At 43.8% G+C, this 56292-nt stretch carries 60 protein-coding genes, 7 tRNA genes and 2 riboswitches; of the genes, 54 read left to right on the plus strand and 13 right to left on the minus strand.

The window, feature by feature from the left end:
- The 3 genes from AC0NJP_RS15620 to AC0NJP_RS15630 form a co-directional block, all read left to right on the plus strand.
- The coding region (locus AC0NJP_RS15620) for an ABC transporter ATP-binding protein (protein WP_474700364.1) at nt 1-552 on the plus strand (552 nt) is incomplete at its 5' end.
- A 59-nt stretch (nt 553-611) separates the two neighbouring features.
- Nucleotides 612-1256, plus strand: a complete 645-nt coding sequence (locus tag AC0NJP_RS15625) for a CBS and ACT domain-containing protein (RefSeq protein WP_474041156.1) — start codon at nt 612-614, stop codon at nt 1254-1256.
- A 32-nt stretch (nt 1257-1288) separates the two neighbouring features.
- Nucleotides 1289-1365, plus strand: a riboswitch (NiCo riboswitch).
- 46 nt (nt 1366-1411) lie between these two features.
- Nucleotides 1412-2350, plus strand: a complete 939-nt coding sequence (locus AC0NJP_RS15630) for a cation diffusion facilitator family transporter (RefSeq protein ID WP_474700365.1) — start codon at nt 1412-1414, stop codon at nt 2348-2350.
- Here AC0NJP_RS15630 and AC0NJP_RS15635 read toward each other — a convergent pair.
- Nucleotides 2347-3177 (minus strand): hypothetical protein, encoded by an 831-nt coding sequence (locus tag AC0NJP_RS15635; protein WP_474700366.1) that lies wholly within the window; start codon nt 3175-3177, stop codon nt 2347-2349. The two genes, AC0NJP_RS15630 and AC0NJP_RS15635, sit on opposite strands and share 4 nt — an antisense overlap.
- A gap of 172 nt (nt 3178-3349) precedes the next feature.
- Between AC0NJP_RS15635 and AC0NJP_RS15640 the strand changes: the two genes are divergently transcribed.
- From AC0NJP_RS15640 to rpsR, 6 genes are all read left to right on the plus strand, one after another.
- On the plus strand, nt 3350-4183 hold the full coding sequence (locus AC0NJP_RS15640) for a mechanosensitive ion channel family protein (RefSeq protein ID WP_474700367.1): 834 nt from the start codon (nt 3350-3352) through the stop codon (nt 4181-4183).
- Nucleotides 4184-4390: a DUF951 domain-containing protein gene (locus tag AC0NJP_RS15645; RefSeq protein WP_474040937.1), complete on the plus strand. Its 207-nt coding sequence runs from the start codon at nt 4184-4186 to the stop codon at nt 4388-4390.
- 102 nt (nt 4391-4492) lie between these two features.
- Nucleotides 4493-5602, plus strand: coding sequence for a redox-regulated ATPase YchF (gene ychF / locus AC0NJP_RS15650; protein WP_474040936.1), 1110 nt, complete (start codon nt 4493-4495; stop codon nt 5600-5602).
- Between the two features lie 145 nt (nt 5603-5747).
- Complete coding sequence (rpsF, locus tag AC0NJP_RS15655; protein ID WP_474040935.1) at nt 5748-6035, plus strand: 30S ribosomal protein S6; 288 nt, start codon at nt 5748-5750, stop codon at nt 6033-6035.
- A gap of 23 nt (nt 6036-6058) precedes the next feature.
- Nucleotides 6059-6475, plus strand: coding sequence for a single-stranded DNA-binding protein (locus AC0NJP_RS15660; protein ID WP_474040934.1), 417 nt, complete (start codon nt 6059-6061; stop codon nt 6473-6475).
- A 15-nt stretch (nt 6476-6490) separates the two neighbouring features.
- A complete protein-coding gene (rpsR, locus tag AC0NJP_RS15665) occupies nt 6491-6721 on the plus strand; it encodes a 30S ribosomal protein S18 (RefSeq protein ID WP_474040933.1) in 231 nt (76 codons plus the stop codon).
- A gap of 184 nt (nt 6722-6905) precedes the next feature.
- On the opposite strand, the gene AC0NJP_RS15670 is transcribed toward rpsR, so the two are convergent.
- Entirely contained in the window at nt 6906-8027 is a 1122-nt protein-coding gene (locus AC0NJP_RS15670; RefSeq protein ID WP_474700368.1) for an amidohydrolase, read from the minus strand.
- A 156-nt stretch (nt 8028-8183) separates the two neighbouring features.
- Here AC0NJP_RS15670 and AC0NJP_RS15675 point away from each other — a divergent pair, with 156 nt between their 5' ends.
- From AC0NJP_RS15675 to AC0NJP_RS15785, 23 genes are all read left to right on the plus strand, one after another.
- The gene (locus AC0NJP_RS15675) at nt 8184-8873 is read left to right on the plus strand and encodes a nucleoside recognition domain-containing protein (RefSeq protein ID WP_474700369.1); all 690 of its coding nucleotides are present in this window, start codon (nt 8184-8186) and stop codon (nt 8871-8873) included.
- Nucleotides 8845-9315 (plus strand): YjiG family protein, encoded by a 471-nt coding sequence (locus AC0NJP_RS15680; RefSeq protein WP_474700370.1) that lies wholly within the window; start codon nt 8845-8847, stop codon nt 9313-9315. Before AC0NJP_RS15675 ends, AC0NJP_RS15680 begins: the two co-directional genes overlap by 29 nt.
- Nucleotides 9316-9416: 101 nt before the next feature.
- A riboswitch (cyclic di-GMP riboswitch) is annotated at nt 9417-9511 on the plus strand.
- 134 nt (nt 9512-9645) lie between these two features.
- Nucleotides 9646-11667 carry a methyl-accepting chemotaxis protein gene (locus AC0NJP_RS15685; RefSeq protein WP_474700371.1) on the plus strand — a complete coding sequence of 674 codons (2022 nt, stop codon included), beginning with the start codon at nt 9646-9648 and terminating at the stop codon, nt 11665-11667.
- A 160-nt stretch (nt 11668-11827) separates the two neighbouring features.
- Nucleotides 11828-13123 (plus strand): hypothetical protein, encoded by a 1296-nt coding sequence (locus tag AC0NJP_RS15690; protein ID WP_474700372.1) that lies wholly within the window; start codon nt 11828-11830, stop codon nt 13121-13123.
- 204 nt (nt 13124-13327) lie between these two features.
- On the plus strand, nt 13328-14488 hold the full coding sequence (locus AC0NJP_RS15695; protein ID WP_474700373.1) for a M20 family metallopeptidase: 1161 nt from the start codon (nt 13328-13330) through the stop codon (nt 14486-14488).
- Nucleotides 14489-14553: 65 nt separating this feature from the next.
- A complete protein-coding gene (locus AC0NJP_RS15700) occupies nt 14554-15210 on the plus strand; it encodes a nucleoside recognition domain-containing protein (RefSeq protein ID WP_474700374.1) in 657 nt (218 codons plus the stop codon).
- Nucleotides 15203-15703: a nucleoside recognition domain-containing protein gene (locus AC0NJP_RS15705; protein WP_474700375.1), complete on the plus strand. Its 501-nt coding sequence runs from the start codon at nt 15203-15205 to the stop codon at nt 15701-15703. The genes AC0NJP_RS15700 and AC0NJP_RS15705 overlap by 8 nt, the downstream gene beginning before the upstream one ends.
- A 130-nt stretch (nt 15704-15833) precedes the next feature.
- On the plus strand, nt 15834-16469 hold the full coding sequence (locus AC0NJP_RS15710; protein WP_474700376.1) for a nitroreductase family protein: 636 nt from the start codon (nt 15834-15836) through the stop codon (nt 16467-16469).
- Between the two features lie 223 nt (nt 16470-16692).
- On the plus strand, nt 16693-17001 hold the full coding sequence (locus AC0NJP_RS15715) for a MazG-like family protein (protein ID WP_474040923.1): 309 nt from the start codon (nt 16693-16695) through the stop codon (nt 16999-17001).
- A gap of 4 nt (nt 17002-17005) precedes the next feature.
- Nucleotides 17006-17965, plus strand: a complete 960-nt coding sequence (locus AC0NJP_RS15720) for a YybS family protein (RefSeq protein WP_474700377.1) — start codon at nt 17006-17008, stop codon at nt 17963-17965.
- 16 nt (nt 17966-17981) lie between these two features.
- A complete protein-coding gene (locus tag AC0NJP_RS15725) occupies nt 17982-19979 on the plus strand; it encodes a DHH family phosphoesterase (RefSeq protein ID WP_474040921.1) in 1998 nt (665 codons plus the stop codon).
- Nucleotides 19951-20400, plus strand: coding sequence for a 50S ribosomal protein L9 (rplI, locus tag AC0NJP_RS15730; RefSeq protein ID WP_474040920.1), 450 nt, complete (start codon nt 19951-19953; stop codon nt 20398-20400). Before AC0NJP_RS15725 ends, rplI begins: the two co-directional genes overlap by 29 nt.
- 40 nt (nt 20401-20440) lie before the next feature.
- Nucleotides 20441-22369: a Lon family ATP-dependent protease gene (gene lonC, locus AC0NJP_RS15735; protein WP_474040919.1), complete on the plus strand. Its 1929-nt coding sequence runs from the start codon at nt 20441-20443 to the stop codon at nt 22367-22369.
- A 23-nt stretch (nt 22370-22392) separates the two neighbouring features.
- Nucleotides 22393-23727 carry a replicative DNA helicase gene (dnaB, locus tag AC0NJP_RS15740; RefSeq protein WP_474040918.1) on the plus strand — a complete coding sequence of 445 codons (1335 nt, stop codon included), beginning with the start codon at nt 22393-22395 and terminating at the stop codon, nt 23725-23727.
- A 439-nt stretch (nt 23728-24166) separates the two neighbouring features.
- Nucleotides 24167-25450: an adenylosuccinate synthase gene (locus tag AC0NJP_RS15745; RefSeq protein WP_474700378.1), complete on the plus strand. Its 1284-nt coding sequence runs from the start codon at nt 24167-24169 to the stop codon at nt 25448-25450.
- A 233-nt stretch (nt 25451-25683) separates the two neighbouring features.
- A tRNA-Lys gene (locus tag AC0NJP_RS15750) sits at nt 25684-25759 on the plus strand.
- A 6-nt stretch (nt 25760-25765) separates the two neighbouring features.
- Nucleotides 25766-25840, plus strand: a tRNA-Glu gene (locus tag AC0NJP_RS15755).
- A 5-nt stretch (nt 25841-25845) separates the two neighbouring features.
- Nucleotides 25846-25921 (plus strand) — tRNA-Val (locus AC0NJP_RS15760).
- Nucleotides 25922-25951: 30 nt separating this feature from the next.
- Nucleotides 25952-26028: transfer RNA gene (locus AC0NJP_RS15765), tRNA-Asp, on the plus strand.
- Nucleotides 26029-26031: 3 nt separating this feature from the next.
- Nucleotides 26032-26107 (plus strand) — tRNA-Phe (locus AC0NJP_RS15770).
- Between the two features lie 150 nt (nt 26108-26257).
- Nucleotides 26258-26785, plus strand: a complete 528-nt coding sequence (locus AC0NJP_RS15775; RefSeq protein ID WP_474700379.1) for an ATP-binding protein — start codon at nt 26258-26260, stop codon at nt 26783-26785.
- 50 nt (nt 26786-26835) lie between these two features.
- Nucleotides 26836-26909, plus strand: a tRNA-Gly gene (locus AC0NJP_RS15780).
- Nucleotides 26910-27008: 99 nt separating this feature from the next.
- On the plus strand, nt 27009-28244 hold the full coding sequence (locus tag AC0NJP_RS15785) for an HD-GYP domain-containing protein (RefSeq protein WP_474700380.1): 1236 nt from the start codon (nt 27009-27011) through the stop codon (nt 28242-28244).
- A 74-nt stretch (nt 28245-28318) separates the two neighbouring features.
- On the opposite strand, the gene AC0NJP_RS15790 is transcribed toward AC0NJP_RS15785, so the two are convergent.
- Nucleotides 28319-28972, minus strand: coding sequence for a GGDEF domain-containing protein (locus tag AC0NJP_RS15790; RefSeq protein ID WP_474700381.1), 654 nt, complete (start codon nt 28970-28972; stop codon nt 28319-28321).
- A gap of 230 nt (nt 28973-29202) precedes the next feature.
- Between AC0NJP_RS15790 and AC0NJP_RS15795 the strand changes: the two genes are divergently transcribed.
- Nucleotides 29203-29278, plus strand: a tRNA-Thr gene (locus AC0NJP_RS15795).
- 318 nt (nt 29279-29596) lie between these two features.
- Here the strand turns inward: AC0NJP_RS15795 and AC0NJP_RS15800 are convergent.
- The 3 genes from AC0NJP_RS15800 to AC0NJP_RS15810 form a co-directional block, all read right to left on the minus strand.
- Nucleotides 29597-31564 (minus strand): methyl-accepting chemotaxis protein, encoded by a 1968-nt coding sequence (locus tag AC0NJP_RS15800; RefSeq protein WP_474700382.1) that lies wholly within the window; start codon nt 31562-31564, stop codon nt 29597-29599.
- Between the two features lie 246 nt (nt 31565-31810).
- Nucleotides 31811-32623: a D-alanyl-D-alanine carboxypeptidase family protein gene (locus tag AC0NJP_RS15805; RefSeq protein WP_474700383.1), complete on the minus strand. Its 813-nt coding sequence runs from the start codon at nt 32621-32623 to the stop codon at nt 31811-31813.
- A 13-nt stretch (nt 32624-32636) separates the two neighbouring features.
- Nucleotides 32637-33257 carry a GntR family transcriptional regulator gene (locus AC0NJP_RS15810; protein ID WP_474700384.1) on the minus strand — a complete coding sequence of 207 codons (621 nt, stop codon included), beginning with the start codon at nt 33255-33257 and terminating at the stop codon, nt 32637-32639.
- A 326-nt stretch (nt 33258-33583) separates the two neighbouring features.
- Here AC0NJP_RS15810 and AC0NJP_RS15815 point away from each other — a divergent pair, with 326 nt between their 5' ends.
- Both AC0NJP_RS15815 and AC0NJP_RS15820 read left to right on the plus strand, forming a co-directional pair.
- Nucleotides 33584-34090 carry an L-2-amino-thiazoline-4-carboxylic acid hydrolase gene (locus AC0NJP_RS15815; RefSeq protein WP_474700385.1) on the plus strand — a complete coding sequence of 169 codons (507 nt, stop codon included), beginning with the start codon at nt 33584-33586 and terminating at the stop codon, nt 34088-34090.
- 206 nt (nt 34091-34296) lie between these two features.
- Nucleotides 34297-35439, plus strand: coding sequence for a YkvI family membrane protein (locus AC0NJP_RS15820; protein ID WP_474700386.1), 1143 nt, complete (start codon nt 34297-34299; stop codon nt 35437-35439).
- A 31-nt stretch (nt 35440-35470) separates the two neighbouring features.
- Here the strand turns inward: AC0NJP_RS15820 and AC0NJP_RS15825 are convergent, their stop codons facing one another.
- The gene (locus AC0NJP_RS15825) at nt 35471-36103 is read right to left on the minus strand and encodes a trimeric intracellular cation channel family protein (RefSeq protein ID WP_474700387.1); all 633 of its coding nucleotides are present in this window, start codon (nt 36101-36103) and stop codon (nt 35471-35473) included.
- Between the two features lie 190 nt (nt 36104-36293).
- Here AC0NJP_RS15825 and AC0NJP_RS15830 point away from each other — a divergent pair, with 190 nt between their 5' ends.
- The 3 genes from AC0NJP_RS15830 to AC0NJP_RS15840 all read left to right on the plus strand — a co-directional run bounded on the left by AC0NJP_RS15830 (nt 36294) and on the right by AC0NJP_RS15840 (nt 37726).
- Nucleotides 36294-36518, plus strand: a complete 225-nt coding sequence (locus AC0NJP_RS15830) for a hypothetical protein (RefSeq protein WP_474700388.1) — start codon at nt 36294-36296, stop codon at nt 36516-36518.
- A 134-nt stretch (nt 36519-36652) separates the two neighbouring features.
- Nucleotides 36653-36901, plus strand: coding sequence for a hypothetical protein (locus AC0NJP_RS15835; protein ID WP_474700389.1), 249 nt, complete (start codon nt 36653-36655; stop codon nt 36899-36901).
- 126 nt (nt 36902-37027) lie between these two features.
- On the plus strand, nt 37028-37726 hold the full coding sequence (locus tag AC0NJP_RS15840; RefSeq protein ID WP_474040905.1) for a hypothetical protein: 699 nt from the start codon (nt 37028-37030) through the stop codon (nt 37724-37726).
- 125 nt (nt 37727-37851) lie between these two features.
- Here AC0NJP_RS15840 and AC0NJP_RS15845 read toward each other — a convergent pair whose 3' ends face one another.
- Nucleotides 37852-38088 (minus strand): DUF4405 domain-containing protein, encoded by a 237-nt coding sequence (locus AC0NJP_RS15845; RefSeq protein WP_474040904.1) that lies wholly within the window; start codon nt 38086-38088, stop codon nt 37852-37854.
- 267 nt (nt 38089-38355) lie between these two features.
- On the opposite strand from AC0NJP_RS15845, the gene AC0NJP_RS15850 reads away from it, so the two are divergent.
- The 5 genes from AC0NJP_RS15850 to AC0NJP_RS15870 all read left to right on the plus strand — a co-directional run bounded on the left by AC0NJP_RS15850 (nt 38356) and on the right by AC0NJP_RS15870 (nt 42536).
- Entirely contained in the window at nt 38356-39357 is a 1002-nt protein-coding gene (locus AC0NJP_RS15850; protein WP_474700390.1) for a uroporphyrinogen decarboxylase family protein, read from the plus strand.
- A 105-nt stretch (nt 39358-39462) separates the two neighbouring features.
- Nucleotides 39463-40329, plus strand: coding sequence for a transporter substrate-binding domain-containing protein (locus AC0NJP_RS15855; protein ID WP_474700391.1), 867 nt, complete (start codon nt 39463-39465; stop codon nt 40327-40329).
- A gap of 23 nt (nt 40330-40352) precedes the next feature.
- The gene (locus AC0NJP_RS15860; RefSeq protein ID WP_474700392.1) at nt 40353-41057 is read left to right on the plus strand and encodes an amino acid ABC transporter permease; all 705 of its coding nucleotides are present in this window, start codon (nt 40353-40355) and stop codon (nt 41055-41057) included.
- A gap of 17 nt (nt 41058-41074) precedes the next feature.
- Nucleotides 41075-41782 (plus strand): amino acid ABC transporter permease, encoded by a 708-nt coding sequence (locus AC0NJP_RS15865; protein ID WP_474700393.1) that lies wholly within the window; start codon nt 41075-41077, stop codon nt 41780-41782.
- A gap of 154 nt (nt 41783-41936) precedes the next feature.
- The gene (locus AC0NJP_RS15870) at nt 41937-42536 is read left to right on the plus strand and encodes an LOG family protein (RefSeq protein ID WP_474700394.1); all 600 of its coding nucleotides are present in this window, start codon (nt 41937-41939) and stop codon (nt 42534-42536) included.
- Here AC0NJP_RS15870 and AC0NJP_RS15875 read toward each other — a convergent pair.
- The gene (locus tag AC0NJP_RS15875; protein WP_474700395.1) at nt 42533-43687 is read right to left on the minus strand and encodes a CdaR family transcriptional regulator; all 1155 of its coding nucleotides are present in this window, start codon (nt 43685-43687) and stop codon (nt 42533-42535) included. The genes AC0NJP_RS15870 and AC0NJP_RS15875 overlap by 4 nt on opposite strands.
- Before the next feature lie 213 nt (nt 43688-43900).
- Between AC0NJP_RS15875 and AC0NJP_RS15880 the strand changes: the two genes are divergently transcribed.
- The 4 genes from AC0NJP_RS15880 to AC0NJP_RS15895 all read left to right on the plus strand — a co-directional run bounded on the left by AC0NJP_RS15880 (nt 43901) and on the right by AC0NJP_RS15895 (nt 47545).
- The gene (locus tag AC0NJP_RS15880) at nt 43901-45058 is read left to right on the plus strand and encodes a glycerate kinase family protein (RefSeq protein WP_474700396.1); all 1158 of its coding nucleotides are present in this window, start codon (nt 43901-43903) and stop codon (nt 45056-45058) included.
- Entirely contained in the window at nt 45055-46806 is a 1752-nt protein-coding gene (pyk, locus tag AC0NJP_RS15885) for a pyruvate kinase (protein ID WP_474700397.1), read from the plus strand. The genes AC0NJP_RS15880 and pyk overlap by 4 nt, the downstream gene beginning before the upstream one ends.
- A 146-nt stretch (nt 46807-46952) precedes the next feature.
- Nucleotides 46953-47216: a GlsB/YeaQ/YmgE family stress response membrane protein gene (locus AC0NJP_RS15890; protein WP_474040895.1), complete on the plus strand. Its 264-nt coding sequence runs from the start codon at nt 46953-46955 to the stop codon at nt 47214-47216.
- A 170-nt stretch (nt 47217-47386) separates the two neighbouring features.
- A complete protein-coding gene (locus tag AC0NJP_RS15895; protein WP_474040894.1) occupies nt 47387-47545 on the plus strand; it encodes a hypothetical protein in 159 nt (52 codons plus the stop codon).
- Between the two features lie 447 nt (nt 47546-47992).
- Here AC0NJP_RS15895 and AC0NJP_RS15900 read toward each other — a convergent pair whose 3' ends face one another.
- The 3 genes from AC0NJP_RS15900 to aroD are packed head-to-tail and all read right to left on the minus strand — an operon-like array spanning nt 47993 to nt 49211.
- Complete coding sequence (locus AC0NJP_RS15900) at nt 47993-48166, minus strand: YjfB family protein (RefSeq protein ID WP_474700398.1); 174 nt, start codon at nt 48164-48166, stop codon at nt 47993-47995.
- Nucleotides 48167-48182: 16 nt separating this feature from the next.
- Nucleotides 48183-48413: a hypothetical protein gene (locus AC0NJP_RS15905; protein ID WP_474700399.1), complete on the minus strand. Its 231-nt coding sequence runs from the start codon at nt 48411-48413 to the stop codon at nt 48183-48185.
- A 30-nt stretch (nt 48414-48443) separates the two neighbouring features.
- The gene (gene aroD / locus AC0NJP_RS15910; protein ID WP_474700400.1) at nt 48444-49211 is read right to left on the minus strand and encodes a type I 3-dehydroquinate dehydratase; all 768 of its coding nucleotides are present in this window, start codon (nt 49209-49211) and stop codon (nt 48444-48446) included.
- Nucleotides 49212-49358: 147 nt separating this feature from the next.
- Between aroD and AC0NJP_RS15915 the strand changes: the two genes are divergently transcribed.
- Nucleotides 49359-49874 (plus strand): hypothetical protein, encoded by a 516-nt coding sequence (locus AC0NJP_RS15915; RefSeq protein WP_474700401.1) that lies wholly within the window; start codon nt 49359-49361, stop codon nt 49872-49874.
- A 60-nt stretch (nt 49875-49934) separates the two neighbouring features.
- On the opposite strand, the gene AC0NJP_RS15920 is transcribed toward AC0NJP_RS15915, so the two are convergent.
- On the minus strand, nt 49935-51842 hold the full coding sequence (locus AC0NJP_RS15920; protein WP_474040889.1) for a sigma 54-interacting transcriptional regulator: 1908 nt from the start codon (nt 51840-51842) through the stop codon (nt 49935-49937).
- Between the two features lie 290 nt (nt 51843-52132).
- On the opposite strand from AC0NJP_RS15920, the gene kduI reads away from it, so the two are divergent.
- The 6 genes from kduI (at nt 52133) to AC0NJP_RS15950 (ending at nt 56262) form a co-directional block, all read left to right on the plus strand.
- Entirely contained in the window at nt 52133-52960 is an 828-nt protein-coding gene (gene kduI, locus AC0NJP_RS15925) for a 5-dehydro-4-deoxy-D-glucuronate isomerase (protein ID WP_474700402.1), read from the plus strand.
- Nucleotides 52961-52992: 32 nt separating this feature from the next.
- Nucleotides 52993-53748 (plus strand): 2-dehydro-3-deoxy-D-gluconate 5-dehydrogenase KduD, encoded by a 756-nt coding sequence (gene kduD / locus AC0NJP_RS15930; RefSeq protein ID WP_474700403.1) that lies wholly within the window; start codon nt 52993-52995, stop codon nt 53746-53748.
- A gap of 35 nt (nt 53749-53783) precedes the next feature.
- Nucleotides 53784-54551 carry an IclR family transcriptional regulator gene (locus AC0NJP_RS15935; RefSeq protein ID WP_474700404.1) on the plus strand — a complete coding sequence of 256 codons (768 nt, stop codon included), beginning with the start codon at nt 53784-53786 and terminating at the stop codon, nt 54549-54551.
- Between the two features lie 161 nt (nt 54552-54712).
- Nucleotides 54713-54988 carry an anaerobic ribonucleoside-triphosphate reductase gene (gene nrdD, locus AC0NJP_RS15940; RefSeq protein ID WP_474040885.1) on the plus strand — a complete coding sequence of 92 codons (276 nt, stop codon included), beginning with the start codon at nt 54713-54715 and terminating at the stop codon, nt 54986-54988.
- 163 nt (nt 54989-55151) lie between these two features.
- Nucleotides 55152-55772 (plus strand): DUF3793 family protein, encoded by a 621-nt coding sequence (locus AC0NJP_RS15945; protein WP_474700405.1) that lies wholly within the window; start codon nt 55152-55154, stop codon nt 55770-55772.
- Nucleotides 55773-55827: 55 nt separating this feature from the next.
- Nucleotides 55828-56262, plus strand: a complete 435-nt coding sequence (locus tag AC0NJP_RS15950; protein ID WP_474700406.1) for a flavodoxin — start codon at nt 55828-55830, stop codon at nt 56260-56262.
- Nucleotides 56263-56292: the final 30 nt, after the last annotated feature.

Below are 56292 nucleotides of genomic sequence, written 5' to 3' on the forward strand. Positions count from 1 at the left end.
AAGCCGAAAGAAGGATCAATCAATTTTGAAGGGAAAAATATAGCGGGAATGGCGGCCCCGGGCATTGTAAAGCTGGGGATTTCTCAGGTGCCGGAAGGTCGGCGAATTTTTGCGAATATGACTGTATTAGAGAATATTGAGCTGGGAGCTTATATTCGCAGTGACAAAAAGGAAATTGCCGAAGATATGAAAATGGTCTTTGAGCGGTTTCCGCGTCTCAATGAAAGAAAGAGCCAGTTAGCAGGGACGTTATCGGGCGGCGAACAGCAGATGCTGGCCATGGGGCGCGCCTTAATGAGTCGTCCGCGGCTGCTGTTATTAGATGAACCAAGTATGGGACTTGCGCCGCTGCTCGTAAAAGAAATATTTTCGATCATCCAAGAGATCAATAAGACAGGAACGACGGTTCTGCTTGTAGAACAGAATGCACATATGGCTTTATCGATTGCGCATCATGCTTATGTATTGGAAACAGGCAGAATCACACTGTCTGGTCCGGCGGCGGAACTAGCTGCTAGTGAAGAAGTCCGCAAGGCTTATCTCGGCGGCTAAAGCGGCATGCTTTGACGGCTGCAATGGTTAAAGCAAAAGACTAATAAGGGGTGAGTGTCATGTTTGTAGCAAATCGGATGACGAAAGATCCAGTTACGGTTGCACCGGATATACCTGTTTTGGAAGCGAAGGAGCTATTAAAAACTCATCAGTTTCGCCGTCTGCCTGTTGTAAGAGACGGAAAGCTCGTGGGGATTGTTACAGACCGCGATTTACGGGCAGCTTCAGCATCGCCGGCTACGACTTTATCGGTTCATGAACTCAACTACCTACTTGCCAAAATGAAAGTCTCTGACATTATGAAGAAAAATGTGCTTACGATTTCCGCTGATGCAACCATTGAAGAGGCAGCTCTGATTATGTATCGGGAGAAAATCGGCGGCCTTATTGTCGTGGATGAGCAGAAGGCGCCTATCGGGATTATTACGGAAACGGATATTTTTAAATGCTTTGTTGATGTTATGGGATTGAACGAAGGGAAGACCCGCCTAACTATTGGGGTACCTGATCAGATCGGCGTACTTCATCAGATTACCGGCGTATTTTCTGAGCTTGGTATTAATATTGGCAGTTTAGCTTTGCTTGCTGGCCAAGGCGTTAAAAGCGAAATGATTATTCGCGCTGATATTGATGATTTGCCACTGCTCACAAAGAAACTGGGCGAAAAAGGCTACCCTGTACTTCATGTAGCACAGATCGGCTAAAAAGATTTACACCGATTTTTGAATATGCTAATATAATAAAATAGGATCAGACGACCGAACCTTCGGTGCAGTCGGGCTAAAGCAGCAGGAATCATCCTGTGGGACCACCTTAGTGTGGTATCCCCAGGATGATTTTAACTTTTTGGAGGGATAGGATGAATGCCAATGAAGCGGCTCGGTTAAAGAAAGGAGCTGCCCGACTTTCTGTAATATCCAATAGTTTACTTGTTTTAACAAAACTTGTTGTAGGCATCATGACAGGTGCTGTCAGTATCATATCAGAGGCAGCCCATTCCGCGGTCGATCTTATGGCGGCGATTATCGCTTTTTATGCCGTTCGTCATTCGAGCGTTCCGCCTGATGCGGATCATGCCTACGGCCATGGAAAAATTGAAAACATTTCCGCTATGGTGGAAGCTGTTCTGATTATTGCGGCGGCTTTATGGATTGTCTATGAGGCGGTTGATAAGTTCTATACAGCGGCGCCACCGGAAAATTTGCCTTATGGCATTGCTGTTATGGCGCTTTCGATCATCGTAAATTTTTTCGTAACGGATCGCTTGCTGAAAGTAGCGAAAGAAACCGAATCAGCAGCGCTCGAAGCCGATGCGCTTCATTTGCGGGCTGATATTTGGACGTCCATTGGCGTTCTCGTCGGTTTAGTTTTAATGGAACTTACTGGCTGGCATTTTATCGATCCGGCTATAGCTCTGTTTGTAGCGCTTATTGTATTTCGGGCGGGTTATAAAATGACGAAACAGAGTATGTATCAATTAACTGATGTAAGTTTACCGGCCTGCGAAGAAGCCAATATTGAGCAAATCATTTGCAGCCATCCGGAGGTCATTGCTTTTCATCGGCTACGAACACGACGCAGCGGCAGTTATCGACTGATTGATGTCCATATCATATTAAATAAGAATATGCATCTTGATAAGGCCCATGCTGTATGTGATATGCTGGAGCAAGAAATAAAGCAAAGCTTTGGCTTATGTGATGTGATTATTCATACAGAGCCTTGCGACTACCACGATGGCATTGGGGCTTGTCCTTTGCCGCCAGTGGAAGATGGAAAGGATAGACGGGAAGGCTAAGCCTTGGGCCGTCTATTTTTTTTAGCTTCAGGAAAGTGCCAGATTGCTCTTTGAGACTTTACGGTTCGTGAGTGGGGAAGGTCCGCGTTGCTTGCTATTGAGGCGGGATCTGGATCAGATTGAGTTGGCGATTTCCGTGGGATGAGCGGATCTATCGGAGTAGCGGATTTGACTGGATCTTGGGAGGCTAAGGAAGGCTCTATCAGTGGTTCAGCTTGGGCTGAACTTTTTTGAGCCGAAGATGGATCTACCAGTGTATCAGCCTCTGCGTTTTGTTCGGCTGGAGTTTGTCTGAGAATCGACGGCGGTGGTGTCATCGTTGGCGTTGGCGGAGCGGTTGTCATCGGCGGCGGGGCTGCTGCCGTTTTGGTTTTGACAGGATTTTTGGGTGTTAAAATGCCTTCTAGAGAAGGTTCCGGCCCTGGTTCATCGGGTACGCAGGAGCAGCGAACTTGATCAAGCAGACGGCGCAAGAGCTCAAGCTGTAAAATTTGTTCTCCTGTATGGTACGGCGTATCTACCGCCATATTGCGATTTGCCAGAATTCGAAATAAGTCGACAGGCGCACAGGTTACGCCAAGAAAGTCGCTGGTAAAGGAAATTTTGCACAATAGTAGATCGAGAAAAATATCAATCAACGTACCGGCGTTATCCATGCGCAGAACGGCTCGTTCAAAGACCTCTTTTGGTACGCCAGGTGTTCGCTGAATTTCCTCAGCGGCGCCAACGAGCAGCCTTTGGGAAGCGACGAGAACTTGATAATTTGGCATAACAGCGTTAATGTCAGCCATAATGGTTGTAATAATTTCCTGGGAAAGGTTAGCCAAAATCATCTCCTCCCTTCTGGTTTACTATATGAGAAAAACTGCAAGATTAGGACGGCGCTTTAGGCGGTAAGCAGGAATTTGCCTACTCTAAGTGGTAATAAGCATAAGATGTTTTTTCTAATAAAAGCAACTTAGGAGAAGCCATAGGTTGCTACGTATAAAGGAGGGTAAAGTGAGCGATATTATATCGGCAAGTGTACTGTTAGACATTGGCAGCCATTTGTTCCGGCTGGCCCTCATTGTAATCATTACCGTTTTTTCTTTGCGATTTATTGGCGTGGTCGTCGACCATTTGTTTATGCCGAAACCAGGGAGCACTTTTTTTTACTTGGAAGAACGGCGGGCAAAAACGCTTACAGCGCTATTAAAGAGTATTATTCGCTATTCTGTTTACTTTTTTGCCGGTATTTCCGTACTCCACGAATTTCAGATTGATACAACATCGATTTTAGCTGGTGCTGGGATTTTGGGGCTTGCTGTCGGTTTTGGTGCACAAAGTCTGGTGAAAGACGCCATCACTGGGTTTTTTATCATTTTAGAAGATCAATATTCCGTAGGCGATTATATTGCCTGTGGCTCCTTAGCGGGAACGGTTGAGGAAGTGGGCTTTCGCGTAACAAAACTGCGTGATGCGAACGGCATTTTGCATATTATTCCCAATGGAACAATTCAGCTTGTGAGTAATCATACGAGAGGTCATACGTTGGCGGTCGTTCTTGTACCTGTCAGCTATGAAGCGGATCTTGATCAAGTTTTTTCTTTGCTGGATCAGATATGCCACGATGTAAAGGAAGAACTTGATGTAGTTTTGGCTTTGCCGCAGGTTCTTGGCGTCGTGGAATTTAAGGAAATGAATCTCGTCATTAAAATACTCGCGCAGACAGTACCGCTACAGCAAGGAAAAGTTGAGACGCTGCTGCGTTATAAAATCAAGCAGGCATTTGAAGCGGCAGAAATTCCTCGTCCGCAGTTTTTTGGGCCTGAGGCAGTAAAGGAGAAGAAGTAGATGATTGTACGCTATGATGTAGGCGATGTAGTGAAAATGAAAAAAACTCACCCCTGCGGCGGCAGTGAGTGGGAGATTTATCGAACCGGAATTGATTTTGGCATTACCTGCTTGACTTGCGGTCGAAAGGTTATGGTGCCGCGCGTGAAATTTGAAAAGGCCGTAAAGACTATACTTAGAAAAGCAGGAGCGACCGATTCCAAATGATTTAGACGGACTGATTCGCTGGGGAGAAGAGAGGCTTTTCCCTGGCATTTTTCTGTGCTATGATAGCTTTATAGATTTTGAAGATAAAGGTGGAACTATTTGATGAGTACAAATTTAGAAGTCGGTATTGTCGGTTTGCCTAATGTGGGCAAGAGTACTTTATTTAATGCGATTACCAAAGCAGGCGCCGAGGCGGCTAATTATCCTTTTTGCACGATTGAGCCGAATGTGGGCGTAGTAGAAGTGCCTGACGAACGGTTGACTCGTTTGGAAACCATGTTTAAACCGAAAAAAACTACACCTACAGCTATGCGGTTTGTTGATATTGCCGGCCTGGTTAAAGGCGCTTCGACTGGTGAAGGACTCGGCAATAAATTTCTTGCCCATATTCGGGAAGTTGATGCGGTAGCGCAAGTCGTTCGTTGTTTTGCCGACGAAAATGTAACCCACGTGGAAGGCGGTCTTGATCCGCTTAGAGATATTGAAATTATTAATACAGAGCTTTGCTTAGCTGATTTGGAAACCGTGGAAAAACGGATGGAACGTCTTGGCAAAATGCTCAAAAGCGCCGATAAGAAAAAAGCGCAAGAAGAGCTGGATCTTTTGAATAAAGTAAAAGCTTCCCTCGAAGAGGCCCAACCGGCTAGACGGATTGGTCTGACGGAAGATGAAATAGCCGCTTTAAAGGAATTGACGCTTCTGACGTTAAAACCAGCCTTGTTTGTAGCGAACTTAGGCGAAGACGAAGTGGCTGAGCCGGAAAGCAATGCTAATTATTTGAAAGTAAAAGAATACGCCGAAGGGGAGCAGGCGGCTGTAATTGCCGTTTGTGCTAAGATCGAATCAGAAATTGCTGAACTCGATGATGAGGAAGCTCGGATGTTTTTAGCGGACTTAGGACTTACTGAGTCTGGTCTTGATAAGCTCATTAAAGCAAGCTATTCTCTCCTTGGTCTCATGACTTTCTTTACGGCAGGTGAACAAGAAGTTAGAGCCTGGACGATTCGTCGTGATACCAAAGCGCCGCAAGCGGCCGGAAAAATTCATACTGATATTGAGCGGGGCTTTATTCGCGCTGAAATCGTCTCTTTCTCTGATCTTATGGCGTCAGGCTCCAATCAAGCGGCGAAAGAGAAAGGCCTTGTTCGTCTCGAAGGCAAGGAATATATTATGCAAGATGGCGATGTTACCTATTTTAGGTTTAATGTGTAACTCTTTTTGCGCTTTTGCTTGCTTTTGATAAAAGAATGATCTATACTATATTAGTCAAGGACAAGTATCGGTTTTTTTTGGCTTAGGCCGAGAAACCCTTCCTGCCCCGCCACGGGGCCATTAGTCCAAAGGAGGAGGTGATTTCGTGAGAAAGTACGAAGTCGTGTTTATTTTCCAAGTGTTAGAAGAAGAGGCTACAAATGCAGTTATTGCTAAATTTGAAAACCTCATCACTAACAATGGTGGTGAAATCGAAAAACTCGACCGTTGGGGTAAAAAACGGTTGGCTTATGAGATTAAAGACGTTATGGACGGCTACTATGTATTGGCAACGTTCAATGCAGAGCCGGCAGTTGTTAAAGAACTCGATCGTGTAGCTAAGATTACTGAAGAAGTTCTTAAGCACATGGTTGTTAAAGTAGACGAGAAATAATTACAGGCCAGGGAGATGAAACCATGAATAAGGTTATACTAGTTGGTCGCCTTGCCCAAGATCCTGAAGTGCGTTATACGCAAACCGGCAAAGCAGTGGCATCTTTTTCACTTGCCGTAAATCGCTATTCCGGTCAAGGACAAAGCGAGGCCGATTTTATACCCATTGTGGCATGGGAAAAACTGGCCGAAATTTGTGGCAACAATCTAACCAAAGGACAACGGATCCTCGTAGAAGGTCGTTTAACGATCCGCTCCTATGAAGGCAATGATGGTCAAAAACGGCGTGTTGCCGAAGTCATTGCGCAAAATATGGAGTTCTTAGAACGAAAAGGTTCCCATGAGGCTAGTGGTGCTCCGGCGCCTAGCTCAAGTGCGAAACCCATTGACGCCAGTTCCTTTGGCAAAGAAGTCTTCCCTGAAGAGGAAATTCCATTTTAAAAGGGAGGTTATCACGTGAAGCGCGAAAGAGGCAGAAAACCGAAGAAAAAAGTTTGTAGTTTCTGCGTTGATAAAATCGAACATATCGATTATAAAGACGTTCCCAGACTACGCCGTTATACGACTGAACGCGGCAAGATTTTACCGCGCCGTATTTCCGGCAACTGCGCCAAACATCAACGTCAGTTGACGATTGCCATTAAACGGGCAAGAAACATCGCTTTGTTGCCGTTTACAGCAGAATAAATCGGATATACATCAAGAGAGCTCTAGTGAGCTCTCTTTTTATTTGACGAAATAAAAATCTTGTGTTAAATTTAATATAGTTAAAGTAAAAGCATTAAAATTTAACTTAACCGATCCCTTTTATTCCAGTAAAGAAGCCTCGCTTGCAGCGAGGCTTCTTTACTTATTTGTAACTTCAGCGGGATTAAACGCTAGCTTTAGTTTTTTTGAGTATTTTCCTCGCGGCATAAACAAGAATGGCTTGTCCTGTCGGCAAGGCCTCTTTCTTAAAGGTCATGTCAGGATGATGAATCCCTGGCGTCAAGTCACAGCCTAGGGCAAAGTAGCCTGCTTTTAGTGACGGTTTCTTCTTGATATAAAAGTGAAAGTCTTCGCCGCCCGTTGTTTTGAGTGGTTCGTGAAGTCCGTCTGGTCCATAAACGGCAGTAATGGCTTCTGCTAAGAGTGCAACCATATCATCTGTATACTCCGCGGCGGGTATTCCATTGTAGTTTGTTACACTGACGGTTGCCCCCACTGTAGCCGCCGCTGCGTGAATGGTTTGTTTGGCTTTTTCCAGTAACGCTTGCATTGTGCCATTGCGCTCAGAACGGACGTCCCAAGTGACTGTTGCTTCAGGCGGAATCGCATTGGTGACGCCGGAATCGCAGTTGAGCCTTGTGGCTTTAATGCTGTAAGACTCAACAGGATTCATGTGGATGGCATTGACAGCCATAATGGCGGCAGCTGCTGCATCAAGGGTATTGACGCCCAGATGGGGCCGTGAGCCATGGGCCGGGACACCGTGAAATATTGCCTCAAGGCGTTCTGAGGCGGCATGATACAAAGCTGGGACGGATTGCTTTATTGTGAGATCTTCGATTTGCCGTAAGTGAAGTCCTAAAATCATATCAACATCATCAATGGCGCCGCCTTCGATCATGGCCAGAGCGCCTGTACCGAGTTCTTCGGCTGGCTGAAACAGGATTTTTAACTTTCCTTGTTGGATTGAGGTGGTTTGAATCAACTCTTGGGCGGCAGCAAGCACCATAGCGCAGTGAGCATCATGACCGCAGCTATGGATCGCACACAACACGCCGTTGATTTTATGACCTAAAGCATCCATGTCGGCTCGTAAGGCTAGGGTGGGACCAGGCACGCCGCTGTCATATTCACCAACGAGTCCTGTGGTATGATTAATCCCTTTCGTAACGACGAAACCCGCTTGGTTTAATTTGTCAGCTAGAAAGGCCGCTGTCTTATACTCTTGAAAGCCTAGTTCAGGCATGGCGTGTAGTGAATCATATAATTTAATTACATTTTCCATAAAATCCCCTCCTTGCTAAAGTGTAATCAATCTAGTATAATTTAGCAATAATAAAAAGATTTATATAAACTGCATAATAATAATTTGCTACTTTTGTTTCCCCTACAATCTATATATAGGTGGATCTATCACAATATTATTAAGGGAGTGGATGAGATGGAGGAAGAAAAGAATACTTCTTCGCCGCAGAAATGGAAAGTCGGAATAGGGGCTTATATTGCACTGATTGCGGCAATTTTGTTTTTTTCTGGGCTATTTATGAAAGTGGAAGGCTTTAAATGGCTCAGCGCCTTTGACTATACGTCCTTAAGCGGCCAGTTTGGTACGATGAAAGATCCTGCTAAGGTGAACTTTATCGGCATCGGCGGGGCGAGTGCTAAAGCCGGATTTTTATTTGCTTTGTCCCTTGTACCTACCGTTATGCTAGCGCTTGGTTGTTTAGAAATTTTTTCCCACTACGGTGCGATTCGAGCGGCCCATAAGTTGCTTACACCGTTTTTGAAACCGCTGCTAGGAATTCCTGGACTTACGGGACTAGCCATGATTACCGATTTGCAAAGCACTGATGCCGGCGCGGCGCTTACGAAGGAACTCTATGATAATGGTCAGATTACGGAAAAAGATCTTATTGTAATGGGAGCTTGGCAATATTCTGGCGCCGGGTTAATTAATAACCTTTTTTCGATTGGTTCAGCCTTGTTCGCTTTTTTAACGGTTCCTGTTATTATTCCGTTAATTTTAATGTTTCTACTAAAATTTGTCGGCGCAGTGTTTGTCCGGTTTGTCTTGAATACAGTCTATAAGGGGGATTTTACTGATGAGCAGCCAGAACCAAAAAATTTCTAATAATCCTCTTGATATATTCGTCATTGGCGCCCGCAAGGGCTGGAATATCGCTATTAATAATTTAATGCCAAATGTATTAATGGCCTATGTGATTGCTGAAATCCTACGTATTTTGGGGATCATGGCCTTTATTGGTAAGCTCTTTGGACCGGTTATGTCTCTATTCGGTTTGCCTGGTGAGGCGGCTACAGTACTTATGACAGCTTGGCTTTCTTCATCAGCTTCGGTGGGGGTAGCAGTCAATCTAATCAATCAAGGGACGCTAAATGGAACGCATGCGACAATTTTGCTTCCAGCGATTTTCTTGATTGGATCACAATTGCAGTATATGGGAAGATTGCTCGGTGTAGCCGATGTTCCAAAAAAATATTGGCCTTTATTGATGTTGGCAAGTATTATTAATGCGGCTATTGCCATGTTTATTATGCGCTTTTTTGCTTAGAGCAGACCAGCCGCCGGAGCAATCCGGCGGCTTTCCAATGCTTGACAATGGATAGTTCCTTCGTTATGCTATAAAGAGTGTAAACGAACTCGGGCTAATACAATTTCTATAGGCAAACTTATTGAAAAATAAGGACGCAAAGCCATGGGTCTAAGGGTATTTCGCAAGGAGTACTGATGACTGCCAGGTTGCACTAGCACTATAGGAGACTTTGATAAGTCTTTTTTTTTATCGCAAAATTGGCGCTTTGTAATAAATCCTTATTTTCTTTTCAAGTACTCTCGAATTTCTTTACGCAAATTCAATGTAGGTATTAGGAGGAGAAGAAAATTGGATTTTATAGGACGGATTCGCAGCAGCCTGCAGGCAAAGGTGATTTGTTTGGCTGTACTCGCCCTACTTGTATCGCTAGGAGTTTTAGGTTGTCTTAATTTTTATACGGCTAGAAACCTTTTGGTAGACGACGCGAAAGAAGATTTGATTCACCGTGTAGACGGCTATAGCCAGGAAATCGGCCTGTGGTTTGATTCGCGCAAGCGGGAAGTATCGCTTTTGTCGACAAATCCGCTAGTGTTAGCAGGACCACAGCCGGAAACAATCGCTTATTTAGCGGCAGAAACCAAGCGCAATCCTATTTTTTCTCGGTTTTGGATCGTAGACCGCGCTGGCAACGGCGTTCACTCCACTGGTGATAAGACGAATATAGCGGATCGTGATTATTTCAAACAAGTAATGTCTACAGGCGAGGTTGTTGTTACTGACCCGATTATTTCTAAAGTTGACGGGTCAATTGTCGTATCGGTTGTAGCGCCAATCAGAGTAAATAATCAGATTGTCGGCGTCTTTGGCGGTACGGTAAACATGGACAGCTTAATCGCCCGCTTTGGCGAAATTAAAGTCGGACAAAGCGGTTATGCTTACGCCATAAGGACGGATGGTACTGTTATTATTCATTCTGATAAAAATAAGGTCCTTAAACAAAATACAATAACTGATCAGGATATTGAGGCAAAACTAAAACAAATTAGCGAAAAGATGGTGCAAGGTGAAAAGGGACTTGGCGATTATGTCTATGGCGGACAGGAAAAATATCTGGCCTATGCACCGATTCCAGGGACAAAATGGAGCCTTGGTTTAAATGTACCTGAAAAAGAAGTTACAGTTAAATTAAGACCATTAATGCTTTCCTCCCTAGTGACGAGTATTGTAATTTTATTGCTTACCTGCGCTGTTTGCATTTATGGCGTAAAGCGATTTACGCAACCGATTCTTCGCCTGAATGCAGCAATTAGCGAAGTGGCTCAGGGCAATCTTGTTTTGGTTGCCAGCCAAGCACGAAATATAAACGAAGCAGATCTTTCGCAGCGTGATGAGCTGGAACGAATGGTTGCACATTTTTATGGCATGGTTGCTGGACTGCAGAAACTAGTTAAGCAAATTATACATTCGGCGGAACAGGTCGCTGCTTCTTCCGAGGAGTTAACGGCAAGTGCCGATCAATCTTCCCAAGCAGTCAATCAGGTAGCTGCTTCGATCAGTGCTGTAGCGGCAGGGGCGGAAGGCCAAGCGGCGAGCATTGAAGAGGCGACAAGAGCGATTAGTCATATGTCATCAAGTATTGAGCAAGTATCTACTCATGCGTCAACTGTTTCTACTACCGCCGCCGACACCGCGAAGGCAGCCGAAGGCGGACAAAGCGCTATCGGCGCGGCAACAACGCAAATGGCTCATATCGAAATAGCTGTAACCGAATCGGCTGCAGTGGTGAGTAAGCTGGGGGATCGATCCCAAGAAATCGGCAAAATCAGCGATACGATTTCAGGGATTGCCGGACAGACTAATTTACTTGCTTTGAACGCGGCGATTGAAGCAGCTCGGGCGGGCGAAGCCGGTCGCGGCTTTGCCGTTGTGGCTGAGGAGGTACGTAAATTAGCTGAGCAGTCCGGTGAGGCGGCGCAGCAGATTGCTCAAATTATCAATGAGATTCAAACAGATACTGAAAAAGCCGTAGTGGCCATGAATAGCGGTACGGAAGAAGTCAAACGGGGCAGTGAAGTTGTTGCCGCCGCCGGTTCATCCTTTCAAAGTATTGTTGGATTCATCGAAACAGTATCACTGCAGGTACAGGATATTACCGCTGCGATCCAACAGACTTCCAGCGGCAGTCAGCAGATTGTCGCCGCGGCGCAGCAAATCGATAAAATTAGTCAGACAACCGTTCAGAAGACTCAGAATGTGTCAGCTGCCACACAAGAGCAATCTGCTTCAATGGAAGAAATTGCGGCATCGAGTCAGGCTTTGGCCAAGATGGCAGAAGATCTGCGTAGTTCTGTTGCTCATTTTAAAGTATAAATTGTTATAGAGTTAATAAAAGCTGTTTTGGTAAGAGGTTGCAAGTCTCTTACCAAGGCAGTCTTTTTTTGTTCTTCCGGCTTATTCTTGCATCGATCTGGTAAATCGGCTACGATAAATGTAACTTAGAAAAGCTATACAGCGGAAAGGGACGGTTTGATTGCATATTCGTCTAGGTTTATTGGGAGCAGAGGATTCGCTGCCGGTCATTGAAGCAGTCGCCAAGGATTACAAGGAGTTTTCTTGCCAGTCTTTTCGCTGGTCTAAGATTTCTGAAATTGTCTCAATACTGCAAGAGCATGATAAGGATGTAGATATGTGGCTGTTTGCCGGACGAATTCCTTATTTAACGGCGCAAAGCTGGGGTGGTTTGACTAAACCTTGCTTTCATCTTCCCTATAAAGGCGCTAGTCTCTATCGGACGCTTTGTGAGATTTTTTATAAGCAGTCGATCACAATGCAAGAAATTAGTTTTGACTCGATTCTCTATGAAGATTTAAAGCTTGTTTTCGCGGAATTGGGGATTGATGAGGAGCCGACTTATGTGAGGCCCTTTGTCGTGGGCATGACGGAGGCCGAAGGCGTCGATTATCATTACCGTCTGTGGCGGGAAGGAAAGACAAAGCTTGCGGTGACCTGCGCTTTTAATACGAAAAAGGGCTTAGAGCAACTCGGTGTTCCCTTTTATCGCGTCTTACCAGCCCGGTCAGCTGTAGAGACAGTACTTCAGTCGATGCTGCGTCTTGCCGAAATGGAACGAATGAAAGATGCGCAAATTGCTGTACAGATGTTTGCTTGTGACGTTGTGACAGATGCCGAGGGGGAGTGGCTGTCAGCAGATGATCTTTACCGTCGGGAACTAAAAATAACACAGGAGCTGTTAGCTTATGCGAAGGAAGTCCAAGGCTCTTTGAAGCATTCCACGGCAGGGCGTTATGTCATTTTTACGACGCGAGGCATGTTGTCTTTGGCTACGCAGGGGTTTACACAAAAAGCGATTGTTAAGGGATTAGAGCAGGCTCATTGCGGCATTGGGATTGGCCTATCGGCCTATGAAGCCGAATTTCACGGGGCAAAAGCCTTAGTGGCTGCTAAGCAGCAGGGGCAAGGCGCCTGGATGGTTTATTTTGACGACAAACGCATTATGGGCCCCTTGGGGCAAGCAGAGCAGCTCAGCTATTCCTATCACTCTGCCGCGCTGCAGACCATTAGCGACAAAACATCGCTCAGTATGGCTACACTCGAGAAACTGCTTGCTGTAAAGCGACGTTATCCCCGCAGCGAGATTAGCGCTCAGGAGCTAGCCAGTCAACTCAAAATTATGCCGCGCAGTGCTAGACGTATTCTTTTTGCCTTAGAAAGCAACGGTTATGCCGAGGCCGTGGGTGAAGAAAATCCCAGTTTGAAAGGAAGACCGCGGAAATTATATCGATTGATTTTGGAGCCGGAGAGTTGACTTATATTTTTGAGTTATAGTCTTTAACTTGACAGATTTGTTACAGGTATACTATAATCTCAATTAAGGACATAGCCTAAATGAGGCCTAAAATAAACAAATAGTGTGTTCATAAAAACAAAAAAGCCGTTTAATCCCGTTCTGTTTGGCGAATTAGACGGTTTTTTTTTAGCACTATGCGTTTTTACCAAAGGAGGAATTTGTATGAATCAGCAAAAAACAGTCGCCTTTTCGTATATCGACGGGCATCGTGACGAAATGATCAGTTTATGGCAGGAACTTGTTACCATGGAGAGCGGTTCGCTGCACAAAGCGGGTGTAGACGCTGTGGCGAAACGCATTGGACAAGTCTTAGATGATGTTGGTGCAAAAACAGAATTTGTTGAGTTTGAACAGGCTGGCAATCTGTTAGTAAGCCATGTTGATGCAACAACAGAGGCTCCTAGTGTAATTTTTATGGGACATATGGATACGGTTTTTAAAACAGGTACTGTAGCGCAGCGGCCTTTTTGCATTAAAGACGGCAAAGCTTATGGCCCTGGCGTTCTTGATATGAAAGGTGGCATTGTAGCTTTTTTATATGCTTTAAAAGCTTTAAAAGCAGCAGGCTATGATAAACGGCCGCTAAAAGTGCTCTTAGCTGGCGACGAAGAAGTGGGACATGAACATTCGACGGCGGCAAAGCGTATGATGGCTGAAGCTAAAGGAGCGGCAGCGGCTTTTAACTGTGAAACTGGGTTTATTGATGACGGCATTGTTGTTGGCCGCAAAGGTACGGCTCGCTTTATTGTAGCTGTAAAGGGCGTGGCTGCTCATGCTGGCAATGATCCGGAAAATGGCCGCAATGCCATTATTGAATTGGCTCATAAAGCGATTGCAATTCAAGCACTTACGGACTGGGAGGAAGGGACGACAGTGAATGTCGGCGTAATCAGCGGCGGTTCTGTTGCCAATGCTGTACCGGAACATGCGCAGATTGTCGTAGATATTCGCTATAAAAAACCGGAAGCCATTGTAAAGATGGAAGAGTCGATTCGCAGCGTTGCAGCCAAGACTTATATTGAAGGAACGACAACGACGGTAACGCGCCGTCCTGGAATTGAAGCCATGGAAACAACGGCAGGTGTAAAAGAGCTGTTTGCTCTTGTGGCTAAGGTTTATGAAGAAAATGGTTTCGGTAAACCTTATGAAAAAGCCGTGGGCGGCGGGGCCGATTCGGCTTATACGGTTATGGCGGGAGTACCGACTGTCTGTGCTATGGGCGTAAAAGGCGAACGCAATCATAGTCCGGAAGAGTATGCGTTAGTAGAAAGCTTGTTTGAACGGGCCAAGCTTTTAGCAGCTTGCGTATTGGCGCTTGATTGAAGAGAAAGGGGAGCATAAGGCTCCCCCAAACTATATAACAAACTATATATAAGGAGAGGTTTTCATTGACAGAACAAAATGAACAAGCCTTGAAAGTTACCTGGAAGGGTTGGCTTTCCTTGGCCATTCTCGTAATTTCATTGTCAGGTATATTTACGAGTGCACCAGCTCCCTGGAAGGCCCTTGATTTTATGGTACTTACTGGTCAATTTGGCGAAGTTGCTAAAGGTATTATTTTTACGGGGAAAGGCGGTCTTGGGGCAAAGGACGGTTTTATGTTTGCTTTAACGCTGATTCCTACCGTTATGTTTGCCCTCGGATCGATTCAGGTTGCTGAATCGCTTGGCGCTTTGCGGGCGGCGGAGCGTTTGTTTCAACCGTTATTAAAGCCACTTTTAGGGATTCCTGGCGTAAGCGGTCTAGCTTTTGTTAGCTCCTTTACGAGTACCGATGTGGGCGCCGTTATGACGAAAGGTCTAGTGGAAGATGGTCTGATTAGCGATAAAGAGAGAACGGTTTTCGCCTCCTACCAATTTGCCGGCTCAGCTTTTATTGTGAATACCTTTGGTACTGGCGGGCCGCTTCTGCCCATTAGTGTGCTGCCCATTGGTGTTTTGCTATTAGTTATGTTTATTTCAAAAATTATTGGCACAAATATAGTACGTTTTTATCTGAACTGGCATGAAAAAAAAGCAGTGAAAGGATTGGAAAGTCATGGCTGAAGTGAAACCGACCGAAGATGCTCTTCTTAGTTTAAAACCAAGTTTAATTGAAGAATTTGTAAAAGGCGCGAAAAAAGGGTTTTATGTCGGTGTGGAAATGATTGCACCGGCCATGGTATTTGCTTATGTACTCATTTTATTTCTTAATCTAACAGGCATTATGCCGATTGTCGGTAAACTGCTTGGTCCGGTTATGGCGCTGTTTGGTTTACCTGGTGAAGCGATTGTTGTGCTTACGGCCGCGTTTTTTGCCAAGGCTGCAGGTTGTGCGGCGGCAGCTACACTGTACGCCAATGGCGTTATTACAGCCGCTGAAGCAACCATTCTTTTCCCAGCCTGCATTATTATGGGAACCCTTGTGGGGAATTTTGTTCGTGTTGTACTTGTATCAAATACGAACCGTAGATGGCAGCCGCTGCTTCTAGCAACCGCGTTTATTGATGCGGCTATTGGCATGTGGCTGACGAAGTTACTGCTCTTGTTCTTCTCCTAAAGTTCTTGGCGGTGCTTTGCTTGCATTAGGCCGACTAAGGTAGTGGTACTGGCAGTTTGCGGCGACGTTGACAGCGCTAGCTCCCTATGGGACAATAAAGAAAGAGTTTATTTTAGGGAGGGATTTGCCCATGGATTATGATTTTATTTATCGCCGTCATAGTGTTCGTCAATTTACCGAAGAGCCTGTCAGCGAAGCCTTAATTGAAAAGTTGGTGCAGGCGGCAACGGCGGCACCGTCAGGCAAGAATAAGCAGAACTGGCACTTTGTTGCAGTGACAGATCCAAAGAAAATCCAAGAGATTGCCCGCCTGGTGGAAGCAGAAAACAGTCGTTTGGCCGGCTTTTTAACTGATGAAGCGAAAATTAAAGCTTTTAAAGGTACTGTCGCCTATCATACCGTGTTTAAAGGGGCGCCTGTTTTGATTCTTGCTTATGCCGGACCCTATGAAACAGTCGGTACGATGCTGGCGGAAGCCAAGGTTATGGCGAAAGAAGAATTGCATCGTTATTATAAACCGAATCCAGGCATTCAAAATGTGGCCGCTGCTATGGAAAATCTGCTGTTGGCTGCAGCCAGTGAAGGTTTGGGAACATGCTGGATGACAGGGCCTACTTACGCAGCGGAAGCCATTTCAAAATATATTGGTTTTGAAAAAAGTGGCTATGACCTTATTGCGATGACGCCGCTGGGCCATCCGGCATCTGATAAATTATCGTCACCGCCGCGTAAAGCTGTTGCAGAAGTACTCACTTTTATTCGGTAATTTCCCGGAAATAATATGATTCAGACAGGACTTTACGGCCGCTGCCGCAAGGATTCTGTCTGTTTTTTTATAACAAAGATTATTTCTTGCAAAAATCTATTTTTAGCGCTATGATAGTTTGGAATCAAAAAAGCAGGAATGAGCCTTCTTTCCTCCGAATGATACACATACATATGCTGTAAAAGGCGGCTTTGCAGGAAAGACCGCTGAAGGAGGCCTCAGGGTGCTTCATCAGGAACCGGATTTATTAAAGAAAATCAAATTAATGGATTGGCTGAAAGCGCAGTTGGCCGTAGGCGTCGGACAGGTCTTATCCGCTGCTGCCGAACGAAGTGAAAATCTGCTCTTAGAAGCTCTCGCTTCGTTGGCTGTTACTGTCTATATTTTGGCCCGCCGTATGGGAATTGATTTTTCTGTTTTAGAAGAAGCTATGCTTCAGAAAGTTAAAAATTTAGGTAGACAATCTAGTGAGTTAGAGCGGCAATTCGGTGATTATAGCCAATTGGAACGCTATTTACGACAGAAGAGGTGAATTCATGAAGTTTCGCTCCACAACGCCGGTTGTTGAGAGCGGCATTTTGTCCGCTCTGGCAATTATTTTTGCTTTTATCAGCGCCTATTTACCGGTATTCGGTATTTTAATTGGTTTTATCTGGCCAGTACCGATTATTTTGCTTGGCGTACGGCACGGCTATCAATATAGTATTATGGCCACTTTAGTGGCTGGGCTGCTTATTGCCCTGTTGATTCATCCCCTACAAGCTCTATCTGTTGTTGTCGGCTTTGGCCTCATCGGGATTGCGTTAGGCCATGCCTTTCGCAGTCGTTACAGTCCGGCGAAAACCCTCATGGTTGGTTCCGCTGCTTCGCTGATTTGTAAACTGGCAGTTCTAGCTATTACGGCGCTGATGACAGGTGTCAATCCGCTTCATATGCAGATGGAAGCTTTTGACACGGCTATTTCCCAGACCATGAGTTTTTATCAAAATATGGGATATAATGAGGCTGATTTACAGAAGATGACTGAGACAATGACGGTCGTAGTCAACTTAGTAAAAGTGATTTTGCCGGCTGGGTTGATCATGGCGTCAGTTATGGATACACTTTTAAATTACTGGCTGGCTAAAAAGGTTTTAAAGAAACTCGGTTATGTTTATATGGGTCTGCCGCCCTTTCCATCGTGGTGTCTGCCACGTTCCATTTTAGTTCTTTTCTTAGTGGGGCTAGGAATGCTGCTATTAGGCAGGGCCAATGAAAATGAACTAGTTACGATGATTGGCACGAATGTTCAGGTGGTTGGCAGTGTACTGCTATTAGTGCAAGGTTTGGCGCTATTTTACTTTCTTGCCGCAAAATACAATTTGTCAAGGTTCGTGCGAGGGATTATACTTGTTTTGATTCTAACAAATGGATTCTTTACGCAGATAGTCATTCTTGCTGGAGCGTTTGATATGGCTATTGATTATCGCCATTTGCGCTCCCCGCGCCTGAAGTAAACGGGAGGTTTTGGAAATGTCGCAAGGCCCTTCCTTTTGGTTTGATACGAGAATTTATCTTTCCGTGGCCGCACTGCTCCTAGCAGTGATCCTGTTTTACAACCAATATGCAGCTGTGCTTGGTGCAGTACTGCTCTATGCACTCTACTTGTATGGTCGGGAGCGTCATTTAGAGCGGCAGCGGGCTTTGACTGCTTATATGGAATCGATTACAACTCATGTAGATGAAGCTTGTCTGTATGCATTGCAGGGGCTGCCTGTGGCGATTGCCCTTGTTGATAAAGACGGGCATATTCATTGGTGCAATCAGGTATTAACAGAATGGACGAAGGGGCAAGGCCGATCAGGACTCAATATTTTTGATTTTTGGCCAGATCTGCCCTTAGATAGCCTAAAGGAGTTAGCCGGTTCTTTCACCTTTTCGGCAAAGTCTAGTCATTATCAGGTTCTATATCGTGTCACTAGCGGTGATGAAAATACCCTTCGGCTGTTTTATGTCACTGACATTACGGAAAAAGAGACGCTCAGGCTTAAGGTCGAGGCGTTGATGCCTGTTTTTACTTATATACAAATTGATAATTATGATGATGTCTTAAAAGGACTCAATGAAACGCAGAAAACGGCAATTTTAGGCCAAGTCCATCAAAGACTTGTTGAGTGGGTTTCTGGCCTCAAGGGATCTTTAAAAAAATATGCCGAAGATACCTATGTGGGTGTCTTTAATCACCACGCTTTAGAAAAACTTTTGCAGGATCGTTTTGAAATTTTAGATCAGATCCGATCCATTCAAGGCGGCAATAAAATTCCGCTTACGCTGAGTATTGGCGTTGCATCAGGCGAAGAATCGCTGTCGGAGCTCGATGAACGCGCTCAGGCTTGTTTGGATCTTGCTTTAGGGCGAGGTGGCGATCAGGCGGCTGTTCGTATTGATAGTAAAGTGCAGTTTTACGGCGGTAAAACGAAAGCGATTGAAAAAAATACGCGGGTGAAGGCGCGCATGGTTGCTCAGGCGATTCGGGAAACCATTGGTGATGCCGAACTTGTATTAGTCATGGGCCATGTGGCCGAGGACTTTGACTCCCTTGGGGCTGCGTTAGGCGTAGCCAAAATGGCTCGCGTACTGAAAAAACCGGTTCATATTATTGTGAGTCCTGCTTGTATGGCCGTAAATAAATTATTAGATTTGCTGCCGGATTATCCGGAATATGAAGATTTGTTAATTACGCCGGAACAAGCCAATGCGTTAGTTGTAGATCATACCTTGCTGTTTGTGGTAGATACGCACAGGCCGGAAATGACAGCGGCGCCAGATTTGCTTAAAGAAGTGGGTAAGACGATTGTTATTGATCACCACCGGCGTAGCGAATCTTTTGTGCAAAATCCCTTGCTTGTCTATTTAGAGCCGTCTTCTTCATCGACAAGTGAGCTGGTTACTGAGCTTCTCATGTATTTTGATGATAATGTAGATTTGACCCGGTTAGAGGCGTCAGGCCTTTATGCGGGGATTATTGTTGATACGAAACATTTTACCGTGCAAACAGGTGTAAGAACTTTTGAAGCGGCTTCTTATCTGCGTCGGTCTGGCGCGGATCCTTCAATTGTACGCCACTTGTTCCGTATGGACTTTGAAACCATTCGTTCCCGGGCTGCTATATTAAATAACACAGAAATTTATCCCGGCGGGATTGTCATTGCTGTGTGTCCGGAGAATATAAAAGATGCGCAAGTCGTAGCTGCACAGGCTGCTGATTTGCTCCTTGGCATTGAAAGTGTCAATGCTAGCTTTGTACTAGTCCCTGCTGGTGATTCTATCGGTATCAGCGCTCGTTCTGAAGGCAAGATTAATGTACAGCTTGTCATGGAATCGCTGGGCGGTGGCGGTCACCAGATGGTTGCCGGTGTGAAGGTCAAAGGTATCACAGTGAAGGAGCTGAAAAATAAGCTCTTGACCATTGTGAATCAATATTTAGAGGAGAGTGAAGTAAATGAAAGTAATTCTACAAGCAGAAGTTAAAAAACTCGGTAAAAAAGGCGATATTATAGAGGTTTCCGAAGGATACGCTAGAAACTTCCTCTTGCCGAAACAACTTGCTGTTGTGGCTACTGCGACGAATGTGAATACGGCAACGCAGAAGAAAGCTTCGGAAGAACGCCGCGCACAGCAGCAGCTTGACGAAGCTAAGGTTATGGCGTCGCAATTAACGAAAGTGAGCGTTACTATTGCCGCTAAACTTGGTTCAAATGGTAAATTATTCGGTTCGATTACGGCGCAAGATGTAGCTGACGCGCTAAAAGAACAGTATCAGATTGAGATTGATAAACGTAAAATTGAGTTAAAAGAAGCTGTAAAAAGCTTGGGAACCTATCCGGTCGTAATTAAAGTGCATCCGGAAGTGACCAGCCAAATTGAAATGAAAGTTACCGCAAAAGAATAAGCTTTTTAGCTGGGATAACTCATAGGAGAAAGGAATTAGTATGAAAAATTTTTTTAATAAGCTGGTTCAAAAAATGCCCTTTTCTGATAAATTAGATGCCGATGAGCAATTAAAACGGCAGGTTGCTTCCTTGTACCAGCTTTATTCCGGGATTATCGGTACAGATCGCCTTGTGCTTCGCGCTGGTAAACTGGATGCACTGACTCTTATGAATAGCGACGATATCCGTGAACGGGTTTTGGCGCTGCAAAAGCTCGTTTTTGAAGACCCCACCGTGGAAAAGACTCCTACGGCAGCTGAGATTCCCGCAATTTTAGAAGAAATTGAGGAAGAGTTAGCTGACCTCATGGCGCGCCGCGTTGTGGAGGAGCGAATTGAGAAAAAGATTGCTGATAAGATGGATGAACGCCATCAAGAATATGTAAAAGAAATAAAAATGCAGGTTTTAAAAGAAGAAAACAATGTGGAGAACCCTCAGACCCTGAAAAAATATGCCGAGCTCGAAAAGCTAGAGCAAATCAAACTGACAAAATCCCTTATGGAGCTGGTTCGGCCTGCTTCCTTGGCTGAGATTGTCGGTCAGGAACGGGCTATCGAGTCGCTACGGTCTAAACTGGCTTCGCCCTATCCGCAGCATTTAATTCTGTACGGACCGCCCGGTGTTGGCAAAACGACAGCAGCTCGTCTCGTACTGGAAGAAGCGAAAAAATCGAAAGTAACCCCCTTTAAACCGGAAGCTCCTTTCGTAGAAGCGGATGGCACGACGTTGCGCTGGGATCCGCGCGATATGACGAATCCGTTGCTTGGTTCGGTTCATGACCCGATTTATCAGGGGGCGAAGCGCGATTTAGCGGAAAGCGGCGTGCCGGAGCCGAAACCAGGCATGGTTACAGAAGCTCATGGCGGGATTTTATTCATTGATGAAATCGGCGAGATGGATTCAATGTTGCAAAATAAACTCTTAAAAGTCTTGGAAGATAAACGAGTTCATTTTGATTCGGCTTACTACGATCCCAGTGACGCTGGTGTGCCCAAATATGTCAAGAAGCTCTTTGAAGAAGGCGCTCCTGCCGACTTTATCTTAATCGGTGCAACGACTCGTGACGCTTTTGATATCAGTCCAGCTATTCGATCACGCTGCGCTGAAATCTATTTTGAACCGCTTACACCGATGAATATCGAAGAGATTGTTTATAATGCAGCGAAACGTCTGGAAGTAGAGATTGAACCTGATGTGCCTCGGATTATCAGTGAGTATACGATAGAAGGCCGTAAGGCCGTCAATCTGCTTTCTGATGCGTACAGTCTCGCGCTCTATCAGCGCGGTGACAGCGACGAGAAGCTGATCATTACGGCAGATGATCTGTATAAGGTCACGCAGGTAAGCCGTCTCAGCCCCTATGTCAATCAAAAAGCTTCTTCTGTCGCAGCTGTAGGTCGTGTATTCGGTCTTGGTGTGGCCGGGTATCTCGGCTCGGTTATTGAGATCGAAGCAGTAGCTTTTCCGGCTAGTGAAAAAGGCAAGGGTAGTATTCGGTTTAATGATACGGCTGGCAGCATGGCGAAAGACTCGGTGTTTAACGCCAGCGCTGTTGTTCGAAAAATTACTGGTGAAGATGTCAGCAATTATGACATTCATGTCAATGTGATTGGCGGCGGCAATATTGATGGGCCGTCAGCTGGAACAGCCATACTTTGCGCGATTATTTCAGCGATTACCGGACGAAAAGTTCGTCAGGATGTCGCTGTAACTGGTGAAATCAGCATTCAAGGACAGGTCAAGGCTGTGGGCGGCGTTTTTGAAAAAGCCTATGGCGCCAAGCAGGCCGGAATGACAACTCTCGTGATTCCGCAGGAAAATCAAAAGGATATTTCTCCCGACCATCTTGATCTTACTATTCATGCTGTCGATACAGTCGAACAAGCTCTTGATATTCTGTTTGTTCCCTGCAACGAAGCGAGCGCCTAAGGGCAAATCGGGAGGAATGTATTGTGATTGATCGCGTACCACCCCAGAATGTCGAGGCGGAGCAGTCCGTTCTGGGAGCCATGCTCATCGAAAAAGAAGCAATTTCCAAGGTAGCCGAGTTTTTGCGGCCCGAAGATTTCTACCGGGAGGCGCACCGTGTCATTTATGATACGGTGCTTGACCTCTTTAATAAAAATGACGCTGTCGACTTGATAACGATTACGGAAAGCTTGCGTCGTGTCGATAAGCTCGAGAGTGTTGGCGGTATTTCTTATATTACCTTTCTGGCCAACAGTGTGCCGACAGCGGCGAATGTACTATATCATGCTCGCATTATTGAAGAAAAGTCACTGCTACGTTCGTTGATTAATGCGGCAACTGATATTGCCAGCATGGGTTACGAAGGCAGCGAAGAAGCGGGTCAGATTCTTGATCAAGCGGAAAAGAAAATTCTTGAAGTATCAGGCCGTAAAATGGGTTCTGATTTTACACCCATTAGTACGATTGTTATGGATGCTTTCAACAAGATTGAACAGCTCTATGCTTCTAAAGGCGGGATTACCGGATTGCCTACAGGCTTTAAAGATCTTGACCGCTTAACCTCGGGACTGCAGCCTTCCGACCTTGTTTTGATTGCGGCGCGACCTAGTATGGGAAAAACGGCATTTGTACTTAATATTGCGCAGCATGTGGCGATTCGTGAAAAGAAAGCTGTCGCCTTTTTTTCTTTAGAAATGTCGAAGGAGCAGCTTGTACAGAGAATGCTCTGCGCGGAAGCGCCGATTGATGCGCAACGGCTGAAAATCGGTGAACTAGAACAAAATGATTGGACAAAACTTGTGCGAGCCTCAGACAGGCTTTCCAGCGCGCCGATCTTTATTGATGATACGGCGGGGATTACTGTACTTGAAATGCGCTCGAAAGCAAGGCGTCTCAAGGTAGAGCATGACTTGAAGCTCATTATCATTGACTATTTGCAGCTTATGCAGGGGAGCAGCGGTTCTAGCCGCAGCGAAAACCGACAACAGGAAATCTCTGAGATATCCCGATCCTTAAAGGCATTAGCCAGAGAACTTCATGTGCCTGTGGTTGCCTTATCACAGCTCAGCCGCGGCGTAGAATCGCGTCAGGTAAAAAAGCCGATGCTCAGCGATTTGCGCGAATCTGGTTCTTTGGAGCAAGATGCTGATATTGTTGCTTTTCTATATCGGGAAGACTACTATGATCCTGATACAGAACGAAAAAATATTACGGAAATTATTGTGGCAAAACATAGAAATGGTCCTGTAGATACAGTGCCGCTGTTTTTCCACAAGCAGTTTACCAAGTTTTCCGATTTGGCGAAAATGCCAGGATAAGCGAAGCCACAGGCTTCGCTTATTGTTTTGTTGCGTAGACACATTTTGGCGATTTCAACCCCGAAAATTCCAAATATGTTATATATAAACTTTTAAAAAAGCGTTTTTGTCTGTTGAGAAAACCCAAACGTTATTTCCTTTATAAAAAGTACGAACGATATAATCTTAATGGTTATGAATATTCGATTTTTGATTGACAGGGAAAAGGGTTAATGATATGATATTCAAGGGATCGAACGCGCATACATTTTTGTGTTCTATTTACCTAAAGACAGCATAAAATATATTGTTGTGATTTTCGCACCTGCTTAAATAGCGTAGGGCGATTTTTGGTCTGCACAAAAACTGAAGATGTCGATGCCGAGGTTCACGTGGGTACTGTTTGCGGCATGTCGACACAATTATGGCTAGATTTGGCCGGGAGAAAGAGGGTAATGTGATGTCAACAGTAGTAGTTATCGGTACACAATGGGGCGATGAAGGCAAAGGCAAGATAGTAGATTATTTGGCAGAACAAGCCGATGTAGTAGTTCGTTCACAAGGGGGCAACAATGCGGGGCATACCGTTGTAGCCCATGGCGTAGCCCATAAATTGCAGTTATTACCTTCGGGAATTTTATACAAAGGGAAAACTTGTCTTTTAGGAAATGGTGTTGTTATTGATCCAGCAGCGCTGATTACTGAAATCAAGAACATGGAAGCCAAAGGGATTACAACACAAGGTTTGAAAATCTCGAATCGGGCCCATGTTATTTTACCTTACCATCGCTTACTTGATGAAGTAGAAGAAGAAGCGCGTGGCGCTTTTAAGATTGGTACGACGAAGCGAGGGATTGGTCCTTGCTATATGGATAAAATGGCGCGAATTGGTATCCGAATTGTTGATTTAATGGATGAAGAAGAATTTAGCGCTAAATTGAAACTGAATATCGAAACTAAGAATAAGCTTTTGAAATGTGTTTACGAGGTCGAAGGCTTCGATTATGAAACGGTTCTTAAGGAATACCTAGAGTATGCTGATTTCTTACGTCCTTACGTGGCTGATACGTCTTATGCTTTAAGCAAAGCGGTAAAGGCTGACCAAAAAATTCTATTCGAAGGTGCCCAGGCGACGATGCTTGATCTAGATCATGGCACGTATCCTTACGTAACTTCTTCTAATCCGATCGCTGGCGGCGCTAGTGTCGGCTCTGGTATCGGTCCTAGCAAAATCCAACAGATCATCGGCGTAGTAAAAGCTTACAGCACTCGTGTCGGTGAAGGTCCTTTCCCGACCGAACTTCACGATGAAGTCGGCAATAAAATTCGTGAAACGGGTCATGAATATGGTACGGTAACAGGTCGCCCTCGCCGTTGTGGCTGGCTTGACGCTTGCGTAGTCCGCTATGCCGGACATTTAAGCGGTATTGATGCTATGGCGATCACGCGCCTTGATATTCTTGATGATCTTGATACGGTAAAACTCTGCGTGGGTTATAAATATAATGGGGAAATGATTGGCGAGTTCCCAGCCAGCTTAAAAGTTTTAGGCGCCGTAGAACCCGTCTATGAAGAATTCCCTGGCTGGAAAACTTCAACCTGTCATATTCGTAAATATGAAGATTTGCCGGAAAATGCCCGTAAGTATTTAGAACGTCTGAGTGAAGTTGCTGAGATTCCCTTGGGAATTGTGTCGGTCGGTCCAGATCGGGAGCAAACCATGGTTTTAAAACAACCATTCTAAGCTGTTAACGGCGAAGAAGCGGACACGAATACTAGATAACTGGCAAGAGGCCTGTAAAAGGTCTCTTGCTGTATTTTGCAGCGGAATTTTCCGATGGATTATATAAGTTAAGTTACCTATTTTATCAGGCGATGCGACCTTTGCCTCAGTTCATAAAAGATCTATAAAAAAAGTTATGAAAAAAGTGTTGACAGAAGTATAATCGATCTGTATAATAATATCTTGTGAGACACGATCCACTAGCTCAGTCGGTAGAGCACCTGACTTTTAATCAGGGTGTCCCGCGTTCGAGTCGCGGGTGGATCACCACATTATGGCCCGTTGGTCAAGCGGTTAAGACACCGCCCTTTCACGGCGGCTTCAGGGGTTCGAATCCCCTACGGGTCACCATATACGGGGGATTAGCTCAGCTGGGAGAGCGCTTGCCTTACAAGCAAGATGTCAGCGGTTCGATCCCGTTATCCCCCACCATAAATTTTCTTTCCTAAGACTGCTAGATAAGGCCCGGTAGTTTAGTTGGTTAGAATGCCGCCCTGTCACGGCGGAGGTCGTGGGTTCAAGTCCCATCCGGGTCGCCATTTGCCGCGATAGCTCAGTCGGTAGAGCAGAGGACTGAAAATCCTCGTGTCGACAGTTCGATTCTGTCTTGCGGCACCATGTTTAACAATACTACGTTCTATACACCTTTGGTGTACAGGACGTTTTTTTATTTTGGCTAAAGGAAAAAAACATATTTTTGTCGAAGAACGTAAGATGGTTTTTTTCTCTAAGGTGTGGCGTTGGAAAAGCTCATAAAGGGGGCATTAGATGAAACCCTGGAATTTGAAATGCATGATTGTTCAAATAAAAAAAATGAGCAGTACAGAGAAAACAAGGCAAGGTTTTTCTTCCAAAGTGGGTTCCTATACAAAAGCGAATATGAAACCTTTTCCTGCGGTGTACTACTATCGGCAACAAGAGGATCGTCAGCGCTTTAGACCGCAAATTGAGAATTTGTTAGCCAAAAGTGCAGGAGTTTTCCAAGGAAAAGTTATTATTGCTTTAGGCGAGGCTGTGTCAAATGCGCTTAGACACGGAACGGTCGTCCGCATTCGGTTGAATAAAATTGGTGAAAATTTGATTTTGCGTGTGAAAGATGATGGGCCTGGATTTGCAGGCAATCATATGATTGAAATACTCCGGGAAGAACAGGGGACGATTTTTGAGCGCTTTCTGTATGAAGAAAGCGGCCGTGGTTTAGCGATTATTACGGCATGGATGGATCTTGTTCGTTATAATCGTCAAGGCAATGAATTGTTAATGGTGAAAAAATGCCAGCAGGAAAGCAATCCTTAGTTGCCTTTAAGGTTCAGTTAGAGTATAATATTACTTGTTGAGTGATTTTTGCGGGCGTAGCTTAGTGGTAAAGTTCTAGCTTCCCAAGCTAGCTAGGCGAGTTCGATTCTCGTCGCCCGCTCCATTTATTTATGTAGACATTATAAACTAGTCATGCGTAGCAGAAAAGCGCATGGCTTTCTTTATATTGAACGGCTTGGCAAGATTTTTGGGGGAGGGTTTTATGTATTCAACTGTAAATCCGATTAATTTATTACGTGCCTTATCCATGGCTTTAGAGCTTTCTTCCGGCGGTCTTTCTCGTCACCATTGGCGTACTGCGATGATTGCGAGTCGTATTGCCGAAGCCATTGGGATGGAAGATTTTGAACGTCATAACTTGATTTATGCTACCTTGCTTCATGATATTGGTGCGGCATCCAATTGGCAGGAAAAAAGTCAATTGCGGATCGTAGGCGCCGATTTTTTGTACAAACATGCCCAGATGGGCTATGACCTTTTAAAAAATTCTACGCAACTTGGCTATTTAGCTGAAGCGATTCGGCATCATCATGATTTTTGGGACGGGTCTAGTCCTTCGGGGCTTGCTGGTGATAAAATACCGTTGCACAGTCGGATTATTCATTTGGCCGATCGCGTAGAAATACAGCTTCACGATAATGAATTTGTTTTTTCGCAACGTGCTGATATTCTTACAAATATTCGCAAAAGGAGCGGCTCAGCTTTTGATCCTGAGTTAGTCAAGGCATTGCATGATTTCGCTAGTCAAGAGAGCTTCTGGCTTGATTTAATGAATCCTCATTACTATCAAAATTTCTTTAGTCAGATTTATGATTATGGGAAAGTGAACTTTTCTCTTTGTGATATGATTGATATTGCTGAGATTTTTGCCACAATTATTGATAGAACGAGTCGTTTTACAGGAGCTCATTCGCGGAGCGTAGCGTCGATCTCGGCCTTTTTAGCGGAAGGTAGGGGCTTTTGCGATGATGAAGTCAAAATGATGCGGATTGCTGGTTTGTTACATGATCTAGGTAAACTATCTATTCCCAGTTCTGTTTTAGAAAAGCCCGGGCATCTTAGCGGTGCAGAATTTCACATGATCAAGCAGCATACTTATTATACATATCGGGTTTTAGAGCAAATTGAAGGATTTGAAACGATCGCTGAATGGGCCGCCTATCATCATGAAACATTAGATGGTGTTGGCTATCCCTTTCGGATTCCCGAAAAAGCGTTATCCTTGGGGGCCCGTATTGTTGCTGTGGCTGATGTATTTACAGCTCTTACCGAAACGCGTCCTTATCGAAAGAACTTGACGCTACAGGAAGTAGAAAAAATCATGAAAGGTATGGTCGATCATCATAAGATTGATGGTGGTGTTACAGCGGATTTGTTTAGCAATTCTCGCCAAATTTATGATTTGCAGCAGCAAATTATTGCAGATAGTTATTTCTAATGAAACGAGGAAACGGTTAGAACCAAGTAATAGGTTCTAACCGTTTCTGCATTTTATTTAGAGATCTTTTTGCCTTAGGTAGCAATAGAATAGCAAGTTGTACGTTTTTGACGATACATCATATGATCGGCTTCAGCCAGTAAGGTATCAAGATCTTCCGATTCTTTTACATGAAGTGAGAAGCCGCTAGCGACGGAAATGGGAAATTCAAATTCTTTGGATAGCTCGTACGTCTTAAATTCGATGCGTTGCAGTATCGCTTTCATTTGCTGTTCATCTACGTTAGTAACAATGACGAGAAATTCATCGCCGCCCCAGCGAGCTACAACGTCATTCTTTCGTGTTTCCTTTACCAGGAGTTGGGCAAAGGCTTGTAAGACTAGATCACCTTTATTATGCCCATATGTATCATTAATTATTTTGAAATTATTACAATCGAAAAGGATTAGCCCAACTTGTTCCCGACGCTTATGCGAACGGGCAAAAGTTGTTGCTGAAAGTTTATCAATCATACGCCGATTATAAAGCCCAGTTAGAGAATCTCTTTCTGAATAAAATTTCACCTGATCGTATTTCTTTCCAGCCCAATAAGCGAAAGTGAGCGCGATGAGACCTGGCAGCGGCAACGCTGTCAAAGGATAGTTCAGATAAAAATAAGCGTAGATTCTTACGGCAATAATGAAAAGTATTGTAAATGCTAGGCCGAGAATTCTTCCTGTATATTTCATAGTCTCACCTTTCTCTAAATGAAGCCTTTGGTCAACGGCTTATTATAATATCGTATTTTTTAACTAGGTTTCTTAAGTGGAATTATATTATTAAGATATTTTTAAACTATCCGATAATATGATAAGAAAAATTTTTCGTGTTTTTGAGATGGGGTAAAGTGTGCTAGTCAATAGTAAAACTAAGATATTGACAGATTACTATACATAAGTTATAATATCTATTGTTATGTGCCGGTGTAGCTCAGCTGGTAGAGCACCTCATTCGTAATGAGGGGGTCGTAGGTTCGAATCCTATCATCGGCTCCAGTAAAGAAAAGCCTTCCGATTTAATCGGAAGGCTTTTTTTTCATATCTGTATCGTTGTCGGTAGTTTGCGCCGAAAGCTATTAAGGTAAAATATTATTGCATCTGAGGGTGATTCTGATGAGGTTCACTTGGAAGAGGGCTTTATGCAGGATATGCGCGGTATTGGCCATTTGGGGACAGGAGAAGACCAGCGTTGATTTTGAAAGAGTTAAAACTTTGCTAGCTAGATCGTATAATGAGAATTGATTTTTGTATTACCTGGCGGAAACCGTGGAAAACAGGCAGTTTTCAGCATTTTGCTGAAAGCTGCCTTTGGTATTAAATCTTGAATTTTTCTATTTCCCTTTTTAATGCTTCGGCTTGTTTTAACAGTGTATTTGTTTCCGAGAAAATAGATTGAACCGAAGCGGCTTGTTCTTCCGTAGCGGCAGCAACTTCTTCGGTGGCTGCTGCATTGCTTTCAGAAACGGCAGCAGCTTCATTGATGGAGCTAGATACTTCAGTGGCATTTTCGTTGACTGCCGTTGTTTCGGTCGAAATATGCTCAATTTGTGAAACAAAGTCTTGTACAGCATTGTTAATCTCGTGGAGTGACTGCTGACTCGTATGAGAGGCCTTTTCTAAGTCGAGAGCAATATCATTGCTTAGTGCAATTTCTTCAACAGCCAGTTTTGTTGTTGCTTGAATGTCCTTAATCAACTGTTCGATTTCTTTACTCGAGTGATTGGACTGTTCGGCAAGTTTACGAACTTCTTCGGCTACGACGGCAAAACCCCGGCCTTGTTCGCCCGCGCGTGCCGCTTCGATAGCTGCATTGAGCGCTAATAGATTGGTCTGATCGGCTATAGTGGAGATGACTTCTATAATATGACCGATTTGTGAGGACTTTTCAGCTAGTTCGGTGATCGAATCACGGACATTGATAACAGCTTTTTGATTTTCCTGCATCAATATTCCCTGTTTAGCAATCGTCGCATTTCCTTCGTGGATTGCTGTCATCGCTTCGCCTGCTGTGGTATTCGATTTTTGTGCGGCACTAGTAATGAAGTGAACGGAATTTGCCATTTCTTTTACTCTAGCGGCGCTAGAGGTGATTACATCGGATTGTTTCGTAGCGGCTTGGGCCATATCAGTAATGGTAATTGCAATTTGCTCCGATACTTGACCGGCTTCGCCAGCGGCATGATTCATTTCTGAGGCGGATTTTAATAGATAATCAGCTGTATTCGATATTTCTGTTATCAATTTGCGTAATTTACTGCCCATCTGATTGAAAGCTTGTGACAATAACGCCACTTCATCTTTTCCGGCAACTTCGACAGAAATGCGTAGATCACCGTCGGCCAAGAGTAAGGCGTTTTTGGTTAAATTAGAAATTGGATTAGCAATTTTCCCTGATATATACGTAGTAGCAAGCCCCATGAGTAAAAGGGATAAACAAGCAATTAGCAAATAGACGTTCCTCAGTTGTGCCAGCGGTTCAAATATTTCCGCCTTTGATACAGTAAAGGCAATTGTCCAGCCAGTACTTGGGATTTTTCTAAATACGGTAATCATATCTTTTCCCTGTAGCGTATACTCGATATTGCCAGATGGCGTATTTAACATTTTGGTGGCGGCCGTTTTTAGCTCTTCATTATCGGCAAGGTTCGAAGCGATAAATTGTGGGTCACGATGAGCTAAAATAGTTCCTTTTCCGTCAATAATATAAGCATATCCCTTGCCGTTCAAGGTCGCTTTTTCAATCATACTAGTCAGTGTTTCGAGTAAAATATCTTCAGCCATGACGCCCCTAAGCTTTCCCTGGGAATCTTTTAAGGCGATAGCCGGGCTTACACAAAACTTCTTTGTTGTTGCATCAATATAAGGATCGCTAAAAATGAGTCCGGTTTTATCTTTGGCGTTTGAATACCAGCCGCGTTTGCGGGGGTCATAATCAGAAGGCATTGGTGAGGACTCACCGTGAATGAATTTGCCATCTTGTTCAAAGCCGATATAGATATCAGAGATTTCTTTATCGTTGGGATCCAGTTTGAAATAAGAAGCGGGAATTTCGCCATTTGTTGTATTTTGGATCACGAAGGCTAAATCTTGCAGTGTTTTTGCCTTTTTTACTAACCAATCATCAAGAACCTGCGCCTGCTGGTCGGCAATAATATCCATATTTATGTTGATGTCTCTAGTGAGTTGTTTACTGGCATTCCAATAACTAAATAGACAAATAGAAAGCAACATTACCATAGTTAGCGATAAAATGTAGATTACAAGCTTTTTTTTAATATTCATAGGTGCCTCCCGCATTGATGTGATTACACTTTACATGATTATTACATTTACTGAGCAAAGTGGTGTTAATATGGAATTAAATATATGTTAAATTAATCGATAATGAATTAATGCGTATTAAATTAATAGATACTAAATCGACTAATTGTAAATAAATGGAATACAAAGGGCAAAAAAAAGACTGGCTTGAAATATTTCGCAGTCAGTCGAAATGTTATTATACTATGAAATTGATTGGCGCTTTGCTTAAAGCGCTTTTTTTAATTGAAAACCATAATTCATTAAATGAATTGAGTCATCCCAACGTTCATCATCATTTAATAATACTACAATAAGCTCAACGCCATTTCGCTTGGCGCCAGCGGCTAAACAATCTCCTGCCGCATCAGTGTAGCCTGTTTTTATTCCATTAGCGCCAGGATAAATTCGCAAAAATTTATCAATATTTTTTACGAACAGTGGTGCACGGTTTAAAAAATGAACGGTGTAGCTTGGTGTTGCTACAATTTTGGCAAATTCGGGATTTTGCATACCGGCTGCTGCGATTTTTGCTAGATCGCTGGCCGTAGAAAAGTGATTATAGGGGTCAGGTAGACCGTTAGGATTGGAAAAGTGACTGTTTACTGCGCCAAGTTGATCGGCTTTTTCGTTCATCAGTTTGGCAAAGGCGGGGACAGAACCAGCAATATGTTCTGCGGCGGCGACAGCAGCATCATTGCCAGATACAAGCATCATTCCAGTTAATAAATCCCGTAGCGGCAGTTTGTCGCCAGCATGGATACCTAGGTTTGATTCTTCCGTAGAGGCGGCGTTTTTGCTAACAGTAACAATGCTGTCTAATTTGCCTCGTTCTAAGGCAATTAAAAGAGTGAGCATTTTAGTAGTGCTTGCTGGGTACATGATTTTGTCGGCATCTTTAGAATAGAGGACTTGCTGTGTTTTACCATCGATCATTATACCGGCCTCGGCGCTAGTTGTTGGCGCTAACGGCGCAGCGGCAGCTAATGTCTGCCAGCAAAGTAGTAATAAAAATATAACATAAAGACAACGTTTTTTCATGAATGGTTTCTCCTTATAAAGAGTCGGAAGTCGTAAGTGTTTCGATATCGGCTCGTAGTATTTTCATGGCTGTGTTAACATCCTTTTTTTCAATATAATCTACAATTGCTCGGTGTAAATCCATGGTCGCGGCATGTTCCGTCTGGACAAAGTACACGGTTTGAAGATACAACGCGTTTTCCAGAGCTTCATAAGCGTAGGGGTTTTTGTACATGGAAAACAATTTCAAATGAAATTCGCAGTTATATTTCCAGTGAGCCATGAAATCATGATCAGGGCAAGCTGCATATTTATCGCAGATTATGCGCAACGTTTCCAGACAGTCTGTATCTATGTTAGAAAAGTAACGTTCTAAAAAGGCTGGTTCCGTAACGGCGCGAAATTTTGCCAGTTCTATCATATAACTTTTATCAGGTTGCAAGATTCGATAGCCTTGGCGCGGGATGCTGATTAAAAATTTCTTACTAGTTAACTGGAGTAGGGCTTCGCGGATAGGAGCTCTGCTTACTTGATATTTTTCTATAAAAAACTTTTCCGTCAAAATCATGTCGGCAGAGTAGACGCCTTTGATAATATCAGTAAACATAGCCTCATATACTTGATCTTTTAAAGTCGTTACAGGACGATTTTTCATTGTGGATCTCCTCGATCGATATAGGCTTATTATACCTTGGAAAAATTTTATAAGTCAAGTTGCTGGCAAAGGTAAACCGCAGTGGTATGACTAAAAATACTGCAAGCAAATTACAAATTGCGAGCATTTTCCTTGATTTGTTGGACTGAAGTGTAAATAAATAGATAAACAAATCTGCATAATGAAAACTATTGCCTTTATTGTTTTCTTGTGATATGATTACGGCAAGAGCTCTCATGGATAGTAAATAGAGGATTTATGGATGTCCATCGGATTTTTTAAAGAGTTAATAATACATGATGTGATCATATTAGAGGAGGGGTTCTATGATAATTAATGAGGCGAAACTTCATGATGATGAATTGGTAAATGTACGGCGTAGTGCTACAGAGCATCGTGCCACTTGGACTGGTTTGACCTATGTAAAAGCGCGAGAAGCCGGTGAAGCGGAAGCGGCAGAAAAATTTATTCGTCAGGCGATTGTCGAAACCGGACTAACGCAAGGCGCGGAACTGAAAGCGGCTTGTTCTGATCCTGAAAATTTAAGTTGTTTTGGTGATGTTTTTCTTGGCCCAGATGTGGCAAAAACTTTCGAGCTTGAGTACAGGCATAAAACACAAGAGCTTTTAGAAATGGATTTTCATTACTGTCCGCTGCTAAAAGCCTGGCAGAAGTTGGGGCTTGATGATGAAACCTGTGAAAAATTATGTGACATGGCGATGGATGGCGATCGTTATATTGCTAAAGCCATGGGTTACGGCTTTGAGTTAGGCGACACCATTGCTAAGGGATGCAAGACCTGTCATATTACGTACTTTAAAAAAGAGAAATAAACAATGCAAAATACGAAAATTGTAAATATCATACTTGGAGGATGACGATATACAGCTTGTACATAATTGAATGCACGATTAGCAGAGCAGCTAAGTATACCTATAACCGCAAAGGCCAAGGTGATGACTTAGCTGCTCTTTGTCTATTACAAGGATCGGTAAGGGATCGAATTAGAGACGAGTTTAATAGGATAGGAGATGTTATTGTGGATAATCATACGGTGCGTTTGAAAAAAATATTTATTCTTGCTGGTGCGATATGCGCTTATTGGATTGGAGCTGGTTTTTCTACGGGCCAAGAGGTTCTGCAGTTTTTTGCTGTGAATGGAATCAAGGGCATATGGGCTGCAGGCTTGTGCTGTATCCTTACTTGCATCTTCTCCTATACATTATGGAATCTAGGGCAAAGGGAGAATTTTGAAAATCCCTACGATGCGTTTCAGTATTATTGTGGTAAATATTTGGGCCAAGTCTATATCTGGTTCAGCGTTGTTTTAAGTTATGGCATTTTTGTGGTCATGATGGCTGGCGGCGGTGCAACAATCCATCAGTATTTTGGTGTGCCGACCTATTTGGGTACAGGCTTTATCGGGATTCTATCACTGCTGACCGTATTGCTTGGCGTGGATCGACTCATTAATATTATTGGGGTTATTGGGCCTGTTAAGATTTTATTTGTTGCCGTAATCGGGATCGCCGCTTTGTTTTCTGCTTTGGATCAACCGGCTATGCTCATGCGTGGCGATGCGTTAATGCCGACGCTTGGGTTCCAGTCTGCTTCTGATAATTGGGCCTGGTCAGGCGCTCTCTACGCGTTCTTAGCATTAATGATGAGTATCCCCTTCCAAGTAACTTGTGGTAGTCAAGCTGCGAATCAGCGAGAAGCTCGCATCGGCGCAATTGTCGGCGGGGTTATGTTTACGGTAGCTATTATATTTCTTGTTTTGGCAGAGATTGTTTATCATGCTCTTATTGTAGGACAGCAGGTTCCCACTCTGGCTATCGCGAATCACGTTTCGCCGTTGCTGGGACTCACTTTTTCGATCATTATCGTATTATGCATTTATTCAGCCGTAGCTTCGGTTTTACTGATGGTCGTTCGCAAATTTGCTGTGGACAAGACAAAAACGTTTAATGCTGTAGCTGTTGTGTTGACTAGTATCGGTATGTTTTTTGGCAGTGTCATTCCCTTTGACAAACTAGTGAATTTGCTTTTTCCGATTACTGGTTATGCCGCCATTTTATTTGCGATTTTGATGCTTTTTAAAGAAGTTAGGCGCAAAAGCGCCGCACCATCCACTGCTTTCACGGAAGTTTCCAATGCTGAGCGGCATATTATAAAGGAATAGTACTGAAATGAATTTTTAATTTCTAGGAGCTTTAACTGGTCTTTTGCCAGGTTAGTTTTGGTAGACTCCACTGCCCGCGTATGGCTAATAAACGAATCAAGAAGGTAATGCTGCTGCTTACAAGTGAGGTGATACCTAGATCAACATTCCACATTGTCGCTAAATAGAAACAAAGGCCGCCAAGAATCGAACAAGTTGCATAACAGTCATTTTTTAAAACAGCGGGAATTTTTCCTAGTAATAAATCTCCGATAGCACCGCCGCCAACAGCAGTAATTGCGGCAAGGAAAATAAGTCCTATTCCAGATATACCTGTTTGATGGGCCGTAACGGCGCCCGCAGTAGTAAATGCAGCTAAGCCTAGGGCATCCGGAATGAGGATGTAAGAGCGGTTAGATATATCGCGCTTTAGCAATCGATAGACTACACCTGCCATTATAACTCCCAACGCTGCTACGGCTACATCGATATTGGCGGAAAATGCGTAAGGAATTCGATTAATTAATATATCTCGCACTACGCCGCCGCCGAGGGCGTAAACGATACCTAAAATAAGGATTCCGAGAAGATCTAAGTGTTCTTGGATTGCTTTCATTGCGCCAGCGAAGGCAAAGGCAATAACCCCGAGCAGATTCATACTTATCGCTAAGTCGATATGGATCATTTCTAGAAGAGCTCCTTTAGCTATAGTTCTTATCAAAATAGTGACTATATTATAGCTGGCGTATTTTTTTAGTCAAGAAAAATTTTAAAAAAGGTTGGGAATTATTAGGTGCATTTGGACATTTCCGAAAATAAAGCTTTTATTATTGCTGGGAATGTGGTATATCTTAAATAATAAGCTGATTTTGAGGGTGATCAAAACGATTTGTGAAAAATGCAATTGTACCATGGAAGAATCTCCGCGGAAAAAAGTAATGCGTTGGGGGGCGCCAGGGAGTGATCATTATTCAGAGACGGTATATACGTACTATTTCTGCAAGCAATGTAACGTAATTGGCGTTAAAAAAGAAGAAGCCAATAATACGCTTTTGGTACAAGGTGAAATCAGCAAGCAGCTTGGTGTAGCTAGAAAGTAGTAGAAAAATTCATTTGTAGAATGTATTACAACCATCGAGTAAAGCAGCAGCTTTATTGCGGTGGTTTTATTTTATTTTCATTGAAGGAAAATGACTGAAAATGTCGAATTTTATTCAAGGAGGAGGCGAAACCAATGAGCTTTGAGCCAGAACCGTTAGAAGAAGAACTTTTCAATGCCAATACTCGGTTTATGTGGCAGCAACTAATGCTAGTAAGAAATATTCCTGAATGTCATGGAACATTAAAAAAAGTACTACCTAAACTTGTGGTTGTTGGCAAGCAAGAGTTTAATGAAATTATACGTGATACTTATGGACAATTATTGCCTTATATTATAAGCTATGGCGAAGCTTATATCGTCAAGAACGAAGAATACCTCTAAGTTAGCAGTGATTTTTACTGTTTTTATAAAAAGTAATGAATCCCCTTCGGATTATCATAAAGTTGTCATATTTGCTGGCTATAATAAGCCTAAAGATACTAAAAATATTCTTGAGGGGGATGGACCATGAAACAAATATTCAATAAACAGCGTATTTTAGGTTTGACTGCAGGGATCGCCATTCTTGCCGGAACGATGAGTCCTTTCGTTGTGAATGCGTCACCGCAATTTGAAGGTGGCGAACAACCGCCAATTGTGCATCAAGGTAAATTTGCTCCAAACCCGAATCAATTTGCAGAACATGTTTCAAGCGTTTTTGGTGTAAGTAAAGATGAAGTTTTGAAATATCAGCAAGAGCATATCGCTTTTCGCGATATTTTCCGAGCTTCTTTTTTGGCAAAAGCCAGCGGAAAATCTTTAACAGAAGTGATGCAGGCTAAGACGTATGATAATACTTGGAAAGATGTGGCGCAGACCTTGGGTGTGAGCAAAGAGCAAATGAAAGCGACCCGTAATGATATTGCTGCAACGCGAATGGAACAGAAACTGAAAATCTCTAAGCAAACTTCGCTTGATCTGCTTGGGCAAGGCTATCATCCGCGTGATATTACTGTAGCTAATGCATTGGCCCAAAATACGGGCAAATCAATTGGTGATATATTAGCGCAAAAGCGGATCAATAACTCCTGGCAGGATGTGGCCGCGTCTTTAGGCGTCGATGAAAATACTTTTAAAGAAGATATGAAAAGTATTCATAAGGCGATGAAACCGCAAGGATTTCCCGGGCAACACGGCCCCCATGCTTTTCAACAAGGCATGAATTGAATAAAGGAATATAGATTTGCCGCTAGCCCCTAGTTATAGATGAATGAATCTATGACTGGGGGCTTCCGCTTTATCTAAAGTAGAAGCTCTCGGCGATGTAGCCGAGAGCTTTAAGGGGGATGTTCCTATTTTGACGTAAGTTTATTTCTGACCATGGTCTTTATCCAGCCAGAATGAAAGAAGAGATGAATTAGTACGAGACCTGTTAAAATATAGCTCGACCATTCGTGAAAGGGTTTGAGCGGCAAAACCCTTAGTTCCGGCAGTTTGAGTGATAACAAGATCCCTGTTCCAGCGCTGATCAAGCCCAAACAGAATAAGGCTATATTTAAGTAAAAATTTTTATCTGCCTTTGATATCATAAGTGAATCCTCCTATGAAAAGAAAGTATTACTTATCATACCGTAAGGTTGTGACAAATTTATGATAACTTCTCTACGACTAAATTTTCTATTGACATCGTTGCAGCACTTGTGTAATATAAGGAACAAATAAAATATTTTTAGGCGCTTTAGCTGATCAAAAAGATTGAAGGCTAAGCACAGAAGGGATTTTTCTGTGCTTAGCCTTTTTGTGTTGCCTAAAAAAGATATGTTGTCTAAAAAGAAACGATAAAGGGGTATAAAATCATGACACAAACGAAAAAAGAACTTGTTCTCGCAGCTTTTCAAAATCAACCGGTAGATCGGATTCCTGTTGGCTTTTGGTATCACTTCCTGCCCGACGCGGAAACGGCTGAAGGGGAAGGGAATCCGGCGATTGCCGCAGCCAATTTGGCAGGTCTGAAACGATTTTATGAGGGCTTCCAGCCTGATTTTATCAAGATTATGAGTGATGGCTACTTTCTCTATCCGAATGCGGCATTGCGTGATATTAAGTCTGTTAAGGAAGCTTTGCCGATTCGTCCAATTGGGCCTAAGGCTCGCTGGATTGAGGAACAGGTCAACTTGGTAAAACAAGCGGTAGATGCTTATGGCAAAGATGTACTGCTGTTTTATAATGTCTTTGCGGCGCCGCGCTATTTGGAGTTTTTACAAACTGCAGCGGACCCGAACGGTGTTTTTGTGAACTTGTTGAAGGAAGACAAGGCAGCGCTTAAAGAAATTCTCGACGTGATTTCAGAGGATTTAGCCTCTCTGGCAACACGGGTGATTACAGAAGGCGGCGCTGACGGAATCTATTTCAGTGTGCAGAATCTGCCGAAGCCGGAAGTAACCAGAGAAGTCTATGAAGAGATTATTGCGCCAGCAGAAAAGAAGATTTTGGCTGCTGCGAATCAGGTCAGCGCTCATAATATTCTTCATATTTGCGGCTACGCTGGATGCCATAATGATTTAAGCTGGTACACTGACTACGAAGCAAAAGTCATCAATTATGCGGCTGTCGTCGAAGGAATCCCTTTGTCAAAGGCTAAGGCTTTATTTGGCGGTCGGGCTGTGATCGGCGGGCTTGACAATACGAAGAATAGCTTGTTATATAGCGGAACAAAAGAAGACATCGAGGCAGCTGTAGCAGATATTATTCGTGATGCAGGCAAAACGGGTGTGATTATTGGCGCCGACTGCACTGTTCCTGGCGATATTGATTTGCAGCGACTTCAATGGGTACGTGAAAAAGCGGCTTCGCTTTGAGAAGGCTGTGGATTTTGTAAGGGCGACATCGGTTAAAGTTGCCGATCTAAAGCAGGCTTTAGGGGATACTGTGTTGCCATAAGAATTTAGAGGAGGAAATGAATCATGAATAAATTTGTAAAGCTGTTGGCGGTGGCGGCAGTTCTCGTAGCTACGGTTGTAAGTGCCGGCTGCGGCAAATCAGCTGACAAAAATGCGGGAAATGCGGCGGCGTCTAGCGGTGATAAAAAAGTAGTGCGCGTTGCCTTTACGAATTATTATGTGCCCTATGACTTTGTCAATAAAGACGGTCAGGAAGACGGGATTGAAGTGCAGATTATGAAGGAAGTGGAAAAGAAGCTGCCAGGCTATCAATTTAAATTTGTACCCACATCAGACGATGATTTGCTGATTGGTGTGGAGTCAGGCAAATATGATGTAGGGATCAAAGGTGTCTGGCAGACAGAAGCGCGTAAGAGCAAATTTATTTTCCCGAAAAACTATATTGCTGCCAGCGTGATTGGGTTAACGATCCGTAAGAGTGACGCCGATAAGATTACCGATATGGACAGCTTTGCGAAAAGCGGCGGTAAGCTTGTGCCGATTGCACCGCAAAATGCTCAGTATGCCGTTGTAGAAGATTACAATAAGAAGCATCCTGATACGCCTATTAAATTGCAGGCTTCCGAGTCATTCCAGATTGCTGACGCCTATACTTGGGTTTTGGAAGGCCGCTATGACGCCTTCTTTGATATTGAACTGGCTTTCAAAAATAATGTAGCTGATGAAAAAGGAACCTATCATAAGTTCAATGACCAATTGACTTATGTTCGTTATAGCGCGATTCCGACTTATCCGATTTTCAACAAGAAGAATCAGGAGCTTGCTGACGCTTACGATAAAGCAATTGATGAATTAACGAAGTCTGGAAAAATAAAAGAACTGGAAGATAAATATTTTGGCGAAGACTTGCTGCGGCTTGTGGCCAAATAAAGTTTTCCCGAATGGAGGACGCCATGAGACCCTTTGATCCTCTTTATATTTTGACGGTCATACCCGAGTTGCTGCCCTTTTTGGGGGTCACCTTAGCTGTTGTCCTCAGTTCGGTGCTCTTAGGCAGTTTACTTGGTGGTTTGCTGGCAACGGCCAAGCTGAGTGAGAAGCCTTTGTTCCGCTTCTTGGCCAATGCCTATACAGGCATCATTCGTTGTACACCGTCCATTATTCTGTTATTTATCGTTTTTTATGGACTGCCCAAGTTTTGCTTGGAGGTCTTTGATTACGATATCAATGAATTTCATAAAATGTTTTTTGTTATAACAACCTTTACGTTGCTGTTTGCAGCGCCTGTATCGGAAGTGATGCGCTCCGCTTATCTGGCAATTGACCGCGGACAATATGAAGCGGCAGTTAGCATTGGTTTGACTCCAGTTCAAGCCCTGCGGCGCATCGTGATTCCGCAGGCGGCGATCATCGCCCTGCCCAACTTCGGCAACTCCTTTATTTCGCTGCTAAAGGAAGGCGCTTTGGCTTATACGATCGGCTTAATTGATGTGTTAGGCTCTGGCAACCTAATCATTGCGCAAAATTATGGTTCCTATGCCTTGGAAATCTACCTAGCCTTATCAGCTATATATTGGGCTATGGCTCTTTTATTTGAAAAAGCCTTCTTTATGTTGGAACATCGACTGTCACGGCACAAGCGGCCGCAGACCGTATAGGAAAGGAGGCGGCTTTCGTGGAACTTGATTATGATTTTATGGCGAAGACGCTATGGGTGATTCTTCAAAGCGTTCCTGTCACGTTAAAACTAACGGCTGTATCGCTTGCTGTAGCGATTCCCTTTAGCTTTTTTATGGCTTTGGCGCGGATCTATGAGGTAAAAGGAATTAAGCCCTTAGTGCAGCTCTATGTTTCCTTTATTCGTGGCACGCCCATGGTGCTTCAGATTCTAGTTGTATATAGTTTGATGCCTAGCTTGCTTAATTTCGTTGTGAAAACCTTCGGCTGGCAAATCAAAGTGTTTGACGTGGATCCCATTTTTTATGCATATATCGTATTTACCCTAAATACGATGGCTTTGCTATCGGAAGTTTTTCGGTCAGCGCTGCTGAGTTTGGCTGACGGGCAAATGGAAGCTGGTTTATCTATAGGCATGTCTTACTTCCAGATTTATCGGCGTATTTTGATTCCCCAGGCCCTTGTATCAGCTTTGCCTAACTTGTGTAATCTGACTGTCAATTTGATGAAAAATACTTCGTTGGCTTTTCTAATGACAGTGAAGGAAGTTACCGCTACAGGAAAAATTGCCGCTTCCTTCGGTTATAATTACATTGAAGCATATATAGACGTCTTTCTTGTCTACCTTGTTTTGTGTGCGGTAACGCAGCTGGCCTTTCATTGGGCCGAACAGCGCCTCGGTGTGTTTCAGCGGCTAAAATATTGATAGCTTACAGGAATTATCTGCTTTTACTGGAATCATAATAAAGCGAGCTTCTTGCAAAACAGATGCCGTCATGAGAACTTTTTCTTGTGGCAGGCTTTTGTTTTTATAAATTGGTTGTTTCGTTAGAGTGTATTAGCAGATGAGGTGGTTGTTAGTGAAACGAATTTGTGTATATTCCGGTTCTAATGCCGGAGTGCGAAGTGAATACAGAGAAAGCGCCATTACCTTAGGAAATGTCCTTGTGGAAAATGGGATAGAACTTGTTTATGGCGGTTCTAACGTAGGACTGATGGGGGAGATTGCCCACCAGGTTTTAAAACGAAACGGCCGTGTTACTGGTGTTATTCCCAAAGGGCTGTTTCCTGATCGAATTGTTAGTAGCGAACTGACGCGGCTGATTGAGGTAAAGGACATGCACGAAAGAAAGAAAACCATGGCTGATCTTTCTGACGGATTTATTGCTTTGCCTGGCGGGATTGGCACTTTTGAAGAACTCTTTGAAATTCTTACTTGGGCGCAGCTCGGGATTCATAATAAGCCTGTGGCGGTTTTAAATGTAGCCGCTTTTTATGATCCGCTAGTAAATCTCTTGAAAAATATAACGGAAGAGGGATTTATGAATGAGTCAAGTTTTAACTTGCTGCTTGTTTCCTCGGATCCGCAAGAGTTAGTGGCCAAGATGAAAAACTATGAAAAGGTTGATCCTGGTTTGAAATGGCGCGACCTGGCCGAAAAGCGGCAAGTTGGCAATTAACTGTGCAAAATAACTTTACATAATAGCGCGTGATTTAAGAAGTGGCAGGGATCTAATCCTGTCGCTTCTTTTAGTTTTTCCAGACGAAATAATAGTGTATTACGATGAATAAACAGCGTTTTCGCCGTATCTGTTAGGCTGAGATTATTAGCAAGCAAAGAGGACAATGTTTGCTTCATATTATATTTTCGATCAAGTTCCTGCTCGATTTGACGGCGCAGTTGATCTAGCGGCTGCGGTGGATTAGCGGCTAGGGTAGTCGTGACATAATCGGCTAATATATCTAGATCATGAATTGTTGCCAGGGGCTGTTTTCTACCCAGGGCGAACAGCGCTTCTTCATAAGATTGTGCCAACTTGCTAGAGGAGTTTAGTAAACTGCCCAGGCCGAGCGGGAAGGCGAGAGCTTTGTCTGGCGATAAGACGTTTCTGACAGCTTGCGCCCATTCTTGACGGTGCTGTAAACTCTTTTCCTGAGAGAAATGTTTTAGAATCAGCAGTTTTGTTTCAAGGAATACGGCAAAATCTTCCGGCCTTAATAAGGCGGCGTCAATGAGCTGCAAGAGCAGAGCTTCTTTAGAACGGGCTAAGGCAAATTCCGCTAAATTTGTTGTTTCCAGCGCTCCTGGCAGTAAACTTTGCATGTCTGAAACCAGGACGCAGCGCGGCAGTGATAAATCGAATTTGAGCAGCTTTGCCATTTTGACAATTTTATCAGTATTTAAGGACGCTTCGGGAGAAAGCAGCTGTAAGGCGAAGTTTTCCCGTAATTGGGATTGGGAGCGGGCCTCTTCTTGCAGGAGTTCTTGCTCAATAATTAGTTCAGTGATCATTTTGACCATGAGAGCAACCGAGCGTACGGCGTCAGGGTGGCCTGATACGCCGACAACGCCGATCATTTGGCGATTAATAATAATCGGCATGTTGAGTCCTGGTTTAGCGCCGTTGTAGCGGTCGACTTCATGAGGATAGATTTCCACTGGTTTGGCGCTGGTGATGACTTGTTCGGCGCCTTTGTGCAGACTGTTGATTCGATCAGGCTGGCCGGAGCCGATAATAATCCCGCGTGGGTTCATGATATTAATATTTTGATGAACGAGTGGCAGCAGTTTATTAACAATCTGTTGGGCCAGCAAGGGAGAGAGTAGCAAGAGACTTCACCTTCATTAGTTATTTTATATAAAATATATTCTAAAAGAGCGCTAGAATCCTGCTTTTGATTTTTATTTGTTGTATATATTGCACAATAAAATAAACTATGCACGAAGATTCCTTATAATGTTTGAATATTGTACTTAGTCTTGTTTTTTTATACAATGAAAGTAAATTTATGAATGTGCAATAAACTGGAAAAGAGGGGTAGCATGCGCATTGTAGTAGCGCCCGATTCATTTAAAGGCAGTGTTTCAGCTGTGGAGACAGCTCGAGCGATGGAACGGGGAATTCTCCGCGTTTTCCCGCAGGCGTCTGTAGTGAAAGTTCCCATTGGCGACGGTGGCGAGGGCACTGTCGAAGCTCTGGTTGCGGCAACAAAAGGTGAACTGATTACTGCCGAGGTCGTAGGACCGCTTGGTAATAAAGTACAAGCTTCTTGGGGCATGCTCGGCGACGGAAACACTGCTGTGGTGGAAATGGCCGCCGCTTCCGGGTTAACCTTAGTGCCTGAGGGACAGAAAGATCCACGCATTACAACAACCTATGGTACGGGAGAATTGATCAAAGCCGCTTTGGCCCATGGCGTAAGCAAGATTATTGTGGGAATTGGCGGCAGTGCTACCAATGATGGCGGTTGCGGAATGATTCAAGCGCTTGGCGGCAAATTTCTTGATGCTAACGGACAAGCATTGCCTTACGGCGGGTTGGCTTTGCGTGATTTGACTACGATCGATCTTTCCGGTATGGACCCGCGGCTGCAAACAGTAGAACTTGTTGTAGCTTGCGACGTCGATAATCCCTTGTGCGGGGAAAACGGCGCTTCCGCCGTTTACGGTCCGCAAAAAGGCGCTTCGCCGCAAATAGTAGCGAGCCTTGATCAGTCTTTGGGTCATTATGCTGTGATTGCGTCTAAGGCCACAGGCCGCTCCATTGCAGCGCAAGCTGGTGCGGGCGCTGGTGGTGGAATTGGCGCTGGTTTCTTATTTTTTACGGATGCTGTACTGCGCCCTGGTGTTGAAATTGTTTTGGAGGCAACTTCCTTTGATGCTCTCGTCAAAGAAGCTGCTTTTGTCATGACTGGCGAAGGGCGTACTGATTTTCAAACCGCCTTTGGCAAGGCCCCTGTCGGTGTGGGGAAAGCGGCGCAAAAGTACGATGTGCCAGTATTCTGCCTTGCTGGCGGCCTTGGCCAGGGCTATGAAGCTGTTTTTCAAGCCGGTATTGATGGTGTTATGAGTAGTGTGCCTGCCCCGATGGGCTTAGACGAATGCCTTAAGGGCGGCGCTGATTTTATTGAAGTGGCGGCAGATCGATTATGCCGTATTATTGCTGGAGCGATGCGCGTGAAAGGAACGAAGCTATTATGATGAAAAAAACGAAAATTGTTTGTACAGTAGGACCCAGTACGGATCAGCCGGGTATTTTAGAAGCGATGTTAGATGCCGGAATGAATGTGGCTCGCTTCAATTTTTCGCATGGCACGCATACAGAGCAAGGCGAACGAATTTTCAAAGTGCGCGCTGCCGCTAAAGCCAAAGGTCTGCCTGTGGCGTTAATGCTTGATACAAAAGGGCCGGAAATGCGACTTGGTCTGTTTGCTGACGAAAAAGTTACCTTAGAACAAGGACAGAAATTTATTCTTACATCTCGCGAGGTAAGTGGTACGAAAGAAATCTCTACAGTGAATCACGCACTGCTACCGCAAGAAGTTACGGCAGGCGATCTGATTTTGCTTTCTGACGGCCTTGTATCCCTACGAGTGGAGACCGTTGTGGGTGACGAAATTCATACAACCATACTCAATACAGGCAGCATTGGCAATCGTAAACGCGTAGCAGTGCCGGGAGTTTCCGTTAATTTGCCGCCGCTCTCGGAACAAGATATTGCCGATGTACGATTTGGCGTAAAAGAAGGTCTCGATTTTATTGCCGCTTCCTTCATTCAGCGCGGAGCTGATATCTTAGCAATCCGCAAAGTTTTAGAAGAAGCTGGGTCTACTATGCAGATTATTTCCAAGATCGAAAATGCTCAAGGCGTGAAAAATATAGACGAGATTATTGCCCTCTCTGATGGAATTATGGTGGCTAGAGGCGATCTTGGCGTGGAGATTCCCACGGAAGAAGTTCCCCTTGTCCAGAAAATGATTATTGAAAAGTGTAATGAAGCAGGAAAGCCAGTTATTACTGCTACGCAAATGCTAGAATCGATGATCGTGAATCCTCGGCCAACTCGCGCGGAAGCCAGTGATGTAGCAAATGCCATTATGGACGGAACCGATGCTATTATGCTAAGTGGTGAAACGGCTTCAGGCAAGTATCCCATCGAAGCCGTGGCGATGATGGAGAAAATTGCAATTCGCACCGAAGCTGCCTTGGCTTATCAGGACATCTTGCGCCGTAAAGGCTTGTGTTTGAATAATACCATGACTGACGCGATCAGCCATGCCACAGTGCAGATTGCGCAACAGCTAGAGGCGGCGGCCATTATTACGACAACCCAGTCTGGCTATACCCCGCGCATGGTTTCTAAATATCGTCCGCAAGCGGCAATTATTGCCGTAACACCTCATGAAGAAACAGCAAGAGCAATGCAACTGTTGTGGGGTGTGCAGGTTCTGGTAGGAACCGATTATCAGGATACTGATGAAATGGTGAAAGGCGCCGTCAATCGTTCTCTGGAAGCGGGCTTGATTAAAGAAGGCGATTTAGCTGTGATCACCGCAGGTGTTCCGGCTGGATTAAGCGGCAATACGAATCTGATTCGTGTTTGCGTCGTTGGTCAAATTTTATTGCGTGGTACTGGAATTGGCCAAAGTGTAGTCACTGGAACCGTAAAAGTGATTCGGTCTGCTAGCGACTGGCAGAGTGTCACAGAAGGCGATATCCTTGTGCTAGCTGGTTTGGAAGAAGAGCAGGCGGCTTTAGCAAGTAAAGCAAAAGCCATTCTCTGCGAAGAAGGCGGTCTTACTTCTAATGCGGCAATCGTTGGCATTCATCAACAGATCCCAGTCATTGTCGGTGTTGATCACGCGTTGGGGCTTTTGCAGACAGGCAACCTTGTCACTGTCGATGCGGCGCGAGGCCTTGTATATCAAGGGGAAATTAAAGCAAAATAGGTAGTGCTTATTATTGCTATTTTCTTAATAAAAAAACTGTTGCTCGGCTTGAATTTGCCGTGGCAGCAGTTTTTTTGTAGCCTTTTTTTTCTAATTTTGTATAAAAGGATAAAAGTGGCGGATACTAGGACGAGGAGGTGAATAAAATGCTGTGGTCTTTAGGAATTGGACTTGTTGCCGGTTGGCTTGCTGGCATGATTTCACAAGGCAGCGGTCTGGGGCTTTGGGGCGACTTAGTGACAGGCGTTGTCGGTTCTTTTATTGGCAGTTTTTTATTTAATATGATGGGAATTGCCGTTTATGGTCTATGGGGAACGCTGCTTGCCAGCACCCTCGGCGCAGTTTTATTATTGTGGATTCTGCGGATGGTTTTTCATGTAGCACCGGCGGCTGCTAAGAAGAAGGAATAGAAAAAAGGTTTTATTTTGGCGATTCGCTAAAATAAAACCTTTCTAACTTTTCGAAAAAGTATCTTTACATTTAAAATTATAACAATAATGATTCTCATTTACAAAAAGTTCTAGTGGTACTATAATAGGGACTGCAAGAAAAAGTAAATGAATAGAGAGGATGAATTTATATGAATAGCAATGTATGTTATTTGGACGCTTGCGCTCCTAAAATATATGCTAAAGAAGATCGTAAATTAAAACAGAGTAACAGCCGCATTGTCATTGGCGGATATTTAGCTTCACTTCTTTCTAGTTCTGTATTGTTTTATGCTGTTTCTCTTGCTTGAGTAACATATAAAATAGGGTAGAACTTTTTGGAAGAACTCGCAACTCTTAACGGGGGGCGAGTTTTTTTTCTTTACCATTGGTCTTGCAGGGAAAAGCGGACATGAAGGCTTGACTGGACTAGACGTTTGTTTTTGTCATAGAAGTAGACTAATTTGTGAAAGGCCTGAGGTTCAGTGGTTTGCTGGCCCTGTCTGTCGGCATAGGTGATTTCAATAGATCCTTGTTGTACACACTTATCCATGGATAGATCACTCACTTTCAACATTTCTAAATTCCAATTTATACCATCTAGTATTTAATATATACTAGTATAATACAAATGGAAATAGTAAAAATATATCGTAGGATAAAATTATTTTGCTCATTTTTAAATAAAAAAATAAAAACGCCTCTTTTTAGGCGTTTTTATTTTCATTATGTGGAGTTTTGATAAAAGATTTTATCGTCTAGGCTTGAATATCAATATTTTGTCCAAGGTGAGGTAAGGCCTCTTGCAACAGACTCAGCGTATCTTGTCCTGTCTGATCCATATTTTCTAATACTTTTTTCATAACTAATGTATCAGCTGTGGATAAAGTCTGAACTTGACTTGAGACAGTTGCTAAAGCGGCTATATCCATTTTTTACACCTCGCTTTTATGCATTAGCTTGATGCTGTTGTTTTGATTCAGTGAGATAGATTTGCCATTCTGGGCTGGACGGGTAGATGAATCGCCACTCGTCGCGATTTAATACATAAATATTTTCGTTTTCGTCTACATTGATCCATTTTCCGCTGGAAGGAGACAAAAACATAGGATGTGAATAAGATTTCTTTGTTCTATTTTTGTGTAACAGGGCATCGCTGCACTTATTTACAAGACTCATGGTATCAGCTCCTTTGACAGTATTATACTACTAAGACGGGGTTAAATCCTCTTTCTTTTTTATGAGGCTTTGGAGAAGGCGAAAATCATCAATTGGAATTTGTCCCGGCGCTGATGCTTTTTGGCCAACAACAAAAGTAACAGAAGAGCCAATATCAGCGGCCATCATCCGTGTAATTACGCCGTAATCGCCCATCGATAGCGCAATAAGCGGAATGGATAAAATTTTGCGAGCTGTCAGAGCGGCGCTCATTAAGGTGAGGACATCTTCCATAGATTGCGGCATAACCGCTACCTTAGCCACAGAAAAATCGGCGGATTCGCTTTCCTTAAACTTAGTAATTAACTCGGATTGTGGCGGTGTGTGGCTAAAATTATGATAAGAACCAATGACTTTTTTGCCGACCGCAGCTGCACGTTGGGCGAGCAGCGCTTTTGCTTCGCTTTTTTGGCTCAGCTCACAATCAACATATTCAAGCTGGGTTTGCTCACAAATGGTTGCCGTTAATTCAACGGCCTGATCAGCCGACAGCGAAGTCGCTTGCCCTCCCTCGGCAAGCGAGCGAATGGTAAAGATAAAAGTTGTATCAGGAGCGGCTTCTTTTAATTTTTTCGCTGTTAAAAGAACTTCCGCAGTATCACTTAAGGAATGAAAATAATCGGCTCGCCATTCCACAAGATCTGGCTTTTTGGGTAGGATCGTTTGTAATTCTGTTAGAAGTTCTGTCTGAGATTGACTAACAAGCGGGATACAGCAAAGTGCTTGGTCATTTTCGCTTACTTTCTGGATATTCATCATTATCTCACTCTTTTCCCGCCGTTTTTTCTTTACTGTAGCAACTCCCCTGCAGCTTGTCAATAGAAGCAAAATAAAAACTCATGCATAGAATGTAGTACGATTAGTTCTTACAGCTTGCCTATCGCTGTAGGGAGGGAGGGGAAATGCATGGAAGAAGGACGCAAAGTTCCCTGCGGCTGCTGTCAGCTCAGCTTTGCTGTAGTTGTAGCCAATAAGCCAGCTACTGTGGCAGCTAACTTTTGGTCGCAGGCGACAGCAACTGGCGAAATTTGCGGGGAAAAACAATATGGTCATATTGAGATTACTGCGAATGGTCTGTTGCCACTAGGGGTCTACACCGTATTTTTTATAACCGATAGAGGTTACTATCCGGCAGCGCCGCTTGACGCTGTTTATACATCTGATGGTTTTGATCCGAATCGACTTGTGGTGAATTCCAATGGTATTGTAAATTACTATATCGCTCAATTTAATTACAATCCGTTTAGGGGAATTCCTACAGCCAGCGGTCTAGCTCGCATTCAGGGCGTCGCCATCAACTATCATTTAGATCGTATGACCTATGGGATGTCGCCGGGAACAGCCAATGTCAATGTTTTTGATCAACTGGTCGCGCCGATGTGCCTACTACGGCAAGATGAAGAAAAAGAGAAAAAACGCTAGTAAAAAAGTCTAACTAGACTGCATGGCAGCTAGTTAGACTTTTTTTAGGGAAAAGACGGTTTAGGATTGGTGTTTTTCTAGACCGTATTTTTTCAAGTAACGGTATAGGGTTACACGGCTTACATCAAGCATGTTAGCAAGACGAGAAATGTTACCGCCAGCGGCGCGCCAGGCAGTCATGAATACTTCTTTGTCTTCCTTCCAAGCCTTGTCCAAGTTGGTACGACCAGGAATGACAATACTTTCTGTTGCAATGACGTTACTGGTTGTATGGAAGAAGGATTGCTCTACGACGCCTTGTAATTGCTTAATATTGCCAGGCCAGTCATATTCCGTCAATACTTGCATCGCTTCTGGCGAGAAAGTGCGGGTCGGAATATGGTGCTGTTCCGATAACTCGGTGACAATGTGGTCAGCTAACACCGCAATATCGCCTTGTCTTGCTCTTAGGGATGGAACACGGATTACGGAGCGGGAAATGAGTGTATAAAGTTTTTCTGAAAAGGCGTTTCGTTCTGCTAGGCGTTTTAAGTCACTATCACAGGCGGCGATGATTCTTACATCGACTTTGCGCATAATCGTATCATTACCACGGGTAATTGTGCTGGACAGCAGCGCATCAGCAAGGCGGGACGCCAGATGATTCGGCAATTTTTCAATTTCATCAAGGAACAGGGTGCCGCCATTGGCTAATTCTAATTTACCTGGCCGCGCTTCATCCTGCATTTCGACAACACCGAATAATTCTGTTTCTAAGAGTTCTGGCGGCATATCGCCGCATTTAACGGAAATGAGCGGGCCAGCGGCGCGAGGACTGGCCTGATGAATGCCATGAGCTAGGCGCTGTTTGCCTGTACCGGGTTCTCCTTGTAGCAGTAGATGATGGTCATGCTTGGCTGCTCTAGCCGCCTTTTCTTTCATCGTAATAAACGCAGTAGATTCACCAACCATACTTGCTAGGCTGTAGCGAGAAATGTAACCGGCGGCGTGAGCCACTAGCGTACGTAGATCTTCAATGGGCAGTGATACGGCCACTACGCTATGCACTTCTTTCTCGCGAAAGATTGGTACGACCGTCGTAATGTCCTCATAGGTTTTCTGGGAGGTGATCCAAGTAACTTCCTTATTGTATGAGGGAACACCTAAAAAGCCTTTACTAATGGGGGTGTGCTTGTAGTTCAAAATAATATCGCTTAAGAGAGGTAACTCTTTTGTCGGTTCAGGTACGAGTCCCTCAATTCGACTTTGGCCGAGCTGGTTCGTATAAGCCACTTTGCCATCTGGTAATAGATGATATACGGCAAGGGGAACGGAATCAAGAATGGCATGACTAGCATTGAGATGTTCCATGGTTTTCAGATGATTTTCCATGGCATAACGCATCGAAAGCAGTAGCGTTACCAGCGTATTGTGATCAATGAGTTCTTCGTCGGCGGCTACTAGTGTAATGAGATAACGTAATTCGCCTTCCACGAGAATAGGGGCAGTGCAAGCTAGGCTGTCGTGGCCGTCTTGACGCCACATTTCCGGACCAAACATCAGAAAGGGTGTTTGATGCTCATAGGCAATACTGATGCTGGAAGCGCCAATATCTTGCGTAGCCAGGCGCGAGCCTTCTACTTCACCTGCTGTTTTTTGGAAAAAGGGCATAGCATAACTTTTTAGTACGTAGCAGTTTTCATCAAGCAGCAGTAAACTTAGATTTCGTGTATTAAAATATTCATGCACGTTTTGATAGTAGTCGCCTAAAAATGCAAGTGCCTGTTCGTGTTTTCCCTGTAGTTCTGTAAGAGCCGGTTTGGACATCTTAGGCAAAAGCAGCGGCCCGTCTGTAGCCAATTGTGCGGCTTGGCTTTCCTGCCAAGCTTCGGCTACCCAAGGATGTACATTGGGATCTAAAGTATTTTCTTTTATATATTTGTCATAATAGAGTTTTAGTTTTTCTTTGTTGCGTTTTTCTCGTAGCATATTGTCCCTCCTGCATTCACCGCAAAACTGTCGTTAGTAGCATCATATCACATTTTAATGCGGTTTCAAAAGAATAGTATAGTCAAATTTGATAATTTTGTCTATTTTTTTGTAAATACAAATTTTTTTGAATTTTGTTCCATATTGTGAATTACTGTGCCGGAATCGGAATTTTCAGCAGGACTTTGCCATTCCATATCGTATTATTTTTAATATAAAATGGTACTTTGTTTTACTATATGGAATAAAGGCTTATCTGATATAAGCCTTATAACACAGGAGGAATGAAAATGGAAGTCAGACATTCGGTGCATCCCGAAGATGTAAAACGGTATACAACAGAGGAACTAAGAGAACGTTTTCTGATTCAAGATTTATTTAAACAAGATGAAATGACTATGATCTATAGTCATGTAGATCGCATGATTACAGGCGGCTTATGTCCGACCAAGCCGATAGAATTGACTGTACAAGGAAATATGGGCGTTGATTATTTCTTAGAAAGACGTGAAATGGGCATTATTAATATCGGTCCTGCTGGCCAGGTAGAGGTAGATGGTACAGTCTACGAACTGGCAACCACCGATGGCTTGTACATTGGCAAAGGGGTAAAAAAAGTTGTTTTTTCTAGTAAAGATAGTAAAAGCCCTGCTAAGTTTTATTTTAATAGCGCTCCTGCTCATGCCACGTATCCTACTGTCAAAATTGAACGAAGCCAGATTACGCCCAATCATCTAGGGTCTCTTGAATCATCGAATGAACGTAATATTTATAAGTATATTCATCCTTTAGGTGTACAAAGCTGCCAGTTAGTTATGGGGATGACGGCGCTAGAGCCGGGAAATATGTGGAATTCTATGCCTTGCCATACGCATGAACGACGCATGGAGGTTTATTTATATTTTAATTTACCAGAGGATTCTATTGTATTCCATTATATGGGCGAGGGAACACAGACGCGTCATATTGTTATGAAAAACGAAGAGGCAGTCATTTCGCCTAGTTGGTCAATCCACAGCGGTGTAGGCACCCATAATTACACTTTCATCTGGGGCATGGCTGGCGAAAATCAGACTTTTGACGATATGGATGGCATCGCTATGATTGATATGCGCTAATACTAACAAATGCAGGCGAAGGAGTGAGTAATGTGGGACTTTTTGATTTGAAGGGTAAAGTTGCGATTGTAACTGGCGCTGGTACCGGGTTAGGTCAAGGGATGGCTGTAGCATTGGCAAAGGCTGGCGCTGACATTGTTGGTGTTGGTACGCGTAATCAAGCCAAAACAAAAGGGTTCATTGAGCAAACCGGCCGAAAATTTTTAGAAGTTACGGCAGATCTTACGAGTACAGCGCCGATTCAGGGCATTGTCGATCAAGCTGTGGCGACCTTCGGGCATATTGATATTCTTGTAAATAATGCCGGAATGATTCGTCGGGCTGACGCCATTGACTTTACGGAAAAAGACTGGGATGATGTGATGAATCTCAATATTCGCAGCCTCTTTTTCTTTTGCCAAGCCGTGGCTAAACAATATATGAAGCAAAATAGCGGTGGTAAGATTATTAATATTGCGTCGATGCTTTCGTTTCAAGGCGGCATTCGCGTGCCTTCCTATACGGCCAGCAAAGGCGGTGTTATGGGCGTAACGCGTCTTTTGGCTAATGAATGGGCGAAACACAATATTAATGTTAATGCGATTGCGCCAGGTTATATGGCCACCGATAATACGGCGGCGTTACGCAGTGATGAACAGCGAAACGGCGAAATACTCGGACGGATTCCGGCGGGACGATGGGGAACGCCCGACGATCTGGGAGGACCTGTCGTATTTCTAGCCTCAGAAGCGGCAAACTATGTACACGGTTATACTCTGGCTGTTGACGGCGGTTGGCTAGCACGGTAAAATTGCATTAGCAAAAAGGTTTTACGGGAGGCATTATGGCAAATTCATTAGAAGTGCAATCACTGCATCGAGCTTTCGATATTTTAGAAGCCATCGGGTCTAGCACTACACCTGTCGGTTTAAAGCAAATTACTGAGATGACAGGGCTCCCGAAGTCAACCGTATATCGGCTGTTAAGCAATTTGGAAAATCGCAACTACATTACTTGTGATCATAATTCCACCTATCGACTAGGACTGCAGCTATTAAAGTTAAATCAATTGGCAGAAAAAGATTTTGAGATAAAGAATGTAGCGAGAGGCTTTTTAGAAAGTCTCAATGCTTTTACGAAAGAAACGGTTCATTTGGCGATGCTTGATAAAAATCGCGTACTCTATGTTGATACGGTGGAAAGTCCTCATGCTTTACGGCTTGTAGCCAAGCTAGGTACAACGAATTCGGTGCACTGTACGGCTTTAGGTAAAGCTTTATTAATTGGCCATAGCGACAGTGATATCGAAAAGATTCTTCGAGAGCAGGGGATGGACGTACGGACCGAATATACGCTTACAACGCCGGAGAGCTATTTAACAGAAATGCGGATTGTCCGTCAAACTGGTTATGCTCTTGATGATCGCGAAAGCGAACTAGAAGGCCGCTGTATTGGCGCGCCGATTTATAATCGGTCTGGTGAAGTGATTGCAGCAATTAGCATTTCCGGCTTGGCAGCGCGCTTTGCTCGTGAATTTATTGAAAAAGAAGTGGTTCATCGTCTATTAGAGGCGACCCATACGATTTCCAAGACCTTCGGTTATACCGTCTGAAGCTAAAATCATCAAAAGGTAAAAATACTAGATATAGTGAAATATTCGTAAGAAAGCGGACCTATATCGCTATAGATGGGAAAAGAGGCGACTTAAGTCACTAGCCCTTATTTTCTGCCTTTGCTATAATTGAGAAAGAAAAAGTGGTGGGGGTAAGAAAAATGATTATCGACGGTGTGACAGTGGTAGCAGACGCCGAATTGACACAGCAGGAAATTGAAACAGTGGTAGGTAATGAGCAAAAACTTTGGGCGGAGAAGCACAAGGAGTTGGCGGCAGTAGAGCTTTCGCTGCAGGATGACAATATTGTGGTCAAGGCTTGGGAAAAATCACCAGTTCGTCGGGTACGACGTATTACTGGCTACTTATCAAATATTGAAAACTTTAATGATGCTAAACAGGCTGAACTGGCTCATCGTCAAGTTCACATGGCCTAAATCGAATCGTATGATGGTGTTGATCTCATAAATCTCTTGTTGCAAATGTTGCGACAAGGGATTTATTTTTTTTGCAGCTATTGACAAGTGCGAAAATTTTCACTATGATATGTTTATATGATAATGATAATCATTATCATATAAACAGGGAAGGGGGAGACAAATGCAAGACGGTTTTTCGGAAGCGGCGCGGCAGTTTTATGAATGGCTTACCATCGAATTGGCGCCTACCATTTGCGGCAGCAAACCCTCAACGATCTTATCTTTAGTGGATACGCCGTTTCAGGCTTTGTTTACGCAGTGGCAAATTTATGGATTAGAATTTTTGCGTCAGGAAAAAGTCCGCTTTTTAGTTTTACGGCAAACAGAGCAGCGTCATATTGTTTTATTTTATCGACCAGATGTGTTGGAAAAATGCTTGAAAAACGATGAACACCGGTTTTTTTTAGAAAGTCTAGGGTATCCTGTAGAGGCGGGAATTCATGCTTGTTTGAATTTACTAAAAGAACGCTTTCAATATGCTTGCCCGCATGAACTAGGCTTATTGCTAGGAATTCCCCTGAAAGACGTGTTGGGCTTTATGGGAATGTCTAGTTTACCGCTGACTTGTCGCAAAGAATGGTGTGTCTATGGCAATCCTGACGAATCGTTAGCACGCATGGAAAGATTTATGCAAGATCGTTGTGAAGTCGCCGCTTTTTTGGCAGCCGGTATAAGTTGTTACGAAATTTTATCTGGTGTTGTGGTTCAGCCACAACGCAATGTAGCTGTCTCGGTTGCTTGATTTTAAAAAAAATCTTTGAATACATACTAAAGAATTCAGAAAAGAGGTTAGTAAGATGAAAAAAGTACTTGTTGTATATTGGAGTGGCACAGGCAATACGGAAGCAATGGCGGAGGCAATTGGCGCTGGCGCACGCGAAATAGCAGACCGGGAAGTGGCAGTGCTTTCTGTTGCTGATGTGACGAAAGAAGCTGTTTTACAGGCGGAATTGTTAGCTTTTGGCTGTCCAGCTATGGGAAATGAAGTTTTGGAAGAAAGTGAGATGGAACCTTTTATTGAATCGCTTTCTGGCGAAAAAGGGGCCGCAGAAAAAGTCGCTCTTTTTGGCTCTTATGATTGGGGTGACGGTCAATGGCTGCGCGATTGGGCCGATCGTATGACGGATATGGGGTTTTCACTGCTAAGAGAAGGCTTAGCCATACAAAATGCGCCTGATGAAATAGGTTTAGCAGAATGCCGTGAACTAGGCAAGCAGTTAGCTTCTTTATGATTTTAGAATAGCAGATAGGAAAGTGAGGTG

Source organism: Pelorhabdus sp. sgz311002 (genome assembly GCF_056134285.1).

What these genes read in the sequence shown, in the direction of transcription:
- AC0NJP_RS15625 (WP_474041156.1), top strand. Translation starts at nt 612, where the DNA reads ATGTTTGTAGCAAATCGGATGACGAAAGATCCAGTTACGGTTGCACCG.
- AC0NJP_RS15630 (WP_474700365.1), top strand. Translation starts at nt 1,412, where the DNA reads ATGAATGCCAATGAAGCGGCTCGGTTAAAGAAAGGAGCTGCCCGACTT.
- AC0NJP_RS15645 (WP_474040937.1), top strand. Translation starts at nt 4,184, where the DNA reads ATGATTGTACGCTATGATGTAGGCGATGTAGTGAAAATGAAAAAAACT.
- ychF (WP_474040936.1), top strand. Translation starts at nt 4,493, where the DNA reads ATGAGTACAAATTTAGAAGTCGGTATTGTCGGTTTGCCTAATGTGGGC.
- AC0NJP_RS15660 (WP_474040934.1), top strand. Translation starts at nt 6,059, where the DNA reads ATGAATAAGGTTATACTAGTTGGTCGCCTTGCCCAAGATCCTGAAGTG.
- AC0NJP_RS15670 (WP_474700368.1), bottom strand. Translation starts at nt 8,027, where the DNA reads ATGGAAAATGTAATTAAATTATATGATTCACTACACGCCATGCCTGAA.
- AC0NJP_RS15675 (WP_474700369.1), top strand. Translation starts at nt 8,184, where the DNA reads ATGGAGGAAGAAAAGAATACTTCTTCGCCGCAGAAATGGAAAGTCGGA.
- AC0NJP_RS15680 (WP_474700370.1), top strand. Translation starts at nt 8,845, where the DNA reads ATGAGCAGCCAGAACCAAAAAATTTCTAATAATCCTCTTGATATATTC.
- AC0NJP_RS15695 (WP_474700373.1), top strand. Translation starts at nt 13,328, where the DNA reads ATGAATCAGCAAAAAACAGTCGCCTTTTCGTATATCGACGGGCATCGT.
- AC0NJP_RS15705 (WP_474700375.1), top strand. Translation starts at nt 15,203, where the DNA reads ATGGCTGAAGTGAAACCGACCGAAGATGCTCTTCTTAGTTTAAAACCA.
- AC0NJP_RS15710 (WP_474700376.1), top strand. Translation starts at nt 15,834, where the DNA reads ATGGATTATGATTTTATTTATCGCCGTCATAGTGTTCGTCAATTTACC.
- AC0NJP_RS15720 (WP_474700377.1), top strand. Translation starts at nt 17,006, where the DNA reads ATGAAGTTTCGCTCCACAACGCCGGTTGTTGAGAGCGGCATTTTGTCC.
- AC0NJP_RS15725 (WP_474040921.1), top strand. Translation starts at nt 17,982, where the DNA reads ATGTCGCAAGGCCCTTCCTTTTGGTTTGATACGAGAATTTATCTTTCC.
- rplI (WP_474040920.1), top strand. Translation starts at nt 19,951, where the DNA reads ATGAAAGTAATTCTACAAGCAGAAGTTAAAAAACTCGGTAAAAAAGGC.
- lonC (WP_474040919.1), top strand. Translation starts at nt 20,441, where the DNA reads ATGAAAAATTTTTTTAATAAGCTGGTTCAAAAAATGCCCTTTTCTGAT.
- AC0NJP_RS15745 (WP_474700378.1), top strand. Translation starts at nt 24,167, where the DNA reads ATGTCAACAGTAGTAGTTATCGGTACACAATGGGGCGATGAAGGCAAA.
- AC0NJP_RS15775 (WP_474700379.1), top strand. Translation starts at nt 26,258, where the DNA reads ATGAAACCCTGGAATTTGAAATGCATGATTGTTCAAATAAAAAAAATG.
- AC0NJP_RS15785 (WP_474700380.1), top strand. Translation starts at nt 27,009, where the DNA reads ATGTATTCAACTGTAAATCCGATTAATTTATTACGTGCCTTATCCATG.
- AC0NJP_RS15790 (WP_474700381.1), bottom strand. Translation starts at nt 28,972, where the DNA reads ATGAAATATACAGGAAGAATTCTCGGCCTAGCATTTACAATACTTTTC.
- AC0NJP_RS15800 (WP_474700382.1), bottom strand. Translation starts at nt 31,564, where the DNA reads ATGAATATTAAAAAAAAGCTTGTAATCTACATTTTATCGCTAACTATG.
- AC0NJP_RS15805 (WP_474700383.1), bottom strand. Translation starts at nt 32,623, where the DNA reads ATGAAAAAACGTTGTCTTTATGTTATATTTTTATTACTACTTTGCTGG.
- AC0NJP_RS15810 (WP_474700384.1), bottom strand. Translation starts at nt 33,257, where the DNA reads ATGAAAAATCGTCCTGTAACGACTTTAAAAGATCAAGTATATGAGGCT.
- AC0NJP_RS15815 (WP_474700385.1), top strand. Translation starts at nt 33,584, where the DNA reads ATGATAATTAATGAGGCGAAACTTCATGATGATGAATTGGTAAATGTA.
- AC0NJP_RS15825 (WP_474700387.1), bottom strand. Translation starts at nt 36,103, where the DNA reads ATGATCCATATCGACTTAGCGATAAGTATGAATCTGCTCGGGGTTATT.
- AC0NJP_RS15835 (WP_474700389.1), top strand. Translation starts at nt 36,653, where the DNA reads ATGAGCTTTGAGCCAGAACCGTTAGAAGAAGAACTTTTCAATGCCAAT.
- AC0NJP_RS15840 (WP_474040905.1), top strand. Translation starts at nt 37,028, where the DNA reads ATGAAACAAATATTCAATAAACAGCGTATTTTAGGTTTGACTGCAGGG.
- AC0NJP_RS15845 (WP_474040904.1), bottom strand. Translation starts at nt 38,088, where the DNA reads ATGATATCAAAGGCAGATAAAAATTTTTACTTAAATATAGCCTTATTC.
- AC0NJP_RS15850 (WP_474700390.1), top strand. Translation starts at nt 38,356, where the DNA reads ATGACACAAACGAAAAAAGAACTTGTTCTCGCAGCTTTTCAAAATCAA.
- AC0NJP_RS15855 (WP_474700391.1), top strand. Translation starts at nt 39,463, where the DNA reads ATGAATAAATTTGTAAAGCTGTTGGCGGTGGCGGCAGTTCTCGTAGCT.
- AC0NJP_RS15860 (WP_474700392.1), top strand. Translation starts at nt 40,353, where the DNA reads ATGAGACCCTTTGATCCTCTTTATATTTTGACGGTCATACCCGAGTTG.
- AC0NJP_RS15880 (WP_474700396.1), top strand. Translation starts at nt 43,901, where the DNA reads ATGCGCATTGTAGTAGCGCCCGATTCATTTAAAGGCAGTGTTTCAGCT.
- pyk (WP_474700397.1), top strand. Translation starts at nt 45,055, where the DNA reads ATGATGAAAAAAACGAAAATTGTTTGTACAGTAGGACCCAGTACGGAT.
- AC0NJP_RS15890 (WP_474040895.1), top strand. Translation starts at nt 46,953, where the DNA reads ATGCTGTGGTCTTTAGGAATTGGACTTGTTGCCGGTTGGCTTGCTGGC.
- AC0NJP_RS15895 (WP_474040894.1), top strand. Translation starts at nt 47,387, where the DNA reads ATGAATAGCAATGTATGTTATTTGGACGCTTGCGCTCCTAAAATATAT.
- AC0NJP_RS15900 (WP_474700398.1), bottom strand. Translation starts at nt 48,166, where the DNA reads ATGGATATAGCCGCTTTAGCAACTGTCTCAAGTCAAGTTCAGACTTTA.
- AC0NJP_RS15905 (WP_474700399.1), bottom strand. Translation starts at nt 48,413, where the DNA reads ATGAGTCTTGTAAATAAGTGCAGCGATGCCCTGTTACACAAAAATAGA.
- aroD (WP_474700400.1), bottom strand. Translation starts at nt 49,211, where the DNA reads ATGATGAATATCCAGAAAGTAAGCGAAAATGACCAAGCACTTTGCTGT.
- AC0NJP_RS15915 (WP_474700401.1), top strand. Translation starts at nt 49,359, where the DNA reads ATGGAAGAAGGACGCAAAGTTCCCTGCGGCTGCTGTCAGCTCAGCTTT.
- AC0NJP_RS15920 (WP_474040889.1), bottom strand. Translation starts at nt 51,842, where the DNA reads ATGCTACGAGAAAAACGCAACAAAGAAAAACTAAAACTCTATTATGAC.
- kduI (WP_474700402.1), top strand. Translation starts at nt 52,133, where the DNA reads ATGGAAGTCAGACATTCGGTGCATCCCGAAGATGTAAAACGGTATACA.
- AC0NJP_RS15935 (WP_474700404.1), top strand. Translation starts at nt 53,784, where the DNA reads ATGGCAAATTCATTAGAAGTGCAATCACTGCATCGAGCTTTCGATATT.
- nrdD (WP_474040885.1), top strand. Translation starts at nt 54,713, where the DNA reads ATGATTATCGACGGTGTGACAGTGGTAGCAGACGCCGAATTGACACAG.
- AC0NJP_RS15945 (WP_474700405.1), top strand. Translation starts at nt 55,152, where the DNA reads ATGCAAGACGGTTTTTCGGAAGCGGCGCGGCAGTTTTATGAATGGCTT.
- AC0NJP_RS15950 (WP_474700406.1), top strand. Translation starts at nt 55,828, where the DNA reads ATGAAAAAAGTACTTGTTGTATATTGGAGTGGCACAGGCAATACGGAA.